This is a genomic window from Rhodopirellula sp. MGV (assembly GCF_002251265.1).
In the GTDB taxonomy this organism is placed as follows: Bacteria; Planctomycetota; Planctomycetia; order Pirellulales; family Pirellulaceae; genus Stieleria; species Stieleria baltica_A.
Genome location: NZ_NPDI01000022.1, coordinates 1 through 47,066, shown reverse-complemented (window position 1 = coordinate 47,066; position 47,066 = coordinate 1). Strand labels below are relative to the sequence as shown.

Below are 47,066 nucleotides of genomic sequence, written 5' to 3'. Positions count from 1 at the left end.
CGCCGACCATGGCGTGCGTCAAAACTTGGGACGTGTCAACTTGGCGATCACCCCGCGCCGCGCAATCGTCCGTGGCGCCGCGAGTCCGAGCGGCTTGGCACAGTCTCGATTCGAGGTTGACGTCGACTTGGCCGAAAAGTACTCCCAGCAGGCCGCCATCCTCGGTAGCCGCACTCCGTAATCCTGCGATTGGATTGCACTCATACGTATCGCTGCGGTCAGACAGAACCTGAAAAAAATGAACGCGGAGTCCGCCCCGAAAACAAGTTGCTGGAACTACCGATTGTTTTGATCCTTCCAGCCGCCGACAGAACTACTTCAGAAACTCAAGGGTGTAGCAGTCCTTCGCGGTGACCTTGTCTGCCTCGATGACATTTAATTCGACGAGCTGGTCGTACAGTGTTTTCCAGCGTTCGTCAGTCATTGTGCCAACGGAATCGATCGGGGCACCTGCGGGCATCGCCAGCTCTCGCATCACTTCGGCACCGAATTGCAATGCTTCTGGAGTCATCCCTTGTTCGTTGACGGATAAGATTGCTTCGTTCCCCAGTTTGCTGTCCGTCAAATATTCTTTCCATCCTTCGCGTGTCGCGGTGACGAATTTTTGAATCCGCTCGGGATTCTCGCGAATCAATTTTCCGGTCGTGACCAGCACACTGCTGTAAGGGTTGAACCCTAGTTCGCTGACCATCAACGTGTTGACTTCGATGCCTTGCTGTTGGGCCAGCAAGGGTTCTGCACAGCTGTAACCTTGGATCACAATGTTCGGGTCGGCGACCATCGACGCGATGCTGCCGTGATAAGGGACTTCTTGAACATCGTCGAGATAGTGTTTAGCGCGCAGAAACTCAACGAACGCACGTCCGGCTTGACGCTGGAACGTTTTTCCGCCGAGGTCTTCGAACGATTCCACGCCGCTGTCTTTTCGAGCGATGATGCACCGCGGATGATTTTGCATCGCTGCCATCACCGCAACAACATCCAAGCCTTGGGCGCGGAAAATCATCACATCGTCCGCATTCGCCACGGCAAACTGGGCACGCCCCAATTCCAATTCGGGGCCAACCGGGGTCGCCCGCCCACCGGGCTGGATTGACACCTCTAATCCTGCGTCTTGATAGCTATTCTGGGCGAGTGCTTGATACAACCCGCCGTGTTCCGATTCAGGGTACCAATTCAATTGCACCTGCACGGCGTTTGCGTCTTTCGCTGACTCACGGCTGCAACCGGAAGCCAACGCGAGACAGGTCAATGCGAAGCAAGCAATTGCGGTCGAAGCGTTGGCTTTGTGCAGGCGAAGTTGACGTAACATGGCACGGAATTCTTGGGTTGGAGCTGTGCGAAATCGCTAGCATTTTATCAGCCGGCAAGCTGCCCTGGCAGCGGACGAAGCACTTGCGGGATTGCTAGCAACATTGGAAACGAGGTGTGTCGGATTTTTTCGGTTGCAACTGAAGTCGGATTTGGCCTATTCGAAACAACCTCTCTTTACCTGAAAGCTCCGTCCGCGTTAACTTGGCGCATGAAACACGTTTCCTAATGCGCCGGAGTGGACGTGTGATGTGAAACGGATTTTATAGGTCACCGATTTTTCAGGGAAGAAAGTCATGGGCGAAACCATTCACCGCTTGGTGCTCGCCGCCATCTCATTGACATTCATCGCTTCGCCCGAATTCTGCTTTGGACAACAAGGTTCTGCTGCGCAAGGGACAGCCTTGCCAGGATCAGGGATTCAGATTCCACAGTCGTTTGCCGATTCGTCGTTCCCAGATTCGTTGAACGTCGGCGTTGGTAACGCAGCCAATGCACTTGGTCAAAAAGCAAAGAACGCGATCGACACGGCTGTCGACAAAATCACGCCTCCCGATTTCACACGCGGGACGCTTGAACGCGCCAGCACCTTGAACCATGGCCCCACCACCGAACCGTTGACGCAAAACGGAAGACAATGGTTGCCGGATGCTAGCAACGTTTCAAGGCCTTCCACCGAACCTTTCGGTTCAGCGAGCGACCGCAGCGGAGCATCAGGCTTTGGCGGTTTAGGTGCCAATCCGCAAGCATCCGCAACGTCAAACCCACAAAACGCCAGCGGATTTCCCGCGAGCACGCTGCCTACTGAAACGCTGCCGAATACACGAACACAAAACGGTTTCGGCCAAGGTGCCGCAACGACGGCGAACACGACAGCGACCCAACAATCACTCGGTGGCGGATCGAGTTTCGGCAAGCTTCCAGCCAACGTGAGCTTGCCGCCTCGAGCAGGCAACGATCCGTCGACGGCGGCGGCAGGTACCGCAACGGGTTCTCCAGGCTTTGACCTCTACAATACTGAACCTGCCGCGAGTCGAAGAACGACGACGCAGCCGTCCAGCAACCTTTCCTTTCCGGGAACAGCAGCGAGCAACCCGTTCGGGCAATCGGCACGCGGAAGCACGGGGCTTGGAATGACTGGAGTTGGTGCAAACGGTACAGGTGACTATGGGAGCTCGGTGCCAAGCCGTTCTTCGCAATCCACCGGCGCTGTCGCGCTCGGCTTGCCAACCTCAGAAGTCTTTCCCAAACCAAACACGTACGAAACCCGATGGACCGCGGCAGAAATCGCCGTGCTCGGCAAACAGTTCAACCTGTCGCCGAATGACGCTCGGATGAAAAATCCAGAATTCGTTAATCAATTGTATGAGGTGTTCGACGAGCAACGTCAAAAAGAGCGACTTACCGAACAGCAACGCCTGGCCGGACAGGCCCTGAATGGTCAATCTCCGACGGGACAAGTTTACGGCAACTCAACTTTTGGCGGCCAAGGCTACCCGGGGCAGAATCCTGCCGCTCCGTCCGGTGGGCTTGGTCGATCTGGGGTGAGCGATTGGGATCTCTACAGCAACCCCAACGGTCTGGGCCAAACGGCTGGCCAGGCGACCGGTGGAACTGCTGGTGCTAGGGGCCAGGATTATTGGCCGAACCAACAGGGCACGCCTTCGCAGACCGCGTCGCAGCGTCGTGCGACCGGCAAGAAGCTGTTTGACGAAAACGGTTTTCCAGTCGATAGCGAAGGCAACATCTTGGACGCCAATGGCAACCCGGTCGACGAAGCGACGGCTGCCGCGATGATGGCGAAGAAGGTGATGCAGCAGCAGATGGACGAATGGCGGAAAACGCAAGAAGAACGCGAAAAACGTTTGGCAGCCCAGGCGGCCGCCGACCCACAGGCGCGTGTCGCTTCGTCGCGTAATCCTGGTGCATCGACCAGTGATTTGTCGCAAAGGCAGGGCCTTGGTGGCTCGCAAGACCGCACCGGCGATCAAACGGAAAGCAATTCGCCAAGCGATCAGCGTCCCACGGACTTTGCCGGGCTCGGTTCCGAGTCGATTCGCAAGTCGAACCCCTACGTCAACGTCTTATTGTTGTGCTCGCTGGTTTCTAATGCGTTCCTGCTCACGTGGTTGCACCGACTTTGGCAAAACCACCGTGACTTGATCGCGTCCAGTCGAATGTCGGCAAACAGTATCTCGGTCAACGACTAGCGTGTTGATCTGCTACTGAACCGCGACTTGCGGTTGCTCTTTCATCTGATCGCTGCGATAGCGTTCCCATTTCGAACGCAGCCATTCGGTCATCGGGCCTTCGATTCTGGTTGTCACCAGTGTTGCCAAGCTGATCGCAAACACGATCGACAGGGCAAAGCAAACTACCGGCGGATAACCGCTGTGATCGAGTCGATGGATTAACGCACAGCCAAGGTTGTTGTGGCATAGGTACAGCGCGTACGAAATCGTGCTGATGAACAACAGCGGTTTCAGACGCAGGACTGGCACACGCCCATAGGCACAGGCCGTGATCAGTCCCAGGATCAGCAGCGTCGCGACTGGGTTGTGCTTGCCATGATCAATGCTGTGGAACACGAACGCGGCGACTCCGATTCCCGATAGGTTTTTCCAGAGTGGGCCGGTGCCGGTTTTGATCATGTAAAGCAGAAAGCCCATCGTGAATAGCGGCACATAATCCAGCAGCAGCAAATGACGCAGCGATGATGCGAGCGAGAACCAAGCCGTGCCGTCAGCGGTTTCTTTGGCGGCGTCGAGCATAGGGCAAGCCAAATACGAAAGGAGCAGCAGGGTCCCCCAACCGACGAAATAGCGTTTCAGGCCGCCGCAGCGGTACAACGCCACCAGCGTGAAGTAAAACAGCATCTCGACTTGCAGCGTCCACATCACGGGATCAACAAAGTCTTGCCCAAAGATCATCGGCAGCAGGGTCAAGTTGGCTGCCAGTTGTGATGTTGTGAGCGGATGCTCGTTCAGCGGCGCGAGCGAAAGGATCCAGATGTTGGCCAAGATGACAATCAGGAACATTGGCACGATGCGAATCAAGCGGGCAGCGACAAAGTCGACTGGCCTGCCCCGACGCAGCAACGACATGCTGTTGACGAATCCAGAGAGGATGAAAAACATCTCTGTCCCGTAGGCGCCGTAGGGCCATTCAAAACCCAGCGGAGTCGTGAAACCATACTTGACGCTGTAGACGTGCGTCAGGTGGAACAGCATCAGGCTGATTGCCGCCAGGGCTCGCAAGGCGTCGAGTTCGACGATGCGTCGGTGCGGACGAAGGACGTGGTCGTTCGGTGTTGCCGCGTCGGCCATGTTGGGTATCTGAATTACAAGCGAATGGGGTACAGGCAGTCGCTTGTAATTTGGGCCGCGATGAAGCAGCGTTAGGGCTGATTCATGTTGAATGCTTGCCGCCAACCGGAATCTCGAATCTTTCGATCCGATTGAATCGGTTGCGCGGAACAATCATTTTGGTGTTACCGTTCGCGAAACAGTTCGCTGATCGACTGATCGTGGTGAATTCGCTTGATCGCTTCGGCCAGCAACGGCGCGACGGTCAGCTGATTCATCTTCGGCAGCATTTTGTCTGCGGGGATCGGGATCGAATCGGTGAAGGTGATCGAATCGATCGGTGCTTCACGAAGGCGTTCGATCGCCGGACCGCAGAGGACGCCGTGGGTGCATGCGATATGGATCTCGGCGGCACCGGCGGCATGGACCAGCTTGGCCGCGCCGCAGATTGACCCGGCGGTGCTGATCATGTCGTCGAACATCAATGCGATTTTGCCTTCGATGGGGCCGCCGATGATCGTGCTTTGGCGAACTTCGAGGGCGCTGGTGCGGCGTTTATCGACGATTGCCAGCGGTCCGCCCAAGCGTTTTCCGTGTCCGACAGCGCGTTTGATGCTGCCTTCGTCGGGGCTGACAACAACGATTTTATCGTCGGTCAATCCGCGACCGGAGAAGTATTCGTTTAGGACCGGTGCTGCGTAAAGGTGATCGACAGGAACGTCAAAGAAGCCTTGGATCTGCGCGGCATGAAGGTCCATTGTCAGGACACGATCGGCGCCGGCGCGGGTGATCAGGTTGGCGACCATCTTTGCGGTGATCGGCACCCGGCCTTCGTCTTTGCGATCTTGGCGAGCGTAGCCGTAGTAGGGGATCACGGCGGTGATGCGTTCGGCGCTGGCACGTTTGCAGCAATCGATCATCACCAACAACTCGAACAGGTTGTCGTTGACCGGCGGGCAGGTTGGCTGGACCAGGAACACGTCCCGGCCGCGAACGTCTTCGTCCAGTTTGCAGTAGTTCTCGCCGTCGGGGAATTTCCCCAGCGAGATCGCGGCGGGTTCCAAGTGCAAGTGGCGACAGATTTTCATCGCCAACTCGGGGTTTGCCCGACCGCTGAAAATCTTTAGCTCACGCATATCCCATCGTCCGCATGGTTTCGTCGACCAACCGGAGTTCGTCCGGGTTGTTGATTGAAAGTGATTCGCAAGGCTGCAGCGCCGCCAAGGCTTCGACCGGCCGTCCGGCTTCGAACAACAGGCGGGCGCAGTCCGTCAAGTAGTATTCGGCTTGGGCGTTGTTGTTCTTCAATCGCCCGAGTGATTCCAGCAGGTCAGCCGTATTGAACAGATACGTGCTCATGTTCACTTCGCAGATTTCCAATTGCTCGGGCGTCGCGTCTTTGTGTTCGACGATGCCAGTGAATTGTCCCGCTTCGTTACGAACGATCCGCCCCAGTCCGGTCGGGTCGTCCTTTTTCAAGGTGCCGAGCAGCAATGCCAAGTCCGACGCGTTGAAGTGATCCAGCAGGGTTTTCAAGCTGGTCGGCTGGATCAATGGCGAATCGCCAGCGACAACGATGGTCGGCCCGGCTTGGTTGGCCAGTTGTTCACGGCAGCACTGGACGGCGTGGCCGGTACCAAGCTGTTCTTCCTGCAGGACGAAGTCGATGTTGGAATTCGGCCGCGACTGGAGCTCTTTGCGAACCGAATCCGCTTCGTACCCGACCACAACGATCTGTCGATGGATGCCCGCCTTTTCCAAGGCATCGATGACAAAGTGGATCATCGGGCGGTCGACTACTGGGCAGAGGACTTTGGGCAAATCGCTCTTCATGCGAGTGCCTTTGCCGGCCGCGAGGACGACTGCGCAAGGACCTTCGTATTTTGCCCCGTCGTGTTTTGCGGTGCCTTCGAGATGTTCGGAACCTGCGACAGTGTCGCTCGGTCCCGGTTCAGACGAGGGAGTCATGATCGGTCAAATGGAGGAAAATTGGCGTGAACGTTCCTTGAACCGGCATGTTGGCTAGTCGAGGGCGATCGAACAACCACCGGTTGCAGGGCTAGTTTATCAATTCCAGAAAAATCCGCTGGTGGGCGCGATTTTGATCAATAAATCATCCTTTCAGATCACGTCCTTTATCCGTCACATCGCCGTCTTTCTCTCTGCACAGTCAGTTGTCGACAAAGCGTCGACGGGGGCTGCCAACCGAGAGCCCCGATGAGGGGGCGTCGTGTCGCCTACACGATATCGGCCTGCAAGTGAATCACGTGCACGGCAATAACCAGTACGGCACCGCCGGATGGCCATTGTTAACAATTCACTGGTCACCACAATAGAGACGTCGGCCGAGTCGCATCGGCGGCCAAACCAACACCACATCGACTTGCGATCCAACTTTGATGTTTTTCCAACAGATGTCTATCGCCGCCGCCGGGGCCTTTTGTCGTCGTTTGGGTGTTGGCTTGCGGGCCGGTGCGAACCTATTGCGATTGCTCGAAGCTGAGACCAAATATGGCAGTCCTCGCCAGAAAGCGGCGCTTCGTGCATTGCTGGAAGAGATTCAATCGGGGTTTGCGATCAACGAAGCGATGCAGCGGCAAAAGGATTTCTTTCCCCGCTTGATGATCGCGATGACCAAGGTCGGCGAGTCGACCGGAAAGCTCGAACGCACGTTTCTGACCCTGGCGGCACACTACGAGAACCAAGTCAAACTGCGTCGGCAGTTCTTGTCGTCGATCGCATGGCCGATGATCCAATTGACGCTCGCCCTGTTCATCGTCTCGATCGTGATTTATTTGATGGGGATTCTGACGCCGGCGGGTGGTGGTCAGATGACTGACATGCTCGGATTCGGGCTGCGTGGCGGCTCGGGCGTGATGATCTTTTGGTTGTACGTCCTTTGTGTTGCCGCGATGATCGGGGCCGCGATCTATGGTTTCCGCAAGAACCTGGGCGGTGTGCAAAACTTGATTCCGGTGTTTTATATGATCCCTAAGTTTGGCGAGGCCATCCAGACGATCACGTTGGCACGCTTCACACGGATTCTGTCGATCGGTCTCGGCGCCGGCTTGGATCCGATACGCAGTATCAAATTGGCGTTGGCGAGTACGGACAGCGAGTACTATCGCAGCGGCAGTAAAACCGTCGAGGTCGCGATCCAAGAACAGGGCGAAACGATGTCCGGAGCGTTGCGCGCGACGGACCTCTTTCCACCGCAGTTCTTGCATCTGGTCGAAGTCTCGGAGATGTCCGGGACTGAAAGCGAGTCGATCGAGCATATCGCTGACGAATACGAAGCTCGAGCGGCGATGGCGATGCGAGTGATCTCGGGCATCGCCACCGGCGTGGTCTGGTTCTGCGTCGCAGCCGGACTCGTGTTCCTGATCCTGCGTATCGCGATGACCTATGTGAATGGAATCAATTCAGCTTTGGAAGGATTGCGATAGCGGTCGACGATTACAGTTCCGACAGGAATCGAATCAAGTCGCTTGAAGTGACGATCCCGACAAGTTTGTCACCGTCGACGACAGGCAATGCGTGGAACTTGCCTTCACCAAGAACCCTTGCGGCATCGCGAATCGTTCCTGACAAAGAGATTGTCGTCGGATCGGCCGTCATGATGTCGGCAAGCTTGAAGGTGTGATCCATGATCTCGTCCAAATTACGCGCGTCTTCGGTTCCGTACGCGCCAAACGAAACGCGCATAAAGTCGTTCCAGCTGACAATCCCGATCAGCTTTTCGCCGCTGAGTACCGGTACATGGTGGATTCCGGCGCCTTCAAAGATTTTACGCAGCGTCGAAACCGGTTCGCCGTCATGGACGGTTTGCACGGCGGATGACATGACTTTGGAAACAGGTTCATTCTTCTTCATCGCTCAAGTCTCCGTTGGCTGTCGTGATTGGCAAGGCAAGTCGTTCATGGCAAGCGTTTTCAAAACACCAATCACGTTTTGAACGATGTCTTACGTCGATCACGAAAGCGTCGCAATGCATCCTTCGGGGCATGTCCTAAAGTGACGCAGGCAAAGCTAACGCGGCGCGACACCACGTCTCAGCGTGGCTGTTTTTGAATGTCACTTTATGACCACCCAAAGTACGCTTTTATTGCACTCGTTTCAGTTGTGAAACTTTATGGTTGGTTTCGGTCGTGACACAGCCGCCCGATGCGTGCTGTCGTGCACGAATAAAAAAAAGATTGACAGGGTAATGCCAACCCCCTACAGTGCAATTGGCTGACGAACCGACAAACTGTCTGGAAAGGGGACCGTTAGCGAATCAGGAAGACAATTCATACGCCTCCATCGAATTGTCTTGCCTGCACATTTGTGGATAAGGTGTAAGCTCGAAGCGATCGATCAATTGATGTTCGACGTCACCGAGCGGATCTTTAATTCACAAGATTTATGCTTATCACTTCAAAGAGGCGTTTCTTGATGAAAACGAAGTTTGCGTGGGTGAAGTCTGCGTCAACGAAAGCTGCTGCAGGGAAAGCACTGGCAATGCTAACCGCGGCTCTGTTCGTTAGCTCTAGCGTTGAATTGCTTGCCGTTTCGCCCGCCGGTCCCACACCGGCTTCGGTTGCGCTCGGCAAACGGCTTTTCGAGCAGCGTTGGGTAAGTCAAAACCCGCGTTTGGGTAGTGACGGTTTGGGGCCGCTTTTTAACTCTGATTCCTGCCTTGGTTGCCACAATCAAGGCGGTGTCGGCGGTGGCGGCGAAGCCAAGTTCAATGCAAAAACAGTTGGGATCGAAAAGCTTCAAATTGTCGGCGGTGATGTTTCGCCCGATATCCTGGCGGCGATGGTGAAATCATTGCACCCGGGGTTTGAGATCGCTGGTGGTACTCTGATTAATACTTGTGCCATTTCGCACTTTGGCGGATCAAACTTGTATGATGCCGGCCGGTCTAAATTGCTTAGTACGCTGCCGGCTGAGTTTGCGGACGAAGGTGGTTCTGCGAACGCATCTGAAGTCCGTCGGGCAAATGCGTTTCCAATTACCTATCAAACCAAGTCGGGTGACTACACCCTGACCGTGCAAGCGCGTTTATTCCAACGCAATACGACGGCTCTCTATGGTGCAGGTTTACTAGACCAGGTTCCTGACCTGGCAATTAAACAACAGGCGAACGCTCAGAAGAAACACCCTGAAATTAGCGGTCGTCCATCGACCTTGCGCGATGGCCGATTTGGAAAATTCGGTTGGCGTGGAAACCTTGCTTCTTTGATCGACTTCACCGATCAGGCTTGCGCCAACGAAGTTGGCTTGCGGACGAATCGGCGACCACAGCCAAGCGACCCAACCAACCCCAGCTATCGCAATCCGGCTGTCGATATTTCTACCGACCAAGTGCGTGCAATGCGTGACTTCTTGGCGGCGCTGCCGGCCCCTTCACGTCGAGTTCCGGCGGAGCCTGAAGATCAATTGCAAGTGCGCCAAGGCGAGCAGTTGTTTGCATCGGTCGGATGCGCCGTTTGCCATGTGCCGAATCTTGGACCTGCGACGGGCGCATACACCGATTTGTTGCTGCATGAGATGGGCGCAGTTTCGATGGACTTGAATCATGCCGAGCCATACGTCCGCGATGTTTCGCTCGAACGAGTTCCGCGATTGTTGAGTAGTCGCCAGCTAACGGGCGATGCGACCGGTACCGAAACGGTGATGGGCGCTTATTATGGTCCCTCGACGGAAATTCAAGTTACGACGGATCAATTCGACAGTCCGCAAGCTTTTTCGAGGGACCTTCCCGTCCAGCGAGAAACGACAAGTGGGTACCGTCCGAACCGCCGCGCACTCGCCGCTCAGCGATTGTTCAGGCGAAGCCCCGGCTTCGAATTCGTCGCGCCACAATATCCTTCGGAAACGATTCTCGTTACACCGAAATCGACAGAGAAGATATTGGATGCGTCAAAGTCAACGAAGGTTGACAAGATTGTGGTTGACAGCAGCATCAATCGAGAGGAATTCACTCGCTCGACAACCAGCCTCGTCGGTGACTTCCATGACACGACGGACCAGACACTGATGATGGACACATACCTGCGGGTCCGGTTTGAGCCGACGAAGTTCAACGAAGAATGGCGGACGCCGCCGTTGTGGGGTGTTGCCGATTCGGCTCCCTACATGCATGACGGCCGCGCCGAAACGTTGTTAGAAGCGATCACGATGCATGACGGCGAAGCCGCAGGGACTCGCGATCGATTCTTGACACTTCCCAAGTCTGGCCGAGACGCGGTGTTGGCGTTCCTGGAAACGATGGTCGCTCCCGTGGCTCAGCCGCTGACTTCCGTCGCCACTCGCTAGTGGGCGTCTCTGAATTGCACCCCCACCGACAATGATGTCGTGGGGGACACGTTCGCGGTCATCGCCGAAGACGCACCCCGTTCAGATCTGGACGCTTGCCGCTTTATCGCTCATTTGAACGTCCGGACCAAGCGGAGCCCCGTGAGCTTGCTTGCGGAATTCGAGCGGCGAAAGATTGGCCCATTTCTTAAACGAGTTGCTGAACGAAGAGCCGTTCTCATAGCCGACCATGCGGCCAATCGCTGTCACGCCCAGGCCGCCTTCGGAAAGCAGTCGGCAGGCGAGCTTCATTCGCACTTCTGTGAGGTGGCGAAGCGGTGGTTCGCCAACCAAGCTACGGAAGCGTTCGGCAAACGTTGACCGCGAAAGGCGTGCGAGTCTCGCCATCATGGGGACCGTCCACGGCAGCGAAGGGTCTGACCAAATTTTGCGAATCACCGGGCCGATGTTGCGATCCGACAATGCATCCATCAGCTCTTGCGGCATTTCGAAGAAATCAGGAATCGAGCGATCCAATTCTGTCGCCAACGCTTGCAGCAAGATCGCTTCGGCGAGCTTGCTGATGATCAGCTGATTGCCCCAGGTCTCGCCGTCGAAACCTAGGCGTGCCGCGTTCTCAAGCAAGCCATTCGATCGGCGCAAGCTTTCAAACTCTCTGCACTGGATCAACGTCAGCGATGGGAGCAACTTGTCGATCCGATTGTGCTCAAGTCCGATCGCGTCAAAGGTAGCGAGCAGGACTTTCGCGGCACCGCCCGCAGGTTGGATGAGTGTTTCCTGTGCACCCGTCGAAACGGCGTGGTCGCCACTGGTTAAATGGACTGTGTCACTTGAACCCGCTAAAGTGACGGTGACTTCGCCACCTTGGACTACCACCAAGACCGCCGTGCCATCGGGGATGCGGACGCAATCAGAGGTTCCAATAACTCGCATGGCAGTCTCCCAGCGTGGCAAATACAGGGATGCCAGCAGGGTTTCGACCATCCTGGGCGACTGGGGTTCAAGCTCGGGGACCATTGACAACGCGATATGAAAATTTAGGCAGTTTGAATTAGTTGAACACCAAAGATTGCGAGCGGTTCCGCCAGCAATCGCATTTTTCGAAGTCCTCGACTTCGGGGTGATCTAGCGTCTGGCCGTTTGAGTGGGGCGGGTTTGTATACTCGGCACAGGGCGGCCAAACAGCGATCGAAACAACCACGCAACTCGTCCGACTGATCAACAAACATCACGGCAGGCCGCCGATCCCGCGGGACTTCTTGCCAGCTCCAATCGCACTCGCGGTGGTGGTAGCGATCCCTAGCAATGCACGCGTCGCGAGCGTATGGCTGGCGAACAAGACCGGAGGAATTCGCAAGTGTTTCGGAGTATCTACGGGGCTGGCTGCGTGGCGATGCGCATTTGCGAATTCATTGACTCAAGCGGAATTCCGGCCAACGCTGGTTCGGTCGGCTATCCGGCAAGCATGGCAATTGGTTGCGGCGGATATCGGCGGCGGTTAAAGTCTATAGACTTCTGTAGCTTTCTGTTGAATCGAGCCATGAACACCACACACGCCCAAGCCGCGTACCAACATTTGCGTGACCGATTGATCGCTGGCGAATTCGCTCCCGGTAGTCGTATTCGCTACGGGCCGATCGGACGTGAGTTGGGAATTAGTGCGACGCCGGTCCGCGAAGCGATCGGGTTGTTGGCCAACGAAGGCTTTGTCGAACTGGTGCCACAACTTGGTGCGGTTGTCCGATCGATCGGCGCAGAGGAGCTAGTCGAGCTGTATGAAGTCCGCGAAGCGATCGAACCTTATGCGGCAAGCAAAGCCGCGATTCGATCGACCCCGACGCAGCAGCAGACGATCGCCCGCACGCTCAAACGGATGCGTGACATCGCCGCGAAGGTCAAGCGTCGAAAGAAACCACTCGCCAATGTCGACGAGTGTTTGGAATTCGAAAAAGCCGACCTCGCCTTTCACATGTTGGTGATCAACAGCGGCGGCAACCAAATGATGGTTCGGCTGAGTGAAAACTCGAACACACTCACTCGCGTCTTTGCGACGCCTCGCCATGGCTATGACGACGCGATCATGGCCGCGACATGCGATGATCATCAACGGGTGTTGGATGCAATCATCGCAGGGGACAGTGACGAAGCCGCCAAAGCGATGCAGCGTCACATTCGCGCCGGATTGGAAATTACTTTGGAAGCGATTCAGTCGCAGCAAACCGAACGTTGGGAAATCAAGTGACTCAAAACGTCAAATCCATTCGCGGTATCGTGCCGCCTCTCGTCACGCCGTTGTCCGATCGCGACGTGCTGGATCATGATGGACTACAGCGATTGCTAGACCATGTGATCGCAGGCGGGGTGGCAGGTGTATTTATCTTGGGAACGACCGGTGAAGCGCCCAGTCTGAGCTATCGGCTGCGTCGCGAAATGATTTCCCGGACGGTCGAAATCGTTGCCGGACGGGTTCCTGTGTTGGTCGGCGTCACTGATACCGCGTTCGTCGAAACCGTCGCCTTGGCCGGATACGCGGCGCAGGTTGGTGCCGATGCCGCGGTGTTGACCACACCGTATTACTTTCCGGCAGGCCAAACGGAACTGACACGCTATGTGCAAAACATTGCTCCGCTGATTCCGTTGCCATTGATGCTTTACAACATGCCAGGACTGACGAAAGTTTGGTTCGAAATCGAAACGCTGCGAACGCTTTCGGAAATCGATTCCATCATCGGCGTGAAAGACAGCAGCGGTGATCTGGAGTACTTTGCCGAAGTTTGCAAACTAAAATCAATTCGACCCGATTGGTCGGTGTTGATCGGACCCGAGATCATGCTTCGTGAAGCGGTCGAACTCGGCGGTGACGGTGGCGTCAACGGCGGAGCGAATGTGATGCCAACAACGTTCGTCGACTGGTTCAAGGCCATCGTCAGTGGAGACCAAGCTGCCGCTGCGAAGGGTTTCGAAGCGGTCCGTGAGTTCCAGCGAATCTACGACATCGGGAAATACGCATCACGGCATATCAAAGCGACCAAGTCGGCATTGTCACTGATCGGCATCTGCGACGACTTGCCGGCTGATCCGTTCAACCGTTTTCTAGATCCCGAACGAAAACGCGTTGCTGAGATTCTGGGTGGAATCGGGATCACGTTATCGGACCAACACCGCCAAACCGCCGAGGTCGATTGATGATCGACGTGTCGGGCATCTTGGCGATCGCGCAGGACGGCGAACAAGAAGGCTATTTCGGTGCGGTTGACTGGACCGTGTTGGTGGTTTACTTCGCAGGAATCCTGGGGATCGGAGTTTACTTCTGGCGACGGAACACCTCGTCCGATGAATTTACCGCCGGTGGCCGATCATTGCCCGGCTGGCTTTGTGGGATGTCGATCTTTGCGACGTACCTGAGCAGCATCAGTTACCTCGCGTTGCCCGGCAGTGTCTTTGTCGCGAACTGGAATGCGTTTGCCTTTTCGCTCGCCTTACCGCCAGCGGCATGGATCGCGGTTCGTTATTTCTTGCCAATGTACCGTGCGTCTGGCGAAGTCAGTGCCTACTCGCTGCTTGAACATCGCTTCGGGTTGTGGGCCAGGATTTTCGCGAGCAGTTTTTATCTGTTGTTTCAAGTCGCACGGATCGGCGTGGTGATGTACCTCATGGCGCTGCCGATGTCCGTGTTGTTTGGCTGGGACATTCGTGTGTTGATTATCGTCACGGGGATCATCGTGACCGCGTACTCGTTTATTGGCGGTGTCACCGCGGTGATCTGGGCTGATGCGGTTCAGGCCTTTGTACTACTCGCTGGTGCGATCCTTGCGTTGGTATTGATCATGACCGGGATGCCGGAAGGGCCTTCACAAGTGATCTCAATTGCAAATGACAACGCAAAGTTTTCATGGGGTAGTTGGTCGCCGACTGTGATTAACGAGAAAACGTTTTGGGTCGTGCTGGTCTACGGGTTGTTCGAGAATTTGAAAAACTTCGGCGTCGATCAAAGCTATGTCCAGCGCTACGTTGCATCCAGTAGCGATCGCGAGGCCGCGAAAAGTATCTGGCTTGGGGCGCTCTTGTATGTCCCGGTCAGTGCATTGTTCTTGTTTATCGGGACGGCGCTGTATGGTTTTTATCAAAGCCAGCCCGACCAGTTGCAAGAGGTTCGGCAAATCGTTGTTGACCAGAAACTGATGCAGGCCGGAATCGGCACCGATTCACCCGGTTACGCTGACAAACGCGCCGAGATCGTTGCGACGTTGAAAGAGAGTGAACTTGGTGACAAGGTCTTCCCCCATTTCATCGCCGCTCATCTGCCGATTGGTATCCGAGGTTTGTTGATCGCGGCTGTGTTCGCCGCCGCAATGAGTACGGTGTCGACCGGGTTGAACTCGTCCGCCACGCTGGTGATGAGTGACTTTTTTGTACGTCTGAAACAGCCCGATGCGGACGATTCCCAGCGAATGAGTGTGCTTCGTAAAGCGACGTTGATCTGGGGAACGATGGGGACCGCGATGGCGTTGGTGCTGGTCCGTTTGACGAACAGCATTCTGGATATTTGGTGGACGCTGTCCGGCGTGCTGGGTGCCGGAATCGTTGGGCTGTTTTTACTTGGGGTGACGTCTCGCAAGATCACCGGTTTGCAAGCGATCGGCATTCTTTCGTTCGGAATGGTGCTGATCGCCTGGATGACGTTTTCCATCACGGATTATTGGCCCGGTGTTTTCGCAGAAGTCGCCAGCCCGTTCCACCAGTACTTGATCATCGCCATTGGTCCGTTGGCGATCATCTTTGCCGGTCAATTGATCGATCGGCTGCAACGCGATTCCTCCACCGGAGTTCAATGATCGGTTGAGTTCCTCCCCCGCTTTTCTCCCACTTCCCTGCCCTCCCCACCTCGAGAACCTCTCATGATGAAGCGTCTGATCGCATCGCTCGCAGCTGTTGCATCATTCACCGGTACCAGCCAGGCCGCAGAGACTGATTACAAACTTCGGCTGCTTGAATACAACCAACCCGACGTGGTCGTTGACTTAGGCGTTGGCTTGTGGGCATGGCCGATGCCGATGGACTATGACGGCGATGGCGACAATGACTTGTTGGTCGCGTGTCCTGACAAGCCGTCCAATGGTGTCTACTTTTTCGAAAATGCCAGCGACGACCCCAGCAACCCGATGCCGGTGTTTCGTCCCGGCGTTCGACTTGGCAAAGCAACGCAGAATATGCAGGTGAGCTATGTCGATGGACAGCCACGTGTCTTGCAGCCCGGCAATGAGTATGCACGTGACGCGGCGACGGGGAAATTCGATTTCGAGAAAGCTACTAAGATCTATTCCCAAGCAAACGTCCATCAAAACGGTGTCCGAGCGAACATGTGGCGGTACGTCGATTTCGATGGAGACGGCGATCAAGACATCGCGGTTGGTGTTGGCGATTGGACGGATCTGGCCTGGGATCATGCCTACGACTCGATGGGACGCTGGCAAAACGGTCCGTTGCATGGCTATGTCTACATCATCAAAAATGAAGGTAGTGCTGAATCGCCCAACTACTCCGATAAACCTGTGCGTTTACAAGCCGCTGGCGGAGACATCGATGTCTTCGGTTGGCCTTCACCAAACTTCGCCGACTTCGACGGGGATGGTGACCTCGACTTGTTGTGCGGCGAATTCCTCGACGGCTTCACGTACTTCGAAAACGTCGGATCACGCGAAAAGCCTGACTACGCGGCGGGCTCGCGATTGAAAGACGACACCGGCGCCCCGTTGGTCTTGCACTTGCAAATGATCACGCCAACCGCGTTCGATTGGGACAGCGATGGTGACCTCGATTTGATCGTTGGTGACGAAGACGGCCGAGTGGCGTTCGTCGAAAACACAGGAACGCTTGACGGTGCTTTGCCCGTGTTCAAGGCACCTGTCTATTTTCAGCAGCAAGCCGATTCGCTGAAATTCGGTGCCCTCGCGACTCCCTATGCCTATGACATCGATGGCGACGGTGACCAAGACATCGTGTGTGGCAACACCGCCGGAAATATCGCGATCTTCACCAACGAAGGCCCCGGCGAAAATGGCTTGCCCAAGTGGTCGGCACCGCAATTGGTTCAAGTGAAAACAACCGCCGGCACCAGCGAACCGTTTCGTGTGATGGCAGGCGCAAACGGTTCGATTCAAGGCCCCTGTGAAGCGAAGTGGGGCTACACGACATTGTCGGTCGCGGATTGGGACGGTGATGGAGATGGCGACATCATCTACAACTCGATCCTGTCGCAACTTGGTGTGCTAATCAACGAAGGAGGCACGTTCCACAACGTTGCTTTTGACGATGGGCCGAGCGAAGCACCGCCGGCTTGGTATTGGTGGCGAACAAAATCTCCCGCCGCACTGACGCAATGGCGTACAACACCCGTTGCGATTGATTTTGACGATGACCAAACCCTGGACCTCGTGTTACTAGACCAGCAAGGGTACCTGACTCTTCGGCGTGGAGACCCGTCGACGGGTTCGGTAGGTGCCGCGGAACGGATCTTTGTCGACGCGGACGCTCAACCGTTGCAGCTGAATCGAAACTCGGCGGGACGATCCGGACGTGTCAAATTGGATGTCGTGGATTGGGACGGAGACGGCAAGTTGGACGTCTTGGTCAATTCAGAAAACGCGACCCTGTACCGCAATTGTTCGGAACGTGACGGCAAGGTGCTATTGAAAAAGGTCGGTAATTTGGCTGCCAGGAATGTTGCCGGTCACACCAGCAGCCCCGCAGGATGTGATTTCGACAACGACGGTAAACCTGACCTTCTGGTCGGTGCCGAAAACGGCCGCCTGTACTTTGCCAAACACGATGATTGCATCCATTTCACGGAACAACAGATGACGGCTTCGTTCAAGTCTACCAACAACGGAACCGAGGAACCGAGCGATGCGATCGTTCGTGAAGCGTTCGTCTTTGATAATCCGCCGACGCCGCAGTGCCATGCTTCCACGGTTTGCATGACCAGTCGTGGTTTGGTTGCCGCATGGTTCGCGGGGACGCGTGAAAAGAACAAGGACGTTGGCATTTGGACCAGCTACAACGACGGCGGAAATTGGTCGCGTCCGCAGCAGGTTGCCACCGGCGTCCAGCACGACGGTTTGCGTTATCCCTGCTGGAATCCAGTGTTGTACCAAGCCCCCGGTGACGGGCCGTTGATGCTGTTTTTCAAAGTCGGGCCGGATCCACAATCTTGGTGGGGCGAGCTAATGATCAGCTACGATCGCGGACGGACGTTTCGGGATCGAAAACGCTTGCCCGAAGGGATCGATGGTCCCGTCCGATGCAAGCCGTTCCTACTAAACGACGGCACGCTGCTTTGTGGTTCCTCGACCGAAAACGCGGGGTGGCGAATTCACTTTGAAAAAACGGAGTTAGAAAACGGCGTGCCGGCAGGGACATGGAAACGCATCGGCCCGATCAATGATGCGTCCACGTTCAATGCGATCCAGCCGACGATCATGCGGAGAGCAGACGGCACGTTGGTCGCTCTGTGCCGAACCAAGGAAGGCGTGATCGCCAGCACGGAATCAAGCGACGATGGCGAGACGTGGTCGAAGCTAGAAGCGACGGAACTGCCCAACCCGAATTCGGGAATCGATGTCGTGACGCTCGCCGATGGACGGCATTTGTTGATCTACAACCATCTCGATAGCGGAGACACGGGCTGGGGACGCCGCGGGCTGTTGAATCTGGCGATCTCGGAAGATGGCAGGACTTGGAAACAAGTCGCGACGCTGGAGCAAGAGCCGAAAGCAGAGTTCAGTTACCCGGCGATCATTCAATCGGACGACGGGATGGTGCACGCCGTTTACACCTGGAAACGGCAGAAGGTCAAGCATGTGGTGATCGACCCAACGCGATTGTAGTGAGCGATCGCTTGACCTTGTGCCAGGGCTTTAATCTTGTGACAGGGCTCCGCCTTGTCACACACTGTCTTGCAGGCTCCGCCTGCCGTTTTGTTGGTCTGGGTGTGAAGTGGGCAGGCGGGAGCCTGCGATCATTGCGTCACAAGGCGGGAGCCTTGTAACGAGTGCTGGGTTGAACTTGTGACAGGGCTCTGCCTTGTCACACACTGTCTTTCAGGCTTCGCCTGCCGTTTTGTTGGTCTGGGTTTGAACTTGGCAGGCGGGAGCCTGCGAACATTGCGTTACAAGGCGGGAGCCTTGTAACGAGTGGTGGCTTGACCTTGTGACAGGGCTCCGCCTTGTCACACACTGCCTTGCAGGCTCCGCCTGCCGTTTCGTTGGTCTGGATTGTGCTGGGCAGGCGGGAGCCTGCATGCATTGCGTCACAAGGCGGGAGCCTTGTAACGAGTGTTGGGTTGACCTTGTGACGGGGCTCTGCCTTGTCACACACTGTCTTACAGGCTCTGCCTGTCGTCTTGTTGTTTCGGGTGTGTGTTGGCTGGCGGGAGCCTTGTAACGAGTGGTCGACTTGCAAGCAGGCCGTTAGTGAAAATCTCTTGAGCGGAGACGCAAGCCTTCGACTTCACTCGAAAGATCCGTCAGGCGACCGACGATGATGTGGATCACGCCTTGTTTGTTTTCGAGCTTGCCTTCCACCAGCCAAGCGTTGCTCGTTTTGGCAACTTGAAAAAACGCTTGCCAAACCTGTGGAAAAATCACGAGGTTCATCGAACCCGTTTCGTCTTCCAAGGTGACGAACGTGATTCCTTTGGCGGTACCAGGACGCTGGCGGATGGTGACCAAGCCCGCGATGCGGACATGACGACCGTCACGCAGTCCAGGCAATTGTTCCGCCGTGACGCAGCGTTTCTGACGAAGCTCGTCGCGAGCAAAAGACATCGGGTGCGCTTTCAGACTCATCCCGGTCGTGTTGTAGTCCGCAAAGACTTCTTCCAGTGGCGACATCGCCACCAAATCTTCCGGCAACGCTTCGTCCTCGTCCAGCGAGTCTAATAGCGGTGCATTCTGTGGATCATCGGATTGTCCGAGCGATTGCCAAACCGCGGCACGACGATCGCCAACCAAGCCTTTCAATGCGTCCGCATCAGCGAGCAGCGAAACGACCGACTGACCGATCTTGGCTCGCCGCGTGATATCGGTTACGTCGCGGTAGGGACCACCACGTTCACGCTCGGCGGCAATGCGTTGGCCGTCTTCGTTTGGCAAGCCACGAATGGTTTGCAAGCCCAACCTGATTGCTGGACCACGACCCGAAGGAGTTTGCTGGAGCGAGGATTCAAAGTCGCTTTGATTGACGTCGACCGGAAGCACTTCGACGCCATGCTTTTGTGCGTCGGCGACTAGTTGGGCCGGGGCGTAGAATCCCATCGGTTGGCTATTCAGCAGCGAGCAGCAAAACGCGGCGGGATAGTGTCGTTTTAAAAAGCAAGACACGTAAACCAAAAGCGCAAAGCTGGCGGCATGCGATTCGGGGAATCCATATTCTCCGAAGCCACGGATTTGATTGAACACTTGCTCGGCGAATTTGCCAGTCAGCCCGTTCTGTTTCATCCCGTCGAGCAGTTTGATCCGGAACTTGTCGATCACCCCGGGGCGACGCCAAGCGGCCATCGCACGCCGGAGTTGGTCGGCCTCGCCTGGGGTAAAGCCGGCGGCGACAACCGCCAACCGCATCGCTTGTTCTTGAAATATCGGGACGCCAAGCGTCTTGTGTAGTACCTGTTTGATCGCGTCGTTCGGATAGCGAACCGCACTCGGGTTCTCGCGGGCTTTCAAGTACGGGTGGACCATGTCGCCTTGGATCGGACCGGGACGCACGATCGCGACCTCGACGACCAAGTCATAGAAACAGCGTGGACGCAACCGAGGCAGCATGCTCATCTGCGCTCGACTTTCGATTTGAAAGACGCCCATCGTGTCGGCTTTGCAAATCATGTCGTACGTCGGTCGGTCACCATGCGGAATCGTTGACAGCGACCATGATTTTCCGTGGTGTTGCCGAACCAATTCGAAGCATCGACGGATTGCCGAGAGCATTCCCAGCGAAAGCACGTCGACTTTCAAAATGCCCAGCTCGTCCAAGTCATCTTTGTCCCACTGAATGACGGTGCGGCCTTCCATCGCCGCGTTCTCGATCGGGCACAGTTCACAGAGCTTGCCGGCTGACATCACCATGCCGCCGACGTGTTGCGACAGGTGCCGCGGAAATCCCATCAGGTTCTGCACCAAATAGGCAAACCGCTGACCGATGTCGGATTCGATATCCAGTCCACATGCGTCGAGACCATTGGGGATTTTTTCGTCAGTGCCACGATAGTCCCCGGCCATTTTGGACAGCGAATCGATCATGTCGGCTGACAAGCCCAAAGCTTTACCAACTTCACGAATCGCACTTTTCCCGCGATAACTCGTCACCGTCGCGGTCATGCCGGCGCGATCGCGTCCGTATTTTTCATAGAGGTATTGCAGCACCTCTTCGCGACGTTGGTGTTCGAAGTCAACATCGATGTCGGGGGCTTCGTTGCGTTCGCGACTGATGAAACGTTCGAACAGCAAATCGTTTTGCGTCGGGTCGACGCTGGTGATACCAAGGCAGTAACACACGGTGCTGTTGGCAGCGCTACCGCGGCCTTGGCATAGGATATCGCGGCTACGGGCAAAGCGGACCATATCCCAGACGGTCAGGAAGTACGCTTCATAATGCAGCTCCTCGATCAACTCCATCTCGTGACGCAGCAGATCGATGACGTGTGGTGGGACCCCATCCGGCCAGCGTTGCAGCGCGCCTTCCCAAGTCAACCGCTTGAGGTGTTCGATCAGCGACATCCCTGGCGGAGCGATTTCCTCAGGGTATTCGTATCGCAATTCGGCCAAGCTGAATTGGCATCGGCTAGCGATTTCGACGGTGCGTTCGACCGCGCCGGGAAGGTCACGAAAGAGAAACTGAATCTCTTTCAATGACCGCATGTGGTACTGGCTGTTTGCAAACCGTTGTTGGTGGACTTGATCGATCGTCGTGCCATTTCGAATGGCTGTCACACAATCGTACAGCAGCATTCGTTCGGCGGTGTGATAGTGAACGTTGCCGGATGCGACACAGGGAACACCAGATTGAAGGGCGAGTTCTTGGTAGCGATTCGCTGTGGCGCGATCGTCGGGGCCCATGTGCAGCGAGCACAACAGATACGCGGACCGTTGAAACGTGTCACGAAACGGCCCACGCAGGAACTCGCGTGTCAGCTCGGGACGTGATCCGTCGACGCCGTCTGCACGCAACGCACCCGCGATCATGCCTTCGCTGAATTCGACGACGTCTTCCCAGCGAATTTCGCTCTCGCCTTTTTCGCAGCGCAGCCGCCCGCGGGAAATCAATTGGCAAAGTCTGCCGTAGGCGTCGCGATCGGTCGGCCACAGCACCATCGCCGGGGCGTCCACCGGATGGATTTCCGAACCGACGATGTAGTGAAAATCGGCATCGCGAGCGGTCCCGAATCCTCGAACCACTCCAGCCAAGGTTTCCTGGTCTGTTAGCGCCATCGCGGCATAACCGAGCTCGATTGCCCGGCTGACCAGCTCGTCGGGGTGAGACGCCCCACGCAAAAAGGTGAAGTTGCTTTTACAGTGCAGTTCCGCGTATCGCATGGATCAACGGTAGACGCCTGATCGAAAGTTGACAACGCCTGCCCCCGGGCGGATTGCTGGGGTTGACCCCGGGCGGATTGCGGGGATTGACCCCGGGCGGATCGCGGGGACTGGCCCCGTTCGACTACAATGACTCCCCCTTCCGATTCCACTCCCTCCCGTTGATGGTCATTGACGTCGAATGTCGTATTCGCCACGTTTCAAACGGTTTCGTCTCGCGTTAGCGCTTCTGACGATTTCGCCACTGACTCTGTTCGCCAACCAATGCCACGGCCAGCAAAGCGGCGATGGTTTTCCGAGTTTGCAATATCGGGCATGGAGCGGATCGATCAATGTCCCGGACCCGGTTGCCGTGAGCGTTGCCAATGACGGGACGGTTTACGTCACGCAGACACAGCGCCGCAAAATTCAGGACTTGGACATTCGTGCGAACACCGATTGGATCCCCAACGACGTTGGATTCCAGTCCGTGGAAGACAAACGTGCGTTTTACCACGAACGCTTGGCGATCGATGGCGACGATAGGGAAGCCGCACGCCACGTCGGCGACGTCAATCGCGATGGTCGGCACGATTGGCGTGACTTGACGGTGATCAGCGAACGGATCCACCGGCTTGCCGATCGCGATGGGGATGGCACGGCCGACGAAACCAATGTCTTCGCCGAAGGATTTCAAACGGAAGTCACCGGGATCGCCGCGGGGGTGCTGCATCATGAGGATTCGGTTTATGCCACGATCGCGCCCGATGTTTGGAAGCTCGTTGATCGCGATGGCGACCATGTCGCCGACGAGCGTTCGATCGTAGCAACCGGTTTCGGCCTGCACATCGCGTATGCCGGACACGACATGCACGGACTGGCAATCGGTCCCGACGGCAAACTGTATTGGTCAATCGGTGACAAAGGTATCTCGGTCACGACAGCTGAAGGGAAGAGAATCTTGTATCCCAATCAGGGTGGCGTGATGCGGTGCAGCCTCGACGGATCCGATTTCGAAGTTTTCGCCCATGGTCTGCGCAACGTTCAAGAGTTCGCCTTCGATTCGTACGGAAATATCTTTGGCATCGATAACGATTCGGATCAGCCGGGTGAACGCGAGCGATTCGTTTGGATTGTCGATCAAATGGATGCCGGCTGGCGATGCAATTACCAGTATCGATCGGGCAAATACAATCCTTGGACGGAGGAGAAGCTGTGGGAAACCGCATCCGACGAGCACCCCGCCTACATCGTGCCGCCGATCAGTTACTACGTGGATGGCCCGGCCGGATTTAAAGTCAATCCTGGTGCGGCATTGTCGACGGCATACCGCGATTTTTTCTTTATGACCAGCGCTCCCAATGGTCGTCAGTTCGCGTTTCGTGTCGAGCCCAACGGTGATTCGTACCGGATGGTTGACGATCACGAGATCGGCAGCGGAGTTCCGATCGTCGGGATCGCATTTGGCCCCGATGGCGGGCTGTATGGTGCGGACTGGGGCGGCGGGTATCCGTTGACCCAGACTGGTTCAGTCCAGCGTATCGATGTGCCAGCGGATCAGTTGACCGATTCCGAACGTCAGGATCGAGAGTCCGTAATCAAATGGCTGAACGAAGATCTCTCGGCAATCGAGACCAGTGCCCTCGTCGAATCGCTGGCCCACATCGATGTGCGTGTACGTCAGCGACTTCAGTTCGAATTGGTCCGCCGAAACGCTGGCGATCGATTGGTCAAACTCGCGAACGATCCCACTGCAAATCAACTCGCGCGAGTCCACGCGATTTGGGGAGTCGGGCAACTGATCCGCCAGGGCAAGCTGACAACTGCAACGATCAAAAACTTGCTTCAAGACAAAGACGCCAAGATTCGTTTGGTGGCGATCAAGGTCCTTGGCGAATCAAACCACGACGTCCCAGAAGACTTCGTGGTGGCACTTGCGGACAAGGACCCGCACGTTTTGGTTCATGCGGCACTGGCACTTGGTCGGTCACCCACACCGGCCGGGTTTGAAACACTGATCAATCTTGCCGACAGAACCGAATTTGAAAACCACTACCTGCGGCATGCGATTGCGACCGGACTGACACGATGCGCGACCCCGGGCGAACTGACATCCAAAGTCGCCGGTCATTCCGAAGTCGCGAGGCTGTGTGCTGTCGTTGCACTACGGCGGATGCATTCCCCGCTTGTCGCCGCATACCTCGCCGATCCTTCGATGCATGTCGCTACGGAAGCAGCACGAGCAATTCACGACGACTTTTCGATCGACGAAGCGTTGCCTGGTCTCGCGGCAACATTGAAACAAGCACGTCCGCTTTCGGAAGGCTTGGCAAGACGAGCGATCAACGCCAACTTGCGTTTGGGAGATGCCGAATCGGCCGCACGAGTGCTGCGTTTCGCGGCGGATGGATCGCAATCCGAGTCCTTGCGTGCGGACGCCTGCGACGCCATCGCGGCTTGGATCAAGCCACCGGTTTTGGACCGAGTGGATGGACGGCGACGTGATGTCAGCGCCGAACGATCGTTTGATAAAACCGATGTGACCGAAGCCTTGGTCGCGTTGATTCAGGACTCACCGGTTGAGGTGCGTGTCGCGGCGGCGAAGGCTGCACGCGAATTGAAAATCACCTTGTCGGCGGATGCACTCACGGCTTTGGCAAGCGATCGTACGACGCCCACCGGATTGCGACTCGAAGCGACGCAGATGATCGGCGAGTTCGACGTACTCGCGACATTGTCACGCGATCCAAGTGACGCGATCGCGAAAGCCGCAATCACCACCGCGGTCGAGCTTGATCCGGCACGATCGCTCCCAGTCCTGGAGGATCGTTTGCGGCACGCAAAGTTCCCGGTCAAGCAAGTCGTCGTCAATTTATTGGCCGCGATGCATTCCGACCGTGCAAACGCGTTGTTGGCCGAACTTGGCCAGCAATGGTTGAACGGCGATTTACCATCGGAGTTGCAGCTGGATGTTTACGCGGCATTGAGTGGCGAAGGCGAACCAGACTCGATCCAGTCGCATTTGTTTGAACAAATCAATGCGACGGAGACGCTTGCCAAGCTGCCGTCTGAGAAACTACGCCGGTTCGCGTTGGCTCGCGATGGTGGTGATGCCACTGAGGGCGAGCGGATCTTCAAAACTGACTTGCGTGCCCAGTGCAGTCGCTGTCACCAGATCGGTAGAAACGGCAGCAACATTGGGCCGGAGCTGACGCATATCGCCAAGCAACGTGACGCGGATTATTTGCTGCGTGCGGTGGTCTATCCGAGTGCGGATATCGAGGCGAAGTACAACGTCCAAACCGTTTTGCTGTCCGACGGGAACGTTGTCCAAGGGGTACTCAAAAGCGAAGACGATGACTATCTGGTGTTGATCGATGCGAAAGGCAAAAAATTGAAACTCGCTCAAGATGACATCGAACAAGTCGCTGATAAGAAAGTCTCGCTGATGCCTGATATGACAGATGTCTTATCGGCCCAAGAGGTACGCGATCTGGTCGCGTACCTTCGTAGTCGACGCTAACAACGCTCTGGTCGCAAGACAATCAGCGACCGCGGTCAACTCAGTTGCTGAATCCGCGTTTACGCATCAAAGCTGAGGTATCGACGTCACGTCCGCGGAATCGTCGGAAACCTTCGGCGGGATCGATGGTGTCACCGACGGAGAACACGCTTTCGCGAAGCCGAGTTGCAACTTCCGGATCGTAGAACGAACCGGCTTGTTCGAACATTTCGGCCGCATCGGCGGTCAACGCATCGGCCCACAGATAGCTGTAGTAGCCGGCGGAGTAGCTGTCGCTGCTGAAAATGTGCATGAAGTGCGGCGTGCGGTGACGCATTGGCAATTCGCTTGGCATGCCGATTTCGGCGAGCGTTTCGCGTTCGAACAGATCGGGATCGATTTGCGTTTGGTCGGTCGTGTGAAGTTTCATGTCCACGATCGCACTGGCCAGGTATTCAACGGTCGCAAAACCCTGGTTGAACGTCGACGCGTTGTTGATTTTGTCGATCAAGGACTGCGGCAGAGGCTCGCCGGTTTCGTAGTGCAAACAGAACCGCTGCAAAATTTCTGGCGTTTCCAACCAGTGCTCAAGGATTTGCGAAGGGAACTCGACGTAGTCTCGCGCTACTGAAGTACCGGCTTGTGACGGGTACTCGACCGAAGAACACAATCCGTGCAGGGCGTGTCCGAACTCGTGGAAGAGTGTTGTCGCATCATCCCACGAGATCAGTACAACTTCGCCTTCCCCGCCTTTGACAAAGTTGCTGTTATTGGAAACGATCGGCGCGATCGGTCGATCAATATTTTGTTGCACACGGTACGCCGTCATCCATGCGCCACTTCGTTTGCCTTCGCGTGCGAACGGATCGAAGTACCAAAGACCGATGTGGTCGCCTGCCTTGTTGGTGACTTCCCAGACGCTTACGTCGGGATGGAACACGGGGACATCGGTAACAGGTTTGAATTGGAATCCGAATAGTTCGCCGGCGACCCAGAACATGCCTTCGCGAAGTTTGTCCAGTTGCATGTACGGTTTGACTTCGCCAAGATCCAAATCGTATTTTGCTTTGCGGACTTTCTCGGCATAGTAGCGATAGTCCCAAGGTTCGATCGTGATTTTGTCCGACGATTCTTTGTCGGCGATCTTTTGCATGTCGGCGACTTCTTCGTGAACCCGTGCGACGGCTGGCTGCCAGACTTGATCCATCAGTTCTTCGGTGGCTTCAGGCGTTTTTGCCATCGTGCCTTCGAGACGCCAATGCGCATGGGTGGCATAGCCCAGCAAGTTTGCACGTTTGAGACGCAGTGCCAATATTTCGGTGATCAGTTCGTTGTTGTCGTTTGCGTCACCGTTGTCGCAACGGTTGTAGTAGGTTCGCCAGACCTCTTCGCGAAGTGCGCGATCGTTCGCATAGGTCAGTACGGGATCCATCGAAGATCGCGTGTTGGTGACGGCCCACTTGCCGGATTGTCCACGCTCTTCGGCAGCCCGCTTCATCGATGCGACGACGCTGGCGGGAAGCCCGTCAAGCCGCGATTCACTGTCGATCCAAGTGACGTACTTCTTTTCGTCGTCGAGAACGTTCTGGCTGAAATCGGTGTAGAGCCGCGCGAGTTGGGCGTTGATTTGCGACAGTTGGGACTTGTCTGCCGAACTGAGTTTGGCACCACGTCGGACGAATGTCTTGTAAAGGTCGTCAATCAGTCGTTGCTGTGCGGGGGCCAACGAGTCGAAAGCGTTTTTGAAAATCTGTTCCAGGCGGGCAAACAGCTTTTCATTTTGATAGATGCTATCCGAGTGCGCGGACAACTTCGGTGCGACAACGCGTTCGATGTCTGGGATCGGGCCCACATTCAGATTCGAAGAATAAACACCGAAGATCGCGTCGAGTCGGTCGAGAGCTTTTCCCGCATTCTCCATCGCGACCACCGTATTTTCAAACGTCGGCGGTTCAGATTGGTTGGCGATCGCATCAATATCGGCCTGAGCCATCTTGATCGCCGCATCAAACGCCGCGGTGAATTCCTCGCGGCGAACACGGTCCCAAGGTGGAACGCCACCGTAGGGTCCGGTCCAAGGTTGCAGTAACACAGAATCCGTCATTTCGATTTGCTCCTTGCTGGAATCCACATCGTTTGATTGTGCTTGTACGGAAGGTGCCCAGGAAACCAGGGCTAGCACGACACCCAGGGATCGCTTTCTGATACGCATGCTCTTGACCTTTTGAAAAATAGGTTTGACGACAGTGAAGTTTACGCCAAATCCGATGCAGTCAACGTTTCAGGACCACCACCGCGACGTTTCTTGCCTCGCGAGAAGATCAGATACAAAGCGATTGCCGCGACGACCAACAGGCTAATCCCAAGTAGCGGGCGATACACGATCCAGGCAATCGCGATCACCGTGGTTGCCCCGGCAATGGTCAACAATCCCGCGATCAGCATCGATCCGAACCCTACCAGCGAGCCCAGAAACGGCAGCACGTCTGCAACAACGGCCAGCGGACGCAGAATCAGAACGAGTCCTAGGAACATGATGAAGGACCCACCCGCCCGGATCGCCCAGGTCATGACCCGGTTAGCAGATTCGGCATGGGCGATCATTTCCGCAGAACTGATGATCCCGTTTTCCAGGGTGTGAATCGTCGTTCCGTAATGTGTCTCGAAGGGGGAAAAGCCATTGCCTGTTTGTTGGCTCAATAAGCTCACCGGACCAACTGGCGTCGTGGTAAACCAGACCCGAACGTCGCCGATTTGCGGATCGACCGATGGGTCGCGTGAAACCGTCGCCGATTGCGACGTCGCTTGTTTCGTAGTGTCTTCAGCTGACGCATTTTCGGTTGTTGCGGTATCTTGCACATGCGGAGCGATGAGGTCCAAGACCTCTTGGTCTTCCTCAGAGACAGGCTTGTTCTCTGTCGGTGTCTCGCGATTGGGATCTGGCGAAGCTTCGGACGCAGCCCCAGCTGGCGTGCTGCTGACAGCGGTTTCGGCTGCGATATACAGAGTCGCTTGACCGTTCTCGCCGTCATTCCTGATCACCGCCCGCTGTCGCAATGCTTCGGGGATGTTCGCTGCTTCGATCTTGTAGGCTTGTTCGTCCCTGATCATATCGATCAACGAGTCGGGCAAGCGAAACTCACCGACACGGACATCGTTGGCTTGACGGACCTGTTCGGCGAACAGGGTCTGTGTCGGGTTCTTATGATCGGGCTCATCAAATTCGGTCGAATCGATCAAGCCTTTGTGCCAACCTTTTTCGTAGGTGTATTCCGTGGTGCGACGCTTCCCACCGCCAAGCTTTTTCTCGGTACGCGTGTCGCTGTTTTCATGCCACTGATAGGTTTCCACATTCCGCGTCAGGCGGATTCCGTCATACGAAACAGCAAAGTCGTGGTCCTGGAGAGACTCGCTCGTGCTGGTGTCCCCAGAAAGGTGGACGAATTTTCCATCGTTCGCCGGATCCACACTTTCAGGTTGGATATCGACAACGACACTGGCCCCTTCTTTCAATCCTTTTGCCGTGCGGACGGCGCGTCCTTCGTTCCAAAACAAAAGCGGCACTGACAGAATCGCAAGTAATCCGCCAAACAGGATTCCTTTAATCGCTCCACCAATTCTTCCAAACCAAGATTCTTCAGTGACGTGTGTTCCCATCAATTCTTCCTTTCGCTATCGGTAACTGTTTGGGCGGATTATAGAACGAGAACGCGAAGATGTTCCACCGTGTTGCCACGACGTGAATTGCATAATTGCCTAGGAAATAGGCTCAAAATGCACGGGGAATTGATGGTCGCTCAATACAACAGGAATTCTGATCGACGCTGGGCAAAGTCGTCCAACCCGATCTTTGTTTGGAGCATCACTTCCGAGACCGATTGGCCGGCCAAGATTGCGTCCAATGTCGATTGACTGCCCAGCAATTTGTTCGCGCGTTCCGCTTGCCAATGATCGGGGTAAAGGCGTTGCAGTGTGACGGCGAGCGTGATTCCCAGACGGATCGGATCAAACGCCGTTCGGTCGGTGATCACCAGATTGACACCGCCGCAGGCTTCGTCTTTGTAGCGACTTGCATCGGGAGTGAAGCGGATCGGAACGAAAACCATTCCTGGCACCTTATCGAGTGATTGCGCGAAACGAATCGGCTCAATCCACGGGGCACCGATCACTTCGAACGGAGTGTCGGTACCGCGCCCGACCGACAGATTGCTTGTTTCCAACATGCCGACACCGGGATACAGAAACGCCTGTGTCAGCGATCGCATATTGGGCGACGGGTTCACCCAAACCGATCCACACTCATCGAAGGTCATCTCGCGGTGCCAGCCCTGGCAGCGAATCACATCCAGCGGCGCCGAAAGATTCAATTCTGAATGGAACATCATCGCCAATTCACCGATGGTCATTCCATGTCGGATCGGCAGATGATGGAAACCAACGAAGGATTCGGTGCCATGATCCAGCATTGGGCCCGCGATCGAAACGCCGTCGATCGGATTGGGGCGATCGAGAACGACGAACCGTTTGCCATGCTCATTGGCGGCAATCATCGCTTCGCCCATCGTTGAGATATAGGTATAGAATCGCGCCCCGATGTCTTGGATGTCGAAGACGAGCACATCGATATCAGCCAACATCTCTGCAGTGGGGCGACGTGTCTTGCCGTACAGACTGACAATTTGCAGTCCGGTCGCTTTGTCTTTGTCGTTGCCGATCGTCGACTGGTCGAGTTTTCCTTGGTAGCCGTGTTCGGGACTGAACAACGTGACCAAATCCACGTTTTTCGCTTCATGCAAAAGGACTGCGGTCTCGCATCCTTGAAAATCCAATCCGGTGTGGTTGGTGATCAGGCCGATACGTTTTCCTACCAAGTCTTTGAATCCGTTCTGTTTTAGAACGTCAATTCCGGTAAGAACCGGCGGGATGGCAGTCGTAGCGGGACTGATTTCTTGGCCCCCAGCGGTCGCGTTCAAACTGACAATCACCAGCAGAGCGCTTGCCCAGTTTGCAAACGCCGAGTAATTCCCGGATCGTTGATTCTTGGCGTTTCGAAACATAGGTGGACAATCTCGCTGACGGCAGGTGGGACGGAAAAGCGTGGCGGCTATCATACCGCTTTTCCCCGCACCGTATTTTTCGCCGGCATCTCGTAAATGGACGATCTCCCCATCGACCAGCAGCTAGAGCTATTGACGACCGAACGTGTTAATCCGCGATCGGAATCGATCGACACGCTCTCTCCCATTGAACTGGTCCGACTGTTTAATCGCGAAGATGCGATGATCGCCGATGCCGTCGGCAAAGAAGAGGCAGCGATTGCCCAGGCGATCGAAATCATTAGCGATCGAATCCGTAGCGGCGGTCGACTCGTCTACGTCGGTGCCGGGACATCAGGGCGTTTGGGTGTACTTGATGCGTCGGAGTGCCCGCCGACCTTTAGCACCCCTCCGGAAATGGTGATCGGTCTGATCGCTGGTGGTGATTCGGCATTGCGGCGTGCGGCGGAAGGCATCGAAGATCTACCCGAGCGAGGTGCCGACGACCTCCGCCAGATCGGCTTTTGCAAAGGAGACGTCTTGGTCGGGATCGCATCCAGCGGTAGGACGCCGTATGTGATCGGTGCGGTTGCCTATGCTCGATCGTTGGGCGCGTCGACGATTGGTTTGGCTTGCAACGAAAACTCTCCGCTTGCCGAGGCTGCAGAATGGATGATCACGCCAGTCGTTGGGCCGGAACTGATCAGCGGTTCGACTCGGATGAAAGCAGGGACGGCGACCAAAATGGTTCTCAATATGCTGACCACTGGAACGATGGTTCGGCTTGGCAAAACCTACGGCAACCTGATGGTCGACCTGCGTGCGTCCAATGCAAAATTGGTCGCGCGGACTCGCCGATTGATGTCTCGTTTAACTGGGCTATCGAACGAAGAATCGCAAGCGGTTCTTGATCGCTGTGACGGCGAATTGAAAACGGCCATCGTCAGTGCCCGATGTTCCGTGTCGGCAATCCAAGCGCGTGAGCGACTGCGGCAGAGCGGTGGGCAATTGCGATTGGCACTCGAATCCGGACAGAAGTAGCTCGCTCATGTTTTCAAAACATCTGTCTGTGAACTATTTGTCTGCCAATCATCCGACGTTGATCGCTGGTGTTGATGCCGGCGGCAGTAAAACGGTTTCGTGGGTCGGGCATTGCAACCGTTCCGAGAATGGGCCGGTGGTCCCGATCGGTGCTGGAATTTCCGATGCCGGAAATCCACGCGTCGTCGGATTCGAAACGGCAGCGAATGCGATCTGTCGTTCCGTGCGGTTGGCGGTGCGTCAAGCGAGCGAAGACCGAACGTTGCAAGCCGACGAACCCGAACGGATTTGTATTGGAGCAGCGGGCGCCGGACGGAAACCGGAGCAAGACGAATTGAAAGCGCTGATTGAGCGGCAATTCCCACGGTCACGCGTTTTTGTCACCGACGATGCGCTACCGGTGCTAGCTGCCGCTACACCCAGTTTGTCAGGCATCGTGCTGATTTCAGGAACCGGTTCCTTCGCTTGGGGACGGAACCAAGCTGGCGAGTGCAGTCGCGCAGGTGGTTGGGGATCACTGATCGGCGACCCTGGGAGTGGCTTTGCGATCGCGGTCGCGGGGTTGGATGCGGTCGCTCGCGCTGCGGATGGACGTGGCGAAGCGACCGTTCTCGTCGAATCCTTTTGCGAACATTTCGGTGTGACCGAGCCGTTGGAATTGATCGAAAAAATCTATGGTCCCGAAGGGACTCGAAAAGCAATAGCGGCTCTCAGTCGACGAGTCGTCAACGCTGCCGAAGACGGCGACCCTGTGTCGATTCGGATCGTCGACCATGCGGTCAGCGAATTGGCCAATCATGTTGCGACCTTGAATGAGCGATTGGATTTGCCGGCCGGCGCCACGCTGGCGATGACCGGTGGTATCTTGGTGAACGAAACACGTTGCCGGGAGCAGCTGATCGCGGCAATCGAGCCAATGGGGCTAAGCCCTTTGGTGGTCCAAGATCCGGTCGCAGGCGCACTTCGGTTGGCCGCCTTGCCATCGAAAGAAATCCCCAACATCGATCTGTCGAAGTAACACGCTTCTATCACGAGTCATCCTGCGATGGACTTGGAACTGGTAAACATCCACCGTCGCAACAATCAACGGACGGTGCACGATTGGGTAGGGTATGGATCGCATCGCCAACGTATTATGGCGATGATCCAGACAGCGACCGAAGCCATGTCCCGTCACGACCGAGTGGCGATTCTTGGTGCGGGAAACTGTAACGACATCGATCTCACATGGTTGTTGCAACACTTTGCAGAAGTCCATTTGGTCGATGTGGATACCGGGGCAATGGACCATGCGATTTCAAAGCTAGGCGTCGATCATGACGCGGTTCATCGGCATGGCGATTTTGATGTCGCCGCGCCGTTGATGGGGGGCCATACACCGGGTTCGCTCGCCCAAGGTTCACCGATCGCGGTCGGCGATTGCGATCTCGTTGTCTCAAGCGGACTGCTTTCCCAACTCGCGATGTCAGTGCAACGCCTGCGCTACAAAGAATCCTTGCTTGACGACCCCAAGCTGGTTCTCAGTTGGGTCCGTGAAGGACACATCCGTACCGTCGGGGAGATGCTGCGTCCGAACGGCCACGCCGTCTTTGCATTTGACTTTGTCTCTTCGGACAGCGCCCCGCAATTGCTGCATTGCGACGCGGCCGCCGCAGATCCCGACCAAGTCGAGCGGCTCGCCGCGTCCCTGTTGTCGATGGGAAACTTTTTTGCTGGTGTCCATCCAGGTGGAGTCCTTGCCGCGATTCAGAAGACTCCCTCGATCCAGCTTTTCTCCACTGAAAAGCCATGGATTTGGGAAATCGGTCCAAGGCGATACCTTGTGGCAGGCGCGACGGTGCAGAAAACGGCTCAGGCAGGGGGTGAAATCGCTTGAGCGAAATTCGAGTTTTTCAATCAGAACGGCGAATACCAACCCGCAAAGTTTACCTGGTTTAAAGGCGTTTCCTTTGGGCATTGGTCGACTGTTAAAGGTTGGATTCTGCGGCCCTTCGATCCGATAGCAGAGACTACCTTTGCGCATTCGTTCGATGGAGCCTATTCGTGCTGACCTGCCCGACCCGACGCAACACTACAAACCAACGCGATCGTCTTCGTACCCACCTGTGGCGAGTCGCTGCTGCATTCGCGTCAACCCTCGCAGCATCTTCAGTTGAGTTACCCGCCTACGCAGATGACACGATTGAGCTGATGGCACCTGCCAACATGCCTGTCGAAGAACCCGCTGCGGATGTGAAACCTGCTGTCGAAGTTGAAGCTGCTGCGGTTGCTTCGGTGGAGCCGGCAAAGAAGAGCCCTGCGGCGAGTGATGAGGGGTGGACTCGTCGTGGTGCACCGCAATCCACCTCGCAAAAAAACGACACGTCAGTCGCTCGTGACGTCACCGCGAGTGTGGCGGAAGCACATGTGGCAAAAGCGCCAGCGGAACAGTCACCCACCCGGAAACCGTTGCCAGCGCTGCCGGTGTCCGATCCAAGTGACAAGGGCCAGTCCCGTGCAGAACTTCCATCGATGAAACTTGGCGAAGCGGAGTCCAAGGCGAAAGCCGAGAACACGGTTCGCGAAAATGCGATCCAAACGCCAGGGGCACGTTTGCTTGCCGAACGCCGTGCGGCGCAGCAGCGCAGCGCGAGTCAATGGCAGGGTCGTGGCGACGCCGAAGCGGCTTTGTCAGTAGGCGACATGCAGGCGTCGGAAGCTCCCGCTGCTGTGAACGACCAATCCATTCGCGCGATCAGCGAAGGCAATTGGGTGGCACGCGATGCGATCAATCGGATTGCCCCACTGCGCGATCCGGTCGCGGCGTCGGTGGAACCTGCGGTTAAACCACAACCGATTCACGAAGTCGCTCCCAAGGCCCAACCAGCACCTCCGACGCAACCGGCGCCCCAGCAGCGAGCACCTTCGCAACCAGAGGCGAACGAACGCGTCGTCGAACCGAAAGCTCAGCCGCGTGTTGAGATCAGCGAACCTGGCGAACGAAAGAAGCTGGTTCCCAAAGCGAGCGTCGTTCCAAACGCTGATCTGGCGCCACGGTACGATGATTTGCCGAGCGAAGAGAATCTTGGTGATGACGACGCGCTGTCCCTCGAATCGCCGATGGCAAGGGAAGACGCGCCAAACGTGCTGCGAGATGAAACGGTCAACGAAGAGGTCAAGTTGCAGCCAAAGCGGTCCGAGCGTGTTGCGGTTAGCCGTCGGTCGGAACCTGCAAAGCTGACGGAACTCCCTGCCGATACCGCGGAATTGACCCCGCTGCCAAAGGGTAACCTTTCACAACGTCTCGAGGCACCCGGTAGTGCGTCGGCGAGCGTCGGTGACCTGCCAAGCCAGGATGACGTGGTGATCGATTCGCCAGCCTCGGAAGCGGCGCCTGATCAAATCGGGCAACCAGAAACCGAAGAAGCAGACGTCGAACTCGATTACACCGGTCGCCCGTCGGTCGAGATCCAGCCGAATCGGACGGTCGCCAGTTTGCGACGCCCGATGGAACGGGTGCTGAGCTACTTTTATCAGAACCCTGAGGTTGCCGCCGGACGCAGCAACTGGGGGATGATGCACCAACTGATGGTGTTCGGCAGTGACACACAAGTTCGCGTCGGCAATCGTCTCTACAGCACGATTGCTTGGATCGCCGGCAATAACATTTGCCGTGGTCAGCGTCTGTTGACCAACGACGCGGATGGGATCAAAGCCAAGAGCGGCGTGGGATTGCAAGGACACGAGTCGCAGTTCCTAGCCGTGTTGGGAATGTGCAACGTGCCTGTCGAGTATCCGCTGTACGCCGGACAGATGAAATACAACGTGGATGCGTTGATCAAGTCTGAACAACGCGGCTGCAAGCCGGAAAACGAGCTGACATTTACGTTAATCGGATTCTCGCACTATCTCGACACCGATTCGACTTGGATTGCTGCGGATGGTAGCGAATGGGATTTCGAGCGTTTGATTGCCGAAGAGCTGGAAGAACCGATTGTCGGTGCGGCCTGTGGCGGCACACACCGTTTGATGGGATACGCTCACGCATTGCGGAAACGCCGCGCCGAAGGCAAGCCGATCGAAGGGCATTGGAAGCGTGCCGAAATCTACACCAACGATTTCATCGACTATGCCTACTCGCTCCAAAACCGCGACGGTTCGATGAGCACGGAGTGGTTCGAAGGTCGGGGCGACAACAACGACGTTGATCGAAAGATTCAAACGACGGGGCACATCGTCGAATGGTTGCTGACGGTGACTCCCGATGAAGACTTGCAAGACCGACGTTTGGTCGCAGCGGTCAGTTACTTGTTGCGTGCGATGGCATCCGACTTGGATCATGATTGGGCGATCGGTCCAAAAGGACATGCCCTGCGTTCCCTAGCGATGTATCACCAACGTGTGTTCCGTGCGGGAACACCGTGGGTACCACAGCAAACGGCGAGTGCTGCTTCATTACAAAACCGTCGTTAACGAAAGGTTGTCGACTCGGCGTGCTGCTACGTCGGTACGTATTCGACGACATGTCCGATCTTGATGACCATCGGATGGGAGTGGTGTGATTTGAAAAATCCGCTGACCACCACTCCCGATGGGTTCTCAATCACTTTGACGATGTTCGTGTATGGCACATGGTACACATTGTTGTCCTGTTCCATCTTGACTGAAAAATACTCATCCGCCGCGGAGAGGATCTCAGCGGTGTCGATGCGGTGGGCGCCGTGGATATTGATCCCAACTTCTTGATTGATCTGGCGTCCGATCAGCTCTTTTAACATCGAACGTTGGCCTTTGCGTCGAGTGTGAAATGGTATGGTCGGACGACTATTCGACCATCAGTTTTCCAAGCGTCAACCAACCCGCCTTGGTGGCGTCTTGATCTACGTTTGCGAACCGCAGCGGTTTACCGCCAGGAAGCGGATTCACCACGCGGAGCAGCACAAAGTACTCTCCAGATTGCGGCATCGGGATCGATGCCGAACGCCTGTGTGGCGTCTTGGCTGGCAGTAGACCTTGCAATTTGAATCCCGGTGCGTGTTGCCGCGAAACGATTTTTCCTGCTGTCGTTGCGATCGCAATTTCGGACGGCCAATCCGCATAAAACGGCGCGACGCCCTGATTGAGAATTTCAAGTGTTACGTCAAGCTGGCGACTTTCATTGTTTCTCTGAAAGGTGGATGATCGCACATAGAAGTCGTAGCCCATTCGACCGACTTCGGTGATCGCAGTCGTCAATCGCTCCGGTGATGCTTGCTTGCGAAACATCCCCGTGTCCATCAACCAAGTCGCATGTGTGACAGAAACACACTCATGGAAATTCTGTGCCTGATCCGGCCATTGGTCTGGCGAGTCAAAGATCTTGCCCCAAACTTCAGGCCGGATCTCGCCACCAATCGGATGTGATTTCCATTTGTTGCGGGCTTGTGCTCCCGCCGAGTTCAGTATTGACATATAGAACCAATCGTCTTGGCGGCGACCTGTTTCGAGAGTCGCCCACGCAAAGGAATCATCGTGGTAGCCAAAGGGACGGTTCGCGTTTTCGACCTGAGCACCATGGTCGGGGCCGGCGGGATACCGGAGTAAGACCGGCGTCGATCGAAAAGCAGTTGCATAAGCATCGAGTACGATGGCTTGGGTTTTGTGACTCGCCCAAAGGTCGTCCTTGGGGTAGGTGTGCCACTCGCCCCAGGTACCTAGTAACCCAGCGGTGATGTAAGCCAGTCGTGGGTCACCATCGTATGCTTTGCCCCATGCGGCGATGAACCGACGCAATGCTTCGCGAAGGTTCGCGTCTTCGTAGTCCGGCGTAGTGACTTGGGTTGGCGGGAACGGGGCGGTATTGGTGTTGGGGTAGCGATGGACTCGCAGCCCTCCATCGACCAGGAATTGAGGAATCCCTTTTTCCTTGCCGGGGTATTCCATGTAAACGCGGACGACTGCCTGGTTCCCTCGTGATGCGATATCGTCCAGCAAGCGTTCCATCGGTGACCAGTCAAACTGATCCATCCCCAACATCAAATCGCTCAGCGGGAGATACTGGAACTCCATGCTGTGTGGAAAACGGTTTGGTGCCGGGCGTGCGTACGGCACCAAACCCTTCAAGGGGTTCTCCGCAGGACTTGGTGCCGGTTTCAATGCATAGGATTGCCCACGGATGGTTGGATGAGGCATCAACGTGCTGATCAGTAGGCCGATCAGCAAGAAATTTCTGGAAGCGGGGAGTCGCATCGCTGGTTCAACTGATTTGCGGGGCAAATGATCGCCGTTCCGGTCAACGATCTACTCCCATCATACAGTCGCTTGGTGACTGATGAGTGATCGTTGTAGTTCGACCAGTTGTGTTCTTTGCGGAATCAGTTTCAAACGAATCTCGCGTCGAACTTGCCAGTAGCTCAGCCCCAAGCAAATGAGTGTCGCGGGGATAAAGATGGTGTAAAGCATTGGGCGTTTTGATTCGTCTGCTACCCACAAGGCGAGTAGCAAGCCCAAGCAAAGCGGACCGCCAAACCAAAACACGAAGCTGGTCATTCGTGCCGCATAATCATCAATCCCGTCGATTGATTTTTCGATGATCCCGAGCAGCGAATTGTCAAAGGAAACTTCACGTCGCTTTCGTGCCCGCCGCCAAGTCCACACCGACGTTGCCGAGACAACAGCAGCAATTCCGGCCAGAATCAAGATCCGGTCGTGACCCTGTATGATCGGGTCTCGCATAAACATCGCGGCGACGAACAGCAGCGTGCAGAACATCGCCACTTCGGTCACGTTGGCGACTCGGTCAAACGCCGCGTACTTGGCCTTCACTGATCGCATCAGCGCATCTTTATTGACCGCAGGATTGTCGTTCGGTTGTGACTGCCACAATGATTGGGCTTCATCGAATGTCATCGTTTCGTTCTCGCTGAAGTTTGCGTGTGAGATCCTTTTTGATGCGGCTGAGTCGGACACCTACATTGCTTTCCGTCATCCCCAGGGTGTCGGCGATTTCCAGATAGCTGTAGCCGTCCAGCATCAGCAGCGTTAGCGAACGGTCGATCGGTTCCAACGCTTGAATCTGTTCGTAGAGCCAAGCGAGTCGTGGGTCCTGTCCCGATTGGTCAATGACAATTGCGGGTTGTTCAAGATTTGCCGTGCTGGGGCGATTGGATTCACGTTTCGCCCACCGAATCGCGGTGTAGAGCGAGACGCGATAGATCCAGGTCGATTCCTTGACGCGGCCGTCATAGCCGGGGATCGACTTCCAGACTTGGAACGAGATCTCTTGAAGCAAGTCGTCTCGATCGGTCGCATCTTTGGAAAATGACGAGGCGACTTTTAACAGTAGGCCGGTATGGCAATTCAGCCAACGGTCGAATGTTTCTTGGTGGGCTCGTGTTTTCATCGGAACGTCTCGTGGCGACTGGCTTACACGAGACTATTGAGGAAACACGGCTGGATCCTTACGAAAAACTAGAAAGATTGAACCCTTATTTGCCAGCGAGTTTTGCAATCGCGTCTTGATCGAGTCGCACGATCCGCCAATCGGGCAGCACGTCGCCTCCGATTGCCTCGTAGACGTCGATCGCGTTCTGGTTCCAATCGAGCACGCACCATTCCATCCGCCCGCACTGACGTTCGACGGCGATCGAAGCGAGGTGTTGCAACATCCGTTTTCCAATTCCACGTTTACGAAACGCCGGTCGGACATAGATGTCTTCCAAATAAAGCCCCCGCCGGCACAGGAATGTAGAGAAGTTTTCAAAGTAAATCGCGTAGGCAATTGGACCGCACTCCGCATCGACCGCGATGAAGGCACTCGGGCCGCCATCACGATCAAACAGCTCGGTTTCCATCTGCTGCGCTGTTCCGACAAACTGCTCAGATAGTTTTTCAAACTCGGCGAGTTCGCCCAGCATCGCATGAATTTGGGGAACATCAGCACGCTGTGCGTCGCGAATCGTGATCTCGGATCCCGTGGTCGTTGTCATCAAGGCTGCATCCTGGTTGCGGGAGTCTATCTTGTGGCTGCCACCACCATAGCATGATTGTCGGAAACGCTGACCTGTGTCGTAGCCAGCCAGCAATCCGCTATCATCGAGACTTCAAATCACCGACAGGACCGGTGGTTCATCAAGCCACCTTTCAATCGCACGAGAAATACGCCGTGGCATTTTTCCCTTTTGAACCGTATGCGGATCTCACCAAGCTTCAAAACGCCGTGACCGATTCGATCTGCGAGCTCATTACCGAAACCTTGAAATCGAAGGACACGTTTTCGATCTCGCTTTCCGGAGGTTCGACGCCAAAGCGTGTCTATGAGATGTTGGCCACGCGAGATTTGCCATGGGAACAAATCCATTTCTTTTGGGGCGACGAGCGAAACGTGCCCCATGACCACTCCGACAGCAACTACAAGATGGTCAAAAACGCCCTGTTGGACCACATCCCGGTCAAAGAATCGAATGTTCATCCCGTGCAGGTTCAGGTCGATGCCCCAGCGGAAGCAGCACGAGCCTACGCATCTGAGATGGAAGCATTCTTTGGAACCGCGATGCCAACTTTTGATCTGGTACTGCTGGGAATGGGTGACGACGCGCACACTTCATCACTGTTTCCCGAGACGAAAGCCCTCGGTGTAACCGACGCGTCGTTCATTGAAAACTATGTCCCCAAGTTTCAAGCTCATCGCTACACGATGACTTATCCGGCGATTTCGGCCGGCAAGGACATTTGGTTTATTATCACGGGTTCGGCGAAGCGTGAGGCACTCAAACAGGTTTTGTTTGGCGAACGCAATTTGCAGTTGTACCCTTCGCAAGGTGTATCACCCACGCGTTGGTTCGTTGACGCCGAAGCGGTCGAATAGACGAGTGCAGCGTGACTCGTGCAGCAGTTTGAACATCGCGAGCTGCGAGCGCATAAAAAAACGGACAAGTCGGCATTAGCTGACTTGTCCGTCGATGTCGTTTCTCGAAGCGAGCTTATTCTGCGTTTGCTTCTTCTGCTGCTGGTTCTTCGGCAGGTGCTTCGCTATCGAAGGCAGGGCGTTCGGCGGCGCGGTTGACGCGATCGTTCTTGCCAACCAATTCCAAAATAGCGCGAGTACCGGCGTCACCGAGGCGAGGCATGGCCAAGCGTACGATGCGGGTGTAACCACCTTGGCGATCGACGTAACGTTCGGCAACGATGTCGAACAAGACTGCGGTCGCTTCGCGGTCACCGATCATTTGAACAACGCGGCGTTGTGCGGCGACGACTGGTCCACGGGCGTCGGCCCATTTCTTCCAGTTATCGCTTTCACGCCATTTCTTGTACTCGTCCGAGCCACGGTCAGCGTCGCAAGCGAATTCCTTCGCGGCTTCGGCGTGTGGGAGAGACTTCTTGGCGATAGTGATGCACTTCTCGACCAATGGACGAACTTCCTTGGCCTTTTGCAGCGTGGTCGTGATACGACCGGCAACCTTGGGCGCGTTCTCATCCAACTCGGCGTCGCGTTCGGTCAGGAACAGGGCGCTGGCGAGGTTTTTCAGCAGGGCCTTGCGATGGCTGGGGCTACGTCCCAGGGTGCGGCCATGTCGTCGGTGTCGCATGACAGTTCAGGTATGGGTTGGTGACTTATATTGTGGTTACAGCAGTTGGCTTGCCCGGTGGACAGGTTCGGCAGAACCTAGAACAACGGTTGGGCTGGCACTCGCATGCCGAGGTGCAGGCCGTATTGGGCCAACTTTTCGCGGACTTCGTTCAGCGTCGTGTCACCGAAGTTTCGGACTTCCAGCAACTGATCTTCGTTACGTTGGACGAGGTCACGCACGGTTTGGATGTTTTCGCTTTCCAGGCAGTTGTTAGCCCGCACGGAAAGTCGGAGGTCGGCAAGCGTCATGTTGAGCTTGGCTTCCAGCTGTGCTTCGGGCGATCCGGCCCCACCGCGAGCGGCCGAGAAGATGCTCGGTCCGAGTTCGCGATATTGGACGAACGGGTTGAGGTGTTTACGCAGGATCTTGGCGGCTTCGACGAGCGCCAATTCCGGGTTCACACTTCCGTCGGTCCAGATTTCCAGAACCAGCTTGTCATAGTTGGTTTTTTGGCCGACACGGGTCTCTTCGACGTCGTAACGGACACGGGTCACAGGGCTGTAGACCGCGTCGATCGGGATGATTCCGATTTCGTGGTCGGCGCTGCTGTGTTCGGTCGCGGGGACATATCCACGTCCGTTTTCGACGACCATTTCCATCATGAAAGGGACGTCTTCGGTCAAGGTTGCCAAGACGATGTCTTGGTTGATGATTTCGACATCTTGATCCGTCTGGATGTCGCTGCCGCGGATCTCGCCAGCCTTATCGGCTTCGACGGTGATCACGCGGGTCGCTTCGCTGTGGTTGCGAACGACCAAGCTCTTCACGTTCAGGACGATGTCGGTGACATCTTCTAGAACGCCTGGAATGTTGGTGAATTCGTGCTGTGCGCCACGGATTTTGATCTGCGTGACGGCACTACCCATCAAGCTGCTCAGCAGGACACGTCGGATGGAGTTACCGACGCTGGTGCCGAAACCACGCTCGAAAGGCTCTGCGGTGAATTTGCCGTAGGTTTGCGAAAGTGAATCGCGGTCAACTTCCAGTGTGCTGGGAAGCTCCATTCCACGCCAACGGATATGCATTGCGATGTAACCTTGTCGCTGGGGAGTACGATTGCGAATTGAATGAATCGACGCGACACCAGGTTGCTGCGCGTATACACGCAGCATGCGGGGTGCCTGAATCGACGAAGTAAGGAATTAGACGCGACGCTTTTTGCGTGGTCGGCATCCGTTGTGAGGAATGGGGGTCACGTCTTCGATCAACTTGACCTTCAATCCCGCCGATTGCAGCGCGGTGATTGCACTTTCGCGACCCGAACCCGGGCCTTTGACTCGCACTTCGACGTCACGCATACCGAACTTGGTCGCCTTTTCGGCGGCCTGTTGAGCAGCACATTGGCCGGCAAACGGGGTGCTCTTGCGGCTTCCTTTGAATCCGCTCGTGCCCGCACTCGCCCAGCACAAGGTGTCGCCCTTGGCATCGGTGATAGTGACAGTGGTATTGTTGAACGTCGCGTGAATGTGGGCGATGCCATTGGTCACGTTGCGACGGACTCGTTTTTTCTTGTTGCTCTTTGCCACGGCAAAGTCCTAAACGCAAAAATCGGTAACTGAATCGGTAATAAAGAACGCTAGCGAAGGTCCTTGACGCCTTTCTTTCCGGCGACGGTCTTCTTTGGACCTTTTCGCGTTCGCGAGTTGGTCTTGGTGCGCTGACCGCGGACTGGCAAGCCCATGCGGTGACGCATGCCGCGGTATGATTTGATTTCGCGAAGGCGGCTGATGTTTTGCGTGACCTGGCGGCGAAGGGGACCTTCAACCGTGTAGTCGCGTTCCAGCAATGCTGCAATTTGACCCAGCTCGTCTTCGTTGATCTCCGTCGCGGGTCGCGTCGGATCGATCCCAAGTTTCTCACATACTTCACGTGCGCTGTATAAACCAACGCCGTACAAGTAGGTCAGCGAATACTGGATCTGTTTGTCGTTCGGAATGTCGACGCCCAACAAACGGGGCATAGCAATGCTCCTGCAAATATCTCGTGCAAACTGGACTGTGGCAGCACCGCGGGGATGGTCCCTCGGCGGCCTGAAACCTTGTGAAAAGGCCCGCCACACGCAAAAAACGAAAAAGTGCTGTCCGCGAATCCCGGACTATAGCGAATGGCCCCCTTTTTGCTCAATGGCCACTTTCCAGCCTTTTTCGGGATTTTTAATTCCACTCGCGTTTCGCGACCAAAGTGACCACCCAAACGCTTTGTGGATTGCTCCCAAACGGCGGGTTTGAGCACGCACGCCGTCACGCTGGCAGTCAAGTTTCGCGACGTTTTAAACGCAGAAACTCGGTCGGATACTCATCTTTCGGACCTGCGGGGATCCGCGATTGCTCAATCACGGCAAATTCAGACAAGTCGAGCTGTAATTCTGTGTCGCCACCGACTTCGCACAAGACACGCGTCAAAAAAATCTGATTGCAGCGATCGATCAGTTGGCGGTAAATCTCCGCCCCGCCTACAACAAAGGCGGGATCGTTTCCACTTTGGGTGACCGCTGCCTCAGGCGAGTGGGCGACCTCGACACCTTCGCACCCCCAATCGGCATTGCGTGTCACGACAATTGTTCGCCGTCCAGGAAGCGGTTTGCCAATCGAATCAAATGTCTTGCGGCCCATGATCAGGACGCCGCCCATCGTCAGGGCTTTAAAACGCTTCAAATCGCTGCTCAGACGCCATGGCATGTCGCCATCACGGCCAATCATGTCGTTCGAACTAATCGCGACAACGGCGGTCAACGTCGGTTTCATAGGTGCCTCTTCCGTGGCGCGACAGGCTTAAACGGCAACCGGTGCTTTAATGTGTGGATGCGGGTGATAATCGATCACTTCGAAGTCTTCGAATCGGAAATCGTCGATCGATTCAGGCGTTCGCGAAATCACGAGTTTCGGCAGCGGCTTTGGTTCTCGCGTCAATTGCTCGCGGGCCTGGTCAAAGTGATTTTGGTACAGGTGCACGTCGCCGAAGGTGTGCACGAAAGTGCCTGGTTGCAGCCCGGTGACCTTGGCCATCATCAACGTCAGCAGCGCGTAGCTGGCGATATTGAACGGGACGCCCAGAAACACGTCTGCGCTGCGCTGGTACAGCTGACACGACAAACGATTGTCCGCCACATAAAACTGAAACAGCGTGTGGCACGGTGGTAACGCCATGCGGTTGACTTCGCTGACGTTCCAAGCGGAGACGATCAAGCGACGGCTGAGCGGGTTGTTGCGGATCTCGTTTTCGACCCAAGCGATCTGGTCGATCGTCTGGCCATCCGGGGCCGGCCAGGACCGCCATTGGTGCCCATAGACAGGCCCTAAATCGCCGTTTTCGTCGGCCCATTCGTCCCAGATCCGCACGCCGTTTTCGTTCAGCCAAGCGATGTTCGTGTCGCCGCGCAAGAACCACAGCAGTTCGAAAATGATCGAACGAAGGTGCAGTTTTTTGGTGGTTAGAAGCGGGAAACCTTCTTCCAAATTGAAGGTCATTTGGCGGCCAAACAGGCTTCGGGTGCCCACTCCCGTTCGGTCTCCACGATCCGAGCCCGACTCGAGAATGTCTTCGAGCAATCGAAGGTATTGCAGCATTGCTTTCGCCTGCTTGCGTGAGAAACAAAGAAGACTCGCCGGTGCTCAGCGTAAATGCCCAGCGCAAATACTCTGCGAATGCGTTTCGCAGGCAGCGGCGATTGGAGTCCCATTCTAGCCCGTGGTTAATCTTGAAACGACGGGCCGCTAGGGAAGGGAGTGGCCTTGGCCAAGTCGGTACGCAAACCGCCACCTGACACGGCTCTCCCGCCTACGGGAGAGCGGCCAAAATCAAACGAGAGAGCTTACAGAGAAGCGTCGAGGGCTTCTTGCAGCGCAGCCTTGGTGGTGTTTCCACCGCGGAAGCTGTGCTCTACATCGCCGTTTTTGAACACCAACAGCGTTGGGATACCGGTGATACCGTACTTTTGGGCGATCCCGGGGGCTTCGTCGATGTTCAATTTGCCGACCTTCTTGTCCGAATTTTCGGACGCCAATTGGTCGATCATTGGGGCGATTGCACGGCAAGGGCCGCACCAGGGTGCCCAGAAATCAACGAGGACGGGGCCGTCAGCTTGCATCACTTCGGCCTCAAAATTCTCTTCGGTAAACTCGACGACGGCTTCGGATGCCATGTCACTGACCCTCTAAAAGTGGTTTCGTGTAAATCTTCGTTTCAAAACGTCATTCACCGGGGAGTTCGCAAACGCCAAGGTGGATGTCGTGAAATCAGTCACCGCGATTGTAGGATGCGCTAGCGAGTCGGCCAAGGTAAGTGCTTTCATTGGCCGAACAACCGCGACGGCTCGCCCCAATCTGCTGCGGGCGAGTCATGCTGAAGCAATGTCGGCAAAACTTCACACTGAACGTTAACCGACACCGTGCCTCGAAGTCTCATTCCGATGTTTTCATCAGCCGTTGCCACTCTGGGCACGGTGTAGCACCTCACCCCACTGGGCGAGCAGCATCGCTGTTGCTCCCCACACTTGGTGCTGGCGTCCCTCGCAATCGACCAGGTCAATCGCCGGGTAACTGAATCCGTAATTGAATACCTCGTCACCCTCGGCGACCTTACCGCGGCGAACAGAATCGATTTGGACAATCGAATCAGCCGCCGTTCGGCCCAGTCGGCTGAGCGCACTGAGCGGGATCTCGATCACTTGGTCAACTTCCGTTGGATCGGGGGCCCACACCGGCAAGTGGTCTTGGTGGACCAACACAAAGGTGTCGACCAAGTTGTCGCTGGCATAGACATAGATCTTCGGAAGCGTCCCCAGGCATGTCGCACGATCGAGCTCGACTCCCAGTTCTTCGTGGTATTCGCGTTTCGCCGCCTCGATTGCCACCTCGCCGTTTTCTACGCGTCCGCCAGGCAAGCAGATTTGGCCTGCGTGGTGGGACAGCGTCATTGGCCGCCGCGTCAGCGCGATGCAAGGCCGACCGGTTTCGCGGTGCGGGTAAATCACGATGACCACGGCCGCATGGCGGCAACCGCGACGTGCGGGCCCACGATGGCGACCATAGGCAAGCCGAGGGCTCAGTCGCCGGCGACTTGGCATGGTCGGTTGACGCAACGCCCGGAATGTTTGAGACGCGCGAACGTAGCTGGGTTCGGCAAAATCGTCTAACACCCGGGTGATCGACTTCCGCCAGCTCGCGTCGAGCGAGATCACACCAGGGTTTCCAGCAAGCGTCGCAGCTTGCGAAGTTCGACGCGATGGTCCAGGTTTTCCATCGGCATCATATTGACCGTCAACGCACGGTCATACTTTTCACGCTCGAGCTGCGTGATCAGTTTGCCATAGTCGACTTCGCCTTGTCCGACACTGACTTGAAACGCGTCCGGACGCGTATCGCGAAGGTGAACGTTGCAGACAAACTTCAAAATGTTGTCCAGGTTCTTGC

Annotated in this window: 37 protein-coding genes and 1 pseudogene; 14 read left to right on the top strand and 24 right to left on the bottom strand. The window is 56.0% G+C overall.

What is annotated here, in order from left to right:
• Positions 1-181 (top strand): hypothetical protein (locus CGZ80_RS27875; protein ID WP_158222598.1); only part of this gene is annotated, 181 nt, incomplete at its 5' end.
• 132 nt (positions 182-313) lie between these two features.
• Here CGZ80_RS27875 and CGZ80_RS07580 read toward each other — a convergent pair.
• A complete protein-coding gene (locus CGZ80_RS07580) occupies positions 314-1,312 on the bottom strand; it encodes an ABC transporter substrate-binding protein (protein ID WP_094412974.1) in 999 nt (332 codons plus the stop codon).
• A gap of 295 nt (positions 1,313-1,607) precedes the next feature.
• Here CGZ80_RS07580 and CGZ80_RS07575 point away from each other — a divergent pair, with 295 nt between their 5' ends.
• Positions 1,608-3,521 carry a hypothetical protein gene (locus CGZ80_RS07575; RefSeq protein WP_094412972.1) on the top strand — a complete coding sequence of 638 codons (1,914 nt, stop codon included), beginning with the start codon at positions 1,608-1,610 and terminating at the stop codon, positions 3,519-3,521.
• A gap of 12 nt (positions 3,522-3,533) precedes the next feature.
• Here CGZ80_RS07575 and CGZ80_RS07570 read toward each other — a convergent pair whose 3' ends face one another.
• The 3 genes from CGZ80_RS07570 to CGZ80_RS07560 all read right to left on the bottom strand — a co-directional run bounded on the left by CGZ80_RS07570 (position 3,534) and on the right by CGZ80_RS07560 (position 6,584).
• Complete coding sequence (locus tag CGZ80_RS07570) at positions 3,534-4,637, bottom strand: acyltransferase family protein (RefSeq protein ID WP_094412969.1); 1,104 nt, start codon at positions 4,635-4,637, stop codon at positions 3,534-3,536.
• Positions 4,638-4,801: 164 nt separating this feature from the next.
• Positions 4,802-5,752, bottom strand: a complete 951-nt coding sequence (locus tag CGZ80_RS07565; RefSeq protein ID WP_094412967.1) for a ribose-phosphate diphosphokinase — start codon at positions 5,750-5,752, stop codon at positions 4,802-4,804.
• A complete protein-coding gene (locus CGZ80_RS07560; RefSeq protein WP_094412965.1) occupies positions 5,745-6,584 on the bottom strand; it encodes a sugar phosphate nucleotidyltransferase in 840 nt (279 codons plus the stop codon). The genes CGZ80_RS07565 and CGZ80_RS07560 overlap by 8 nt, the downstream gene beginning before the upstream one ends.
• Positions 6,585-7,030: 446 nt before the next feature.
• On the opposite strand from CGZ80_RS07560, the gene CGZ80_RS07555 reads away from it, so the two are divergent.
• Positions 7,031-8,062, top strand: a complete 1,032-nt coding sequence (locus CGZ80_RS07555) for a type II secretion system F family protein (RefSeq protein WP_233148291.1) — start codon at positions 7,031-7,033, stop codon at positions 8,060-8,062.
• Between the two features lie 10 nt (positions 8,063-8,072).
• Here the strand turns inward: CGZ80_RS07555 and CGZ80_RS07550 are convergent, their stop codons facing one another.
• Positions 8,073-8,489 (bottom strand): CBS domain-containing protein, encoded by a 417-nt coding sequence (locus CGZ80_RS07550; RefSeq protein WP_094412961.1) that lies wholly within the window; start codon positions 8,487-8,489, stop codon positions 8,073-8,075.
• 561 nt (positions 8,490-9,050) lie between these two features.
• Between CGZ80_RS07550 and CGZ80_RS27555 the strand changes: the two genes are divergently transcribed.
• A complete protein-coding gene (locus CGZ80_RS27555) occupies positions 9,051-10,919 on the top strand; it encodes a di-heme oxidoredictase family protein (protein WP_143543788.1) in 1,869 nt (622 codons plus the stop codon).
• An 81-nt stretch (positions 10,920-11,000) separates the two neighbouring features.
• Here the strand turns inward: CGZ80_RS27555 and CGZ80_RS07540 are convergent, their stop codons facing one another.
• Positions 11,001-11,903, bottom strand: a complete 903-nt coding sequence (locus CGZ80_RS07540) for a helix-turn-helix transcriptional regulator (RefSeq protein ID WP_158222597.1) — start codon at positions 11,901-11,903, stop codon at positions 11,001-11,003.
• Positions 11,904-12,459: 556 nt separating this feature from the next.
• Between CGZ80_RS07540 and CGZ80_RS07535 the strand changes: the two genes are divergently transcribed.
• The 4 genes from CGZ80_RS07535 (at position 12,460) to CGZ80_RS07520 (ending at position 18,805) form a co-directional block, all read left to right on the top strand.
• Positions 12,460-13,161, top strand: coding sequence for a GntR family transcriptional regulator (locus CGZ80_RS07535; RefSeq protein WP_094412984.1), 702 nt, complete (start codon positions 12,460-12,462; stop codon positions 13,159-13,161).
• A complete protein-coding gene (locus tag CGZ80_RS07530; protein ID WP_094412958.1) occupies positions 13,158-14,105 on the top strand; it encodes a dihydrodipicolinate synthase family protein in 948 nt (315 codons plus the stop codon). The genes CGZ80_RS07535 and CGZ80_RS07530 overlap by 4 nt, the downstream gene beginning before the upstream one ends.
• Positions 14,105-15,754 carry a sodium:solute symporter gene (locus CGZ80_RS07525; protein ID WP_094412956.1) on the top strand — a complete coding sequence of 550 codons (1,650 nt, stop codon included), beginning with the start codon at positions 14,105-14,107 and terminating at the stop codon, positions 15,752-15,754. The genes CGZ80_RS07530 and CGZ80_RS07525 overlap by 1 nt, the downstream gene beginning before the upstream one ends.
• A 66-nt stretch (positions 15,755-15,820) precedes the next feature.
• Positions 15,821-18,805: an exo-alpha-sialidase gene (locus tag CGZ80_RS07520; protein WP_094412982.1), complete on the top strand. Its 2,985-nt coding sequence runs from the start codon at positions 15,821-15,823 to the stop codon at positions 18,803-18,805.
• Between the two features lie 582 nt (positions 18,806-19,387).
• Here CGZ80_RS07520 and CGZ80_RS07515 read toward each other — a convergent pair.
• Positions 19,388-22,507 (bottom strand): error-prone DNA polymerase, encoded by a 3,120-nt coding sequence (locus tag CGZ80_RS07515; RefSeq protein WP_094412954.1) that lies wholly within the window; start codon positions 22,505-22,507, stop codon positions 19,388-19,390.
• A 181-nt stretch (positions 22,508-22,688) separates the two neighbouring features.
• On the opposite strand from CGZ80_RS07515, the gene CGZ80_RS07510 reads away from it, so the two are divergent.
• The gene (locus CGZ80_RS07510; protein ID WP_094412952.1) at positions 22,689-26,009 is read left to right on the top strand and encodes a PVC-type heme-binding CxxCH protein; all 3,321 of its coding nucleotides are present in this window, start codon (positions 22,689-22,691) and stop codon (positions 26,007-26,009) included.
• Between the two features lie 40 nt (positions 26,010-26,049).
• On the opposite strand, the gene CGZ80_RS07505 is transcribed toward CGZ80_RS07510, so the two are convergent.
• From CGZ80_RS07505 to CGZ80_RS07495, 3 genes are all read right to left on the bottom strand, one after another.
• On the bottom strand, positions 26,050-28,092 hold the full coding sequence (locus CGZ80_RS07505; RefSeq protein WP_233148290.1) for a M3 family metallopeptidase: 2,043 nt from the start codon (positions 28,090-28,092) through the stop codon (positions 26,050-26,052).
• A gap of 149 nt (positions 28,093-28,241) precedes the next feature.
• Positions 28,242-29,645 carry a TMEM43 family protein gene (locus tag CGZ80_RS07500; RefSeq protein ID WP_094412948.1) on the bottom strand — a complete coding sequence of 468 codons (1,404 nt, stop codon included), beginning with the start codon at positions 29,643-29,645 and terminating at the stop codon, positions 28,242-28,244.
• A 140-nt stretch (positions 29,646-29,785) separates the two neighbouring features.
• Positions 29,786-31,045 (bottom strand): exo-beta-N-acetylmuramidase NamZ domain-containing protein, encoded by a 1,260-nt coding sequence (locus CGZ80_RS07495; protein WP_094412946.1) that lies wholly within the window; start codon positions 31,043-31,045, stop codon positions 29,786-29,788.
• 96 nt (positions 31,046-31,141) lie between these two features.
• On the opposite strand from CGZ80_RS07495, the gene murQ reads away from it, so the two are divergent.
• The 4 genes from murQ (at position 31,142) to CGZ80_RS07475 (ending at position 36,517) form a co-directional block, all read left to right on the top strand.
• Positions 31,142-32,065, top strand: coding sequence for an N-acetylmuramic acid 6-phosphate etherase (gene murQ, locus CGZ80_RS07490; protein ID WP_233148289.1), 924 nt, complete (start codon positions 31,142-31,144; stop codon positions 32,063-32,065).
• Positions 32,066-32,072: 7 nt separating this feature from the next.
• A complete protein-coding gene (locus CGZ80_RS07485; RefSeq protein WP_094412945.1) occupies positions 32,073-33,083 on the top strand; it encodes an N-acetylglucosamine kinase in 1,011 nt (336 codons plus the stop codon).
• Between the two features lie 27 nt (positions 33,084-33,110).
• Complete coding sequence (locus CGZ80_RS07480; RefSeq protein ID WP_094412943.1) at positions 33,111-33,941, top strand: hypothetical protein; 831 nt, start codon at positions 33,111-33,113, stop codon at positions 33,939-33,941.
• Between the two features lie 314 nt (positions 33,942-34,255).
• Positions 34,256-36,517, top strand: a complete 2,262-nt coding sequence (locus CGZ80_RS07475) for a hypothetical protein (protein WP_094412941.1) — start codon at positions 34,256-34,258, stop codon at positions 36,515-36,517.
• A 26-nt stretch (positions 36,518-36,543) separates the two neighbouring features.
• Here CGZ80_RS07475 and CGZ80_RS07470 read toward each other — a convergent pair whose 3' ends face one another.
• The 5 genes from CGZ80_RS07470 to CGZ80_RS07450 form a co-directional block, all read right to left on the bottom strand.
• Complete coding sequence (locus tag CGZ80_RS07470) at positions 36,544-36,822, bottom strand: hypothetical protein (protein ID WP_094412940.1); 279 nt, start codon at positions 36,820-36,822, stop codon at positions 36,544-36,546.
• 46 nt (positions 36,823-36,868) lie between these two features.
• Entirely contained in the window at positions 36,869-38,215 is a 1,347-nt protein-coding gene (locus tag CGZ80_RS07465; RefSeq protein ID WP_158222596.1) for a DUF4832 domain-containing protein, read from the bottom strand.
• Between the two features lie 117 nt (positions 38,216-38,332).
• A complete protein-coding gene (locus tag CGZ80_RS07460; RefSeq protein ID WP_094412936.1) occupies positions 38,333-38,932 on the bottom strand; it encodes a hypothetical protein in 600 nt (199 codons plus the stop codon).
• Positions 38,919-39,425, bottom strand: a complete 507-nt coding sequence (locus tag CGZ80_RS07455) for an RNA polymerase sigma factor (protein ID WP_094412934.1) — start codon at positions 39,423-39,425, stop codon at positions 38,919-38,921. Before CGZ80_RS07455 ends, CGZ80_RS07460 begins: the two co-directional genes overlap by 14 nt.
• Positions 39,426-39,510: 85 nt before the next feature.
• On the bottom strand, positions 39,511-40,011 hold the full coding sequence (locus CGZ80_RS07450; protein WP_094412931.1) for a GNAT family N-acetyltransferase: 501 nt from the start codon (positions 40,009-40,011) through the stop codon (positions 39,511-39,513).
• Between the two features lie 176 nt (positions 40,012-40,187).
• Between CGZ80_RS07450 and pgl the strand changes: the two genes are divergently transcribed.
• The gene (pgl, locus tag CGZ80_RS07445; RefSeq protein ID WP_233148288.1) at positions 40,188-40,889 is read left to right on the top strand and encodes a 6-phosphogluconolactonase; all 702 of its coding nucleotides are present in this window, start codon (positions 40,188-40,190) and stop codon (positions 40,887-40,889) included.
• A 115-nt stretch (positions 40,890-41,004) separates the two neighbouring features.
• On the opposite strand, the gene CGZ80_RS07440 is transcribed toward pgl, so the two are convergent.
• The 9 genes and pseudogenes from CGZ80_RS07440 to CGZ80_RS07400 all read right to left on the bottom strand — a co-directional run.
• Entirely contained in the window at positions 41,005-41,613 is a 609-nt protein-coding gene (locus CGZ80_RS07440) for a bL17 family ribosomal protein (RefSeq protein ID WP_094412928.1), read from the bottom strand.
• A 77-nt stretch (positions 41,614-41,690) separates the two neighbouring features.
• Positions 41,691-42,686, bottom strand: a complete 996-nt coding sequence (locus CGZ80_RS07435; protein ID WP_094412978.1) for a DNA-directed RNA polymerase subunit alpha — start codon at positions 42,684-42,686, stop codon at positions 41,691-41,693.
• Between the two features lie 111 nt (positions 42,687-42,797).
• A complete protein-coding gene (gene rpsK, locus CGZ80_RS07430) occupies positions 42,798-43,181 on the bottom strand; it encodes a 30S ribosomal protein S11 (protein WP_094412926.1) in 384 nt (127 codons plus the stop codon).
• Positions 43,182-43,231: 50 nt separating this feature from the next.
• Positions 43,232-43,615, bottom strand: coding sequence for a 30S ribosomal protein S13 (rpsM, locus tag CGZ80_RS07425; RefSeq protein WP_198953649.1), 384 nt, complete (start codon positions 43,613-43,615; stop codon positions 43,232-43,234).
• A 292-nt stretch (positions 43,616-43,907) separates the two neighbouring features.
• Positions 43,908-44,399, bottom strand: a complete 492-nt coding sequence (locus CGZ80_RS07420) for a dihydrofolate reductase (RefSeq protein WP_094412924.1) — start codon at positions 44,397-44,399, stop codon at positions 43,908-43,910.
• Positions 44,400-44,426: 27 nt separating this feature from the next.
• Complete coding sequence (locus CGZ80_RS07415) at positions 44,427-45,221, bottom strand: thymidylate synthase (RefSeq protein WP_094412922.1); 795 nt, start codon at positions 45,219-45,221, stop codon at positions 44,427-44,429.
• Positions 45,222-45,466: 245 nt separating this feature from the next.
• Positions 45,467-45,796: a thioredoxin gene (gene trxA, locus CGZ80_RS07410; RefSeq protein WP_094412919.1), complete on the bottom strand. Its 330-nt coding sequence runs from the start codon at positions 45,794-45,796 to the stop codon at positions 45,467-45,469.
• Between the two features lie 276 nt (positions 45,797-46,072).
• Positions 46,073-46,834, bottom strand: a complete 762-nt coding sequence (locus CGZ80_RS07405) for an NUDIX hydrolase (RefSeq protein WP_094412918.1) — start codon at positions 46,832-46,834, stop codon at positions 46,073-46,075.
• Positions 46,831-47,066, bottom strand: a pseudogene (locus tag CGZ80_RS07400) (sugar phosphate isomerase/epimerase); the annotation flags it as partial. The gene CGZ80_RS07405 and the pseudogene CGZ80_RS07400, both read right to left, overlap by 4 nt.

Coding starts and splice junctions, on each gene's coding strand:
- CGZ80_RS07580 (WP_094412974.1), bottom strand. CDS start 1,312: ATGTTACGTCAACTTCGCCTGCACAAAGCCAACGCTTCGACCGCAATT.
- CGZ80_RS07575 (WP_094412972.1), top strand. CDS start 1,608: ATGGGCGAAACCATTCACCGCTTGGTGCTCGCCGCCATCTCATTGACA.
- CGZ80_RS07570 (WP_094412969.1), bottom strand. CDS start 4,637: ATGGCCGACGCGGCAACACCGAACGACCACGTCCTTCGTCCGCACCGA.
- CGZ80_RS07565 (WP_094412967.1), bottom strand. CDS start 5,752: ATGCGTGAGCTAAAGATTTTCAGCGGTCGGGCAAACCCCGAGTTGGCG.
- CGZ80_RS07560 (WP_094412965.1), bottom strand. CDS start 6,584: ATGACTCCCTCGTCTGAACCGGGACCGAGCGACACTGTCGCAGGTTCC.
- CGZ80_RS07555 (WP_233148291.1), top strand. CDS start 7,031: ATGTCTATCGCCGCCGCCGGGGCCTTTTGTCGTCGTTTGGGTGTTGGC.
- CGZ80_RS07550 (WP_094412961.1), bottom strand. CDS start 8,489: ATGAAGAAGAATGAACCTGTTTCCAAAGTCATGTCATCCGCCGTGCAA.
- CGZ80_RS27555 (WP_143543788.1), top strand. CDS start 9,051: ATGAAAACGAAGTTTGCGTGGGTGAAGTCTGCGTCAACGAAAGCTGCT.
- CGZ80_RS07540 (WP_158222597.1), bottom strand. CDS start 11,903: ATGGTCGAAACCCTGCTGGCATCCCTGTATTTGCCACGCTGGGAGACT.
- CGZ80_RS07535 (WP_094412984.1), top strand. CDS start 12,460: ATGAACACCACACACGCCCAAGCCGCGTACCAACATTTGCGTGACCGA.
- CGZ80_RS07525 (WP_094412956.1), top strand. CDS start 14,105: ATGATCGACGTGTCGGGCATCTTGGCGATCGCGCAGGACGGCGAACAA.
- CGZ80_RS07520 (WP_094412982.1), top strand. CDS start 15,821: ATGAAGCGTCTGATCGCATCGCTCGCAGCTGTTGCATCATTCACCGGT.
- CGZ80_RS07515 (WP_094412954.1), bottom strand. CDS start 22,507: ATGCGATACGCGGAACTGCACTGTAAAAGCAACTTCACCTTTTTGCGT.
- CGZ80_RS07510 (WP_094412952.1), top strand. CDS start 22,689: ATGTCGTATTCGCCACGTTTCAAACGGTTTCGTCTCGCGTTAGCGCTT.
- CGZ80_RS07505 (WP_233148290.1), bottom strand. CDS start 28,092: ATGACGGATTCTGTGTTACTGCAACCTTGGACCGGACCCTACGGTGGC.
- CGZ80_RS07500 (WP_094412948.1), bottom strand. CDS start 29,645: ATGGGAACACACGTCACTGAAGAATCTTGGTTTGGAAGAATTGGTGGA.
- CGZ80_RS07495 (WP_094412946.1), bottom strand. CDS start 31,045: ATGTTTCGAAACGCCAAGAATCAACGATCCGGGAATTACTCGGCGTTT.
- murQ (WP_233148289.1), top strand. CDS start 31,142: ATGGACGATCTCCCCATCGACCAGCAGCTAGAGCTATTGACGACCGAA.
- CGZ80_RS07485 (WP_094412945.1), top strand. CDS start 32,073: ATGTTTTCAAAACATCTGTCTGTGAACTATTTGTCTGCCAATCATCCG.
- CGZ80_RS07480 (WP_094412943.1), top strand. CDS start 33,111: ATGGACTTGGAACTGGTAAACATCCACCGTCGCAACAATCAACGGACG.
- CGZ80_RS07475 (WP_094412941.1), top strand. CDS start 34,256: ATGGCACCTGCCAACATGCCTGTCGAAGAACCCGCTGCGGATGTGAAA.
- CGZ80_RS07470 (WP_094412940.1), bottom strand. CDS start 36,822: ATGTTAAAAGAGCTGATCGGACGCCAGATCAATCAAGAAGTTGGGATC.
- CGZ80_RS07465 (WP_158222596.1), bottom strand. CDS start 38,215: ATGCCTCATCCAACCATCCGTGGGCAATCCTATGCATTGAAACCGGCA.
- CGZ80_RS07460 (WP_094412936.1), bottom strand. CDS start 38,932: ATGACATTCGATGAAGCCCAATCATTGTGGCAGTCACAACCGAACGAC.
- CGZ80_RS07455 (WP_094412934.1), bottom strand. CDS start 39,425: ATGAAAACACGAGCCCACCAAGAAACATTCGACCGTTGGCTGAATTGC.
- CGZ80_RS07450 (WP_094412931.1), bottom strand. CDS start 40,011: ATGACAACGACCACGGGATCCGAGATCACGATTCGCGACGCACAGCGT.
- CGZ80_RS07440 (WP_094412928.1), bottom strand. CDS start 41,613: ATGCGACACCGACGACATGGCCGCACCCTGGGACGTAGCCCCAGCCAT.
- rpsM (WP_198953649.1), bottom strand. CDS start 43,615: ATGCCCCGTTTGTTGGGCGTCGACATTCCGAACGACAAACAGATCCAG.
- CGZ80_RS07420 (WP_094412924.1), bottom strand. CDS start 44,399: ATGAAACCGACGTTGACCGCCGTTGTCGCGATTAGTTCGAACGACATG.
- CGZ80_RS07415 (WP_094412922.1), bottom strand. CDS start 45,221: ATGCTGCAATACCTTCGATTGCTCGAAGACATTCTCGAGTCGGGCTCG.
- trxA (WP_094412919.1), bottom strand. CDS start 45,796: ATGGCATCCGAAGCCGTCGTCGAGTTTACCGAAGAGAATTTTGAGGCC.